This is a genomic window from Gordonia sp. (in: high G+C Gram-positive bacteria), assembly GCF_012515855.1.
In the GTDB taxonomy this organism is placed as follows: domain Bacteria; phylum Actinomycetota; class Actinomycetes; order Mycobacteriales; family Mycobacteriaceae; genus Gordonia.
Genome location: NZ_JAAYXO010000141.1, coordinates 1 through 52202, shown reverse-complemented (window position 1 = coordinate 52202; position 52202 = coordinate 1). Strand labels below are relative to the sequence as shown.

The 52202-nt window shown below is 68.8% G+C and carries 44 protein-coding genes, 4 tRNA genes and 1 riboswitch; of the genes, 25 read left to right on the top strand and 23 right to left on the bottom strand.

What is annotated here, in order from left to right:
* Positions 1 to 165 precede the first annotated feature (165 nt).
* Positions 166 to 1752 carry a hypothetical protein gene (locus GX543_RS10505; protein WP_290851820.1) on the top strand — a complete coding sequence of 529 codons (1587 nt, stop codon included), beginning with the start codon at positions 166 to 168 and terminating at the stop codon, positions 1750 to 1752.
* 142 nt (positions 1753 to 1894) lie between these two features.
* A complete protein-coding gene (locus GX543_RS10500; protein ID WP_290851825.1) occupies positions 1895 to 2845 on the top strand; it encodes an acyl-ACP desaturase in 951 nt (316 codons plus the stop codon).
* Positions 2846 to 2943: 98 nt separating this feature from the next.
* Here GX543_RS10500 and GX543_RS10495 read toward each other — a convergent pair whose 3' ends face one another.
* Complete coding sequence (locus GX543_RS10495; RefSeq protein ID WP_290851818.1) at positions 2944 to 3564, bottom strand: hypothetical protein; 621 nt, start codon at positions 3562 to 3564, stop codon at positions 2944 to 2946.
* A 265-nt stretch (positions 3565 to 3829) separates the two neighbouring features.
* Between GX543_RS10495 and GX543_RS10490 the strand changes: the two genes are divergently transcribed.
* The gene (locus GX543_RS10490) at positions 3830 to 5275 is read left to right on the top strand and encodes a wax ester/triacylglycerol synthase family O-acyltransferase (RefSeq protein ID WP_290851817.1); all 1446 of its coding nucleotides are present in this window, start codon (positions 3830 to 3832) and stop codon (positions 5273 to 5275) included.
* Positions 5276 to 5373: 98 nt separating this feature from the next.
* On the top strand, positions 5374 to 6063 hold the full coding sequence (locus GX543_RS10485; RefSeq protein WP_290851816.1) for a nitroreductase family protein: 690 nt from the start codon (positions 5374 to 5376) through the stop codon (positions 6061 to 6063).
* A 271-nt stretch (positions 6064 to 6334) separates the two neighbouring features.
* On the opposite strand, the gene GX543_RS10480 is transcribed toward GX543_RS10485, so the two are convergent.
* Positions 6335 to 8353: an NAD(+) synthase gene (locus GX543_RS10480; RefSeq protein WP_290851815.1), complete on the bottom strand. Its 2019-nt coding sequence runs from the start codon at positions 8351 to 8353 to the stop codon at positions 6335 to 6337.
* Positions 8354 to 8454: 101 nt separating this feature from the next.
* On the opposite strand from GX543_RS10480, the gene GX543_RS10475 reads away from it, so the two are divergent.
* Positions 8455 to 8994, top strand: coding sequence for a copper resistance CopC family protein (locus GX543_RS10475; RefSeq protein WP_290851814.1), 540 nt, complete (start codon positions 8455 to 8457; stop codon positions 8992 to 8994).
* Positions 8995 to 9002: 8 nt separating this feature from the next.
* A complete protein-coding gene (locus GX543_RS10470) occupies positions 9003 to 9911 on the top strand; it encodes a CopD family protein (RefSeq protein WP_290851812.1) in 909 nt (302 codons plus the stop codon).
* A 51-nt stretch (positions 9912 to 9962) separates the two neighbouring features.
* Here the strand turns inward: GX543_RS10470 and GX543_RS10465 are convergent, their stop codons facing one another.
* The gene (locus GX543_RS10465; RefSeq protein ID WP_290851810.1) at positions 9963 to 10865 is read right to left on the bottom strand and encodes an alpha/beta hydrolase; all 903 of its coding nucleotides are present in this window, start codon (positions 10863 to 10865) and stop codon (positions 9963 to 9965) included.
* A gap of 152 nt (positions 10866 to 11017) precedes the next feature.
* Between GX543_RS10465 and GX543_RS10460 the strand changes: the two genes are divergently transcribed.
* From GX543_RS10460 to GX543_RS10435, 6 genes are all read left to right on the top strand, one after another.
* The gene (locus tag GX543_RS10460) at positions 11018 to 11878 is read left to right on the top strand and encodes an alpha/beta hydrolase (RefSeq protein ID WP_290851824.1); all 861 of its coding nucleotides are present in this window, start codon (positions 11018 to 11020) and stop codon (positions 11876 to 11878) included.
* A 111-nt stretch (positions 11879 to 11989) separates the two neighbouring features.
* Positions 11990 to 12062 (top strand) — tRNA-Lys (locus GX543_RS10455).
* Between the two features lie 459 nt (positions 12063 to 12521).
* A tRNA-Glu gene (locus tag GX543_RS10450) sits at positions 12522 to 12594 on the top strand.
* Positions 12595 to 12640: 46 nt separating this feature from the next.
* Positions 12641 to 12714: transfer RNA gene (locus GX543_RS10445), tRNA-Asp, on the top strand.
* Between the two features lie 30 nt (positions 12715 to 12744).
* Positions 12745 to 12818: transfer RNA gene (locus GX543_RS10440), tRNA-Phe, on the top strand.
* A gap of 209 nt (positions 12819 to 13027) precedes the next feature.
* Complete coding sequence (locus GX543_RS10435; RefSeq protein ID WP_290851808.1) at positions 13028 to 15724, top strand: hypothetical protein; 2697 nt, start codon at positions 13028 to 13030, stop codon at positions 15722 to 15724.
* Between the two features lie 20 nt (positions 15725 to 15744).
* Here the strand turns inward: GX543_RS10435 and GX543_RS10430 are convergent, their stop codons facing one another.
* Positions 15745 to 16908 (bottom strand): zinc-binding dehydrogenase, encoded by a 1164-nt coding sequence (locus GX543_RS10430; protein ID WP_290851806.1) that lies wholly within the window; start codon positions 16906 to 16908, stop codon positions 15745 to 15747.
* 202 nt (positions 16909 to 17110) lie between these two features.
* Here GX543_RS10430 and GX543_RS10425 point away from each other — a divergent pair, with 202 nt between their 5' ends.
* The 3 genes from GX543_RS10425 (at position 17111) to GX543_RS10415 (ending at position 20339) form a co-directional block, all read left to right on the top strand.
* Entirely contained in the window at positions 17111 to 17665 is a 555-nt protein-coding gene (locus GX543_RS10425) for a YceI family protein (RefSeq protein WP_290851805.1), read from the top strand.
* Between the two features lie 74 nt (positions 17666 to 17739).
* Positions 17740 to 19467: an adenylate/guanylate cyclase domain-containing protein gene (locus GX543_RS10420; RefSeq protein WP_290851804.1), complete on the top strand. Its 1728-nt coding sequence runs from the start codon at positions 17740 to 17742 to the stop codon at positions 19465 to 19467.
* 2 nt (positions 19468 to 19469) lie between these two features.
* Positions 19470 to 20339 (top strand): oxidoreductase, encoded by an 870-nt coding sequence (locus GX543_RS10415; protein ID WP_290851803.1) that lies wholly within the window; start codon positions 19470 to 19472, stop codon positions 20337 to 20339.
* Positions 20340 to 20347: 8 nt separating this feature from the next.
* Here GX543_RS10415 and GX543_RS10410 read toward each other — a convergent pair whose 3' ends face one another.
* From GX543_RS10410 to GX543_RS10395, 4 genes are all read right to left on the bottom strand, one after another.
* Positions 20348 to 20998 (bottom strand): alpha-ketoglutarate-dependent dioxygenase AlkB, encoded by a 651-nt coding sequence (locus GX543_RS10410; protein WP_290851802.1) that lies wholly within the window; start codon positions 20996 to 20998, stop codon positions 20348 to 20350.
* Between the two features lie 47 nt (positions 20999 to 21045).
* A complete protein-coding gene (locus tag GX543_RS10405) occupies positions 21046 to 22215 on the bottom strand; it encodes a pyridoxal phosphate-dependent aminotransferase (protein ID WP_290851801.1) in 1170 nt (389 codons plus the stop codon).
* A gap of 33 nt (positions 22216 to 22248) precedes the next feature.
* Entirely contained in the window at positions 22249 to 23904 is a 1656-nt protein-coding gene (locus tag GX543_RS10400) for a DNA repair helicase XPB (protein ID WP_290851799.1), read from the bottom strand.
* A gap of 102 nt (positions 23905 to 24006) precedes the next feature.
* Positions 24007 to 26337, bottom strand: a complete 2331-nt coding sequence (locus tag GX543_RS10395; protein WP_290851797.1) for a helicase-associated domain-containing protein — start codon at positions 26335 to 26337, stop codon at positions 24007 to 24009.
* Positions 26338 to 26383: 46 nt separating this feature from the next.
* Between GX543_RS10395 and GX543_RS10390 the strand changes: the two genes are divergently transcribed.
* Positions 26384 to 26563: a hypothetical protein gene (locus GX543_RS10390; RefSeq protein WP_290851796.1), complete on the top strand. Its 180-nt coding sequence runs from the start codon at positions 26384 to 26386 to the stop codon at positions 26561 to 26563.
* A 168-nt stretch (positions 26564 to 26731) separates the two neighbouring features.
* On the opposite strand, the gene GX543_RS10385 is transcribed toward GX543_RS10390, so the two are convergent.
* The 3 genes from GX543_RS10385 to GX543_RS10375 form a co-directional block, all read right to left on the bottom strand.
* The gene (locus GX543_RS10385; protein ID WP_290851795.1) at positions 26732 to 27379 is read right to left on the bottom strand and encodes a transglycosylase family protein; all 648 of its coding nucleotides are present in this window, start codon (positions 27377 to 27379) and stop codon (positions 26732 to 26734) included.
* A gap of 6 nt (positions 27380 to 27385) precedes the next feature.
* Positions 27386 to 27576: riboswitch (cyclic di-AMP (ydaO/yuaA leader) on the bottom strand.
* Positions 27577 to 27837: 261 nt separating this feature from the next.
* Positions 27838 to 28365, bottom strand: a complete 528-nt coding sequence (locus tag GX543_RS10380) for a flavin reductase family protein (RefSeq protein ID WP_290851794.1) — start codon at positions 28363 to 28365, stop codon at positions 27838 to 27840.
* Positions 28362 to 28571: a hypothetical protein gene (locus GX543_RS10375; protein ID WP_290851793.1), complete on the bottom strand. Its 210-nt coding sequence runs from the start codon at positions 28569 to 28571 to the stop codon at positions 28362 to 28364. Before GX543_RS10375 ends, GX543_RS10380 begins: the two co-directional genes overlap by 4 nt.
* 114 nt (positions 28572 to 28685) lie before the next feature.
* Between GX543_RS10375 and GX543_RS10370 the strand changes: the two genes are divergently transcribed.
* Positions 28686 to 29117, top strand: coding sequence for a cold-shock protein (locus GX543_RS10370; protein WP_290851823.1), 432 nt, complete (start codon positions 28686 to 28688; stop codon positions 29115 to 29117).
* A gap of 78 nt (positions 29118 to 29195) precedes the next feature.
* On the opposite strand, the gene GX543_RS10365 is transcribed toward GX543_RS10370, so the two are convergent.
* Complete coding sequence (locus GX543_RS10365; RefSeq protein WP_290851822.1) at positions 29196 to 29774, bottom strand: DUF2771 family protein; 579 nt, start codon at positions 29772 to 29774, stop codon at positions 29196 to 29198.
* A gap of 59 nt (positions 29775 to 29833) precedes the next feature.
* A complete protein-coding gene (locus GX543_RS10360; protein ID WP_290851792.1) occupies positions 29834 to 31696 on the bottom strand; it encodes an MFS transporter in 1863 nt (620 codons plus the stop codon).
* 142 nt (positions 31697 to 31838) lie between these two features.
* Here GX543_RS10360 and GX543_RS10355 point away from each other — a divergent pair, with 142 nt between their 5' ends.
* The 3 genes from GX543_RS10355 (at position 31839) to GX543_RS10345 (ending at position 36117) form a co-directional block, all read left to right on the top strand.
* Positions 31839 to 32684 carry a DUF3027 domain-containing protein gene (locus tag GX543_RS10355; protein ID WP_290851791.1) on the top strand — a complete coding sequence of 282 codons (846 nt, stop codon included), beginning with the start codon at positions 31839 to 31841 and terminating at the stop codon, positions 32682 to 32684.
* The gene (locus GX543_RS10350; RefSeq protein WP_290851790.1) at positions 32665 to 35415 is read left to right on the top strand and encodes a hypothetical protein; all 2751 of its coding nucleotides are present in this window, start codon (positions 32665 to 32667) and stop codon (positions 35413 to 35415) included. Before GX543_RS10355 ends, GX543_RS10350 begins: the two co-directional genes overlap by 20 nt.
* Positions 35416 to 35478: 63 nt before the next feature.
* Positions 35479 to 36117 carry a phosphatase PAP2 family protein gene (locus GX543_RS10345; RefSeq protein ID WP_290851789.1) on the top strand — a complete coding sequence of 213 codons (639 nt, stop codon included), beginning with the start codon at positions 35479 to 35481 and terminating at the stop codon, positions 36115 to 36117.
* Here GX543_RS10345 and GX543_RS10340 read toward each other — a convergent pair.
* The gene (locus GX543_RS10340) at positions 36093 to 36347 is read right to left on the bottom strand and encodes a DUF2530 domain-containing protein (RefSeq protein WP_290851788.1); all 255 of its coding nucleotides are present in this window, start codon (positions 36345 to 36347) and stop codon (positions 36093 to 36095) included. The genes GX543_RS10345 and GX543_RS10340 overlap by 25 nt on opposite strands.
* A gap of 98 nt (positions 36348 to 36445) precedes the next feature.
* Between GX543_RS10340 and GX543_RS10335 the strand changes: the two genes are divergently transcribed.
* Entirely contained in the window at positions 36446 to 37948 is a 1503-nt protein-coding gene (locus tag GX543_RS10335; RefSeq protein ID WP_290851787.1) for an NCS2 family permease, read from the top strand.
* A gap of 126 nt (positions 37949 to 38074) precedes the next feature.
* On the opposite strand, the gene GX543_RS10330 is transcribed toward GX543_RS10335, so the two are convergent.
* Entirely contained in the window at positions 38075 to 39316 is a 1242-nt protein-coding gene (locus GX543_RS10330; RefSeq protein ID WP_290851786.1) for a GNAT family N-acetyltransferase, read from the bottom strand.
* Between the two features lie 75 nt (positions 39317 to 39391).
* Between GX543_RS10330 and GX543_RS10325 the strand changes: the two genes are divergently transcribed.
* Entirely contained in the window at positions 39392 to 40255 is an 864-nt protein-coding gene (locus GX543_RS10325) for an RNA methyltransferase (RefSeq protein ID WP_290851785.1), read from the top strand.
* 58 nt (positions 40256 to 40313) lie between these two features.
* Here the strand turns inward: GX543_RS10325 and GX543_RS10320 are convergent, their stop codons facing one another.
* The 4 genes from GX543_RS10320 to GX543_RS10305 all read right to left on the bottom strand — a co-directional run bounded on the left by GX543_RS10320 (position 40314) and on the right by GX543_RS10305 (position 44207).
* Positions 40314 to 41195 carry a hypothetical protein gene (locus tag GX543_RS10320; RefSeq protein WP_290851783.1) on the bottom strand — a complete coding sequence of 294 codons (882 nt, stop codon included), beginning with the start codon at positions 41193 to 41195 and terminating at the stop codon, positions 40314 to 40316.
* Positions 41192 to 42136 (bottom strand): septation protein SepH, encoded by a 945-nt coding sequence (gene sepH / locus GX543_RS10315; RefSeq protein ID WP_290851781.1) that lies wholly within the window; start codon positions 42134 to 42136, stop codon positions 41192 to 41194. The genes GX543_RS10320 and sepH overlap by 4 nt, the downstream gene beginning before the upstream one ends.
* 209 nt (positions 42137 to 42345) lie before the next feature.
* Positions 42346 to 43479 carry a phosphoserine transaminase gene (serC, locus tag GX543_RS10310; RefSeq protein WP_290851780.1) on the bottom strand — a complete coding sequence of 378 codons (1134 nt, stop codon included), beginning with the start codon at positions 43477 to 43479 and terminating at the stop codon, positions 42346 to 42348.
* Positions 43480 to 43571: 92 nt separating this feature from the next.
* Positions 43572 to 44207: a hypothetical protein gene (locus GX543_RS10305; RefSeq protein ID WP_290851779.1), complete on the bottom strand. Its 636-nt coding sequence runs from the start codon at positions 44205 to 44207 to the stop codon at positions 43572 to 43574.
* A gap of 60 nt (positions 44208 to 44267) precedes the next feature.
* Between GX543_RS10305 and GX543_RS10300 the strand changes: the two genes are divergently transcribed.
* The 3 genes from GX543_RS10300 to GX543_RS10290 all read left to right on the top strand — a co-directional run bounded on the left by GX543_RS10300 (position 44268) and on the right by GX543_RS10290 (position 47807).
* Complete coding sequence (locus GX543_RS10300) at positions 44268 to 45731, top strand: PLP-dependent aminotransferase family protein (protein ID WP_290851778.1); 1464 nt, start codon at positions 44268 to 44270, stop codon at positions 45729 to 45731.
* 78 nt (positions 45732 to 45809) lie between these two features.
* Positions 45810 to 46511, top strand: coding sequence for a pyridoxamine 5'-phosphate oxidase (pdxH, locus tag GX543_RS10295; protein WP_290851821.1), 702 nt, complete (start codon positions 45810 to 45812; stop codon positions 46509 to 46511).
* 12 nt (positions 46512 to 46523) lie between these two features.
* Positions 46524 to 47807 carry an MFS transporter gene (locus GX543_RS10290; RefSeq protein WP_290851777.1) on the top strand — a complete coding sequence of 428 codons (1284 nt, stop codon included), beginning with the start codon at positions 46524 to 46526 and terminating at the stop codon, positions 47805 to 47807.
* A gap of 15 nt (positions 47808 to 47822) precedes the next feature.
* Here GX543_RS10290 and GX543_RS10285 read toward each other — a convergent pair whose 3' ends face one another.
* The 4 genes from GX543_RS10285 to GX543_RS10270 all read right to left on the bottom strand — a co-directional run bounded on the left by GX543_RS10285 (position 47823) and on the right by GX543_RS10270 (position 52184).
* Complete coding sequence (locus GX543_RS10285) at positions 47823 to 48872, bottom strand: YihY/virulence factor BrkB family protein (RefSeq protein WP_290851776.1); 1050 nt, start codon at positions 48870 to 48872, stop codon at positions 47823 to 47825.
* A gap of 50 nt (positions 48873 to 48922) precedes the next feature.
* Positions 48923 to 49894 carry an alpha/beta hydrolase gene (locus GX543_RS10280; protein WP_290851775.1) on the bottom strand — a complete coding sequence of 324 codons (972 nt, stop codon included), beginning with the start codon at positions 49892 to 49894 and terminating at the stop codon, positions 48923 to 48925.
* A 72-nt stretch (positions 49895 to 49966) separates the two neighbouring features.
* Positions 49967 to 51148 (bottom strand): RtcB family protein, encoded by a 1182-nt coding sequence (locus tag GX543_RS10275; RefSeq protein ID WP_290851774.1) that lies wholly within the window; start codon positions 51146 to 51148, stop codon positions 49967 to 49969.
* Positions 51149 to 51209: 61 nt separating this feature from the next.
* Positions 51210 to 52184, bottom strand: coding sequence for an oxygenase MpaB family protein (locus tag GX543_RS10270; RefSeq protein WP_290851773.1), 975 nt, complete (start codon positions 52182 to 52184; stop codon positions 51210 to 51212).
* Positions 52185 to 52202: the final 18 nt, after the last annotated feature.

Below are 52202 nucleotides of genomic sequence, written 5' to 3'. Positions count from 1 at the left end.
CTCAGCGGAGCTTGGTTTCGGGATCAGAGGCGGCCGTTGCGTGGTCGTCTGCGATCAAACACGCCGCGTCGGTCGACCGAATGGGGCACACCCTCCCGCAGCCGTCGCCCATGAGAAGGTGAGACGTCGAGGTGGACGGCGTTCGCTGTCGGGGAGAGGTTGATCGTGCGAAACAGTGTGATTGCTGCGGCCGGGGCCGCCGTGCTCGTGGTGGTGGTCCTGGTGCTGGGCCTGACGGGAGCGGTGTTGCCGTCGACTAAGGGGGCGGCTCAGCCGAACGAGACCACCCGGGCGCTGCAGGAGATCAACACGGCTGCGACGGCCTTGGCCGAGGCCCCCGCAGCGACGTACAGCGGGCGGATCACGCAGACGATCGGGAGCACGAGCGGTGAGACCACGGTGACCGACCTGACGGTGACCGCGGCGGGCACAGTGAGCGGCAAGGTGCAGCAGCGCTCCGGTGGTACCGCCCAGTTGATTCAGATCGCAGGCAAGACGTTCGTGAAGGGCGAGGAAGCGTTCTGGCGAACCCGCGAGCGACCGAAGCAGCCGGCCGGCGTCACCGTCGAGACTCCGGCCGCCAACAAGTGGGTGGTGGTCGAGGAATCCTTCCTCGGCATCGACCTGCGAGCCGCGCTGCGCCCCTCGCGCATGGGCCTCAACCTCAGCCAGCAGGACACCGCGCTGGGTAACACCGAACTCTCGGGCACCCCGACCGGACCCATCGGGGCCACCCCGGATCGTCGCATCGGCACCGGTAACGACCCGATCGGCGTCTCAGAGGTCGACGTCGACGAGAACGACGGCGGAGTGCCCGGCGACCGGCGTTTCCTCGCCGGGAAGCTGACCATCGGCGTGGACGGCGGCGGCAACGCCGTGGCCGTGCGCGGCCCGCTCGGCGGTGGCTTCGGCGGCGGCGACGGCGCCGTCGCGGAAGCGGACCTGACCATCAAGGCTCTCGACGCCGGAGCCACCCGCTCGATCTACACCAAGATCAAGTCCGACCTGGAGGCCGGCAAGCTCGGAGCCTGGAACGTGACGATCGCCGATCCTCCTGGGAGCCTGGACTGCACGCCCGGCGCCTCCTGCGTCATCGGCTACACCCTGAACAACACGGTGCCCGATCTGACCAGCGGCACCGTGATCGTCGACCTGCACTCCTCGTTCAAGAAGAACAACGTCGAGTTCAACACCTGCACCGCGAAACAGGACATCCCGATCAACGCAGGTGCCCGGATCTCCTGCCAGGTGCCGTACGGCCCGCCCGCGGACGTCGACGCGCTGACCAGATTCCGCGTCGACGTTAACGGCGAACTGGATCCGGCCTTCCTGACCCAGGCCGTCGAGCAGGGCCAGAAGATCTCGGAGACCCCTGCCACCTGGACGCCGACGTCGTCGAAGGCCACGCCGGAGGCCCGTCGCTACCACCTGCAGGTGGCCGTCGCGCCGTCGAACTACGTGTACACGCTGAACGATTTCGCCTTCGACGGCCGGGAAACCGACGGCACGTTGCTGCTGGTCTACGGACCCGGCTACGACGCGCACGTCAACGGCCCGGTGCTGGACGCCTCGTGGGAGGGCACTGAGCAGTTGGTGGCACAGGCGCGCGACGCCAAGCGGGCGGCGGGCGACACCCCGGTACGCATGGTGTTCGCCGAACCGCGGGCCGCGGATGCGATGCGCGCGACGCTGGACGCGAATGGCGTGACGGGCGTCGAAGTGGTGACCGTGCCGGCGGTCGTGCGGTCGTAGCCGGAGCCGGAGCGGAGGGGCGGGAGTCGGGTGTTGTCATCTGTAACGGGGACACTCGCGACACGCCGGGAGTGTTGCGGCGCACTCACTCGGTAGCCTACCGTGCGGTACGTCACAGCCATCGAGCCCCGGGAGGCGCTGAATCGTGCCCGATCTAACTCAAGTCCAACTGCTCACTGAACTGGAGCCCAACGCGGAAGCCGAGTTGAACCGGCATCTGTCGCTGGCTCGCGAGTGGCATCCGCACGACTACGTGCCCTGGGATGAGGGACGCAACTTCGCCGCGATGGGCGGCGATGACTGGGACCCGGAGCAGTCGCGTCTGGACCCGGTGGCGAAGGCCGCGATGACGCTGAACCTGCTCACCGAGGACAACCTGCCGTCGTATCACCGGGAGATCACCGAGTACTTCTCGCCCGACGGTGCGTGGGGAACCTGGGTCGGTCGCTGGACGGCCGAAGAGAACCGGCACGCCATCGTGATGCGCGACTACCTGGTCGTGACCCGCGGCGTGGACCCGGTGGCGCTCGAGAACGACCGCATGACCAACATGACCAAGGGCGCGCACTCCGACGACCTCTCGGGGCTGCTCCGCGGCGTCGCGTACGTGGCCGTGCAGGAGCTCGGCACGCGGGTCAGCCACCGGAACACAGGCAAGGCGTGCAACGATCCGGTGGCGGACAAAATGCTGCAGCGCATCGCGGCCGACGAGAACCTGCACATGATCTTCTACCGCAACATCTGTGCGGCGGCGCTCGATCTGGCGCCCGACCAGGCGATGGAGGCCATCACCAGCGTCGTCACCAACTTCGACATGCCGGGCATCGGCATGCCGAACTTCCGCAAGATGAGTCTGCTGATGGCCAAGCACGGCATCTACGACATCCGCCAGCACCTGGACGACGTGGTGTGGCCGATCATGCGCAAGTGGAAGATCTTCGAGCGCGACGACTTCACCGGTCGCGGCGAACAGGCTCGTGACGAGCTCGCGACCTGGCTCGAGTCCGCCGAGGTGGACGCCAAGCGATTCGAAGAACAGCGCGACCGCTTCCTGGCGCGCGAAGCCGCCCGCAAGGAGCGCATCGCCGTCTAGGCCCGGCTGGTGAGCCGTCCAGGCTCGGCCAGCAATCAGCCAGGTCGGCCGCCCACGTGGGCGACCGACCTGGCTGAGTTGTTTGCTCTGGTGCCGGCTCAGTAGGCGGTGAGTGCTAGCGCGCCGCCGCGCTGGGGCGGGTGGTCAGCGGTTCCCGGGCCGAGGAAGTCGCGGCCGATCCACACCGTCGGCGTCAGCTGGCGGTACTCGTGCGTGCTTACCGAGACGCCGCCGAAGTCGCGGACGAAGTCGGCGGTCCAGGCGGGCTCGCCGTCGGCGAACGAACGCGGGGCGTACTCCACCGGCGCGCCCGCATCACGTCCGCTGAGGTAGTGCTTGTACACCCACGGCTGGCCCTGCGGGCCGGATGCGAACTGCAAGGCGTCGCCGAGCCTGCTCTGCGTCTCGACGAAGATCTTGGCGTCGCGGTAATCGGCCAGGCCGGTCGGCGACTGCTGCACGGGCAGCAGATGCAGGCGGTACTTGCCGGTCGGCGGGCGCTGCCCGACGTCGGCCGATTGGAACAGCGCGACGATCTGCGCGCTGCTGCACTGATCCATCAGGGCGGCGACGGTGGCGTCGGCGTCGTGCTCGTCGACCACGCAGGGGCGGTCGGGGCGGGCCGCAGCGGGTGCGGCGGCCGCCAGGACACCGGATGCGACCACCGCGGCGGCTGCCAGGACGGTCGCGGTGCGTGTTGATCGGGACGGGGTAATCATTCGAGGTCGGTCGCCTTCGGTAGGTCGGTGCGCCCGAGGTGCCTGCGGTCGCGGCGCTCAGTGTAGTACGAACGAATGACAGTCTCGGAGGGCGCTGCGGCTCCGGCTGACACGCCTGGTCCAGCCGCGAATCCGGTGGGTCGACCGGCGTCGTACGGCGAGCCGACGGCCTGCGAAACGGCGGGGTCGAGGCAGCGCTAGGGTAAGGAAGTAGAACACGTTCATTTTGGTGCGTCAGGTCTGTCGCATGAGGAAAGGTCTGAACATGCAGAGACTGAGCGGTCTGGACGCCTCGTTCCTCTATCTGGAGACGCCGTCGCAGGTGATGAACGTGGCCGCGGTGGTGGTGATCGACCCGGAGAGCATCCCCGGCGGATACTCGTTCTCGTCGTTGCGCATCGAGATGGACCGCCGGGTGCGCGGACTGCCGATGCTGCGCCGCAAGCTGGCCGATTCGCTCACCAACGTCGACCATCCGGTGTGGGTGGAGGACGACGACTTCAACATCGAACGTCACGTGCATCGCATCGCGATCCCCGCTCCCGGCGGGATGGAGGAGATGTCGCAGATCTGCGGGCACCTCGTCGCGCAGGTGCTCGATCGCAAGAAGCCGCTCTGGGACATGTGGGTGCTCGAGGAGATGGCCGACGGCAAGGTCGCGCTGGTCCTGCGGATGCACCACGCGTGCGTTGACGGCGCGACCGTCGCGGAGATCCTCGGTGAGCTCGCGACGTCGACCCCCGAGCCGCCCGCCCTGGCGCCGGATCGCGTGCAGGAGAGCGCCGGTGGGGCGTCGCGCTCGGACATGGCGGTCGGCGGCGCGGTCAACTACTTCCTGCAGCGTCCGATCGCTGCGCTGAAGCTGATCCCCAAGACGCTGCCCGTCCCGTTCGAGTGGATCAAGCGCGCCCGTTCCGGCGACGGCATGCCCGCCCCGTTCCTGGCGCCGCGCACCCGGTTCAACGCGCCCCTGACCCCGCGGCGGAGTCTGGCGTTCGCCCAGCTGCCGCTGAGCGATGTGAAGCGCGTCAAGGACCACTTCGGCGTCAAGGTGAACGACGTGGTGCTCGCCATGGCGGGCGGAGCGCTGCGCGACTACCTGGAGGCGCACGGCGAGCTGCCCGAGGAGCCGCTGGTGGGCCTGGTGCCGGTGTCGGTGCGCGGTACCGAAGAGAACGACCTCATCGTCGAAGGAACCAACAAGGTGTCGGGCATGTTCACCCGACTGCCCACCTCGGTGGCCGATCCGGTGGAACGAATCCGGGTGGCGGGCAAGTACTCCGAGCAGGCCAAGGGGCACCATCAGGGGATCGACGCGAACATCCTGCGCGCGTACGCCGAGTTCGCCCCGGGCAACACCCTGGGATCGCTGATGCGGTTGTACACCGACCGCCGGCTGTCGGGCATGCATCCGCCGGTGTTCAACGCGATCATCTCGAACGTGGCCGGACCCGATCGGCCCATGTACATGCTCGGCGGTCGGGTGGAGGCGGTGTACCCGATGGGTCCGATCTTCCACGGACTCGGACTCAACATCACGGTGATGTCCGTGGACGGAAAGCTGAACGTCGGCCTGCTGACGTGCCCCGATCTGGCCGCCGACCTGTGGGACCTGGTGCACGGATTCGGCACCCAACTCGAGGAGCTCGTCGCCGCGGTCGACGCCGATCTGGACAAGGAAGAGCAGGCCGACGAGGATTCCGGCGAGTAACTCTTCTCGGTTGCCGGGCAATCGGCGATTCGACCGTGCGGCGGGAAACCGGGCGAGTAGTTTTCGAAGCAGAGTGATTCGAGAGCACGGAGGCCGGCATGGAATTCGATGACGTGATCCGCACGACGTTCGCCGCCCGCGAGTTCACCGCGGACCCGGTCGCCGACGACGTCCTCTGGCAGATCCTCGACACCGCCCGATTCGCGCCCAGCGGAGGCAACCGGCAGGGCGCCCATGTGATCGTGGTGCGCGACGACGCGGTCAAGGAGCGAATCGCCGAACTCAGCAAACCCGCCGCCCGCAAGTACCTCGCGCAGCGGCATGCCGGGGAGAACCCGTGGAACACCGTGCACCACAGCGCGGTGACCGACGACGATCTCGCCGCCGTCCGCGGCGTCGACAGCTTCGTGTCACCGCTGGCGCAGGCGCCGGTGCTCCTGGTGGTGGCCGTCGACCTCTCCGTGGTGGCCGCCATGGACTCCGAACTCGACCGCGTCGGCATCGTCGGCGGCGCGTCGGTGTATCCGCTGGTGTGGAACATCCTGACCGCCGCGCGGGCGCACGGCTTCGGCGGCACCATCACCACGATGGCGACCGCGCAGGAACCGGGCATGCAGGAACTCCTGGGCGTCCCCGCTCCCTACGCCATCGCGGCGGTGCTACCGATCGGCAAGCCGGTCAAGCAGTTGACCAAACTGCGACGCGAGTCGGTCTCGGACTTCGTCACGATGGAACGGTTCGACGGCGATCCCCTGGGCGGGGCGCCGGGCGACGAGTCGGGGGAGTAGGCGTACGACTCGGTTCATGCCGGATCCACTACCTCTGGGGCGGTTGTGGGACGTAGAAGGCGTCCGGGTCGGCCCGCCGTTCTGGTGGCGATCGCCGCCTTCGCGTTGGCGCGGCGTTCTGTGGGGTGATGGGACCCAGCCTGCGGCGGTTTCGATGCGCGTCCTCCGCTTCGCTCCGGACGCTTACTCAACCAGCGGGGGGAGGCTTACTCAACCGGCGGGGGGAGGCTTACTCAACCGGCGCGGGAGGGGGGGAGGCGTCGAGTGCGTGCTACTCCGGGTGGAGCTCCCGCAGCCAGGCGCCCGAGGGGGCGTCGGACGGGGAACGCCAGTCGCCGCGGGGGGAGAGCGCGGCGGAGCCGATCTTCGGCCCGTTGGGCATCGCGGTCCGCTTGAACTGCTGCGACATGAACCGCTTCAGGAACACGGTGAGCCACTGGTCGATGGTGGCGTCGTCGTACTGGTTGCGGTCGTCGTCGCTCATCATCTCCGACCACGCGCCACGACTGCGGTCGCCCCACGCCTGCTGGGCCAGGTAGGCGATCTTGCTGGGTCGGTAGCCGTAGCGGGTGAGGTAGTAGAGGAAGAAGTCGTGCAGCTCGTAGGGGCCGACGCTGTCTTCGGTGCTCTGGATCTTGCCGTCGTCGCCCACCGGGACCAGCTCCGGCGAGATGACGTCGTCGAGGATCTCCTGCAGCGTCTCGATGGTCTCCGGCGCGTACCGGGCGGTGGTGATCTTCCAGCGAATCAGGTGCTGGATCAACGTCTTCGGGACACTGCCGTTCACGTTGTAGTGCGACATCTGGTCGCCGACGCCGTAGGTGCACCAGCCGAGGGCGAGCTCGGAGAGGTCGCCGGTCCCGAGCACGATGCCGCCCAGGTGGTTGGCGAGGCGGAACAGGTGTGACGTCCGTTCGCCGGCCTGCACGTTCTCGAAGGTGACGTCGTACACCGGCTCGCCCTTGGCGAACGGGTGGTCGAGGTCGGCCAGCATCTGCAGGCACGACGGTCGGATGTCGAGCTCGTTGCCGGTGACGCCCAGCGAGTCCATCAGCACGTGGCTGCGCGCGAGGGTGGCGCCGCCGGTGGCGAAGCCCGGCATCGTGTACGCGTGAATGTTGGTGCGCGGCAGGCCCATCGCGTCGAAGGCCTGGATCGCGACGAGCAGCGCCAGGGTGGAGTCGAGGCCGCCGGAGACGCCGAGCACGATCTTGTCGATGCCGGTGGATCGCAGGCGCTGCACCAGGCCCTGCGACTGGATGGCGAGGACCTCGCGGCAGCGGTCGTCGCGGTCGGCGGCGCCCGTCGGGACGAACGGGAACCGCGCGATGTCGCGACGCAGGTCGTCGGTCTGGTCGGGGGTCCCGAGGGCGAAACCGACGCGTCGCATCGCGCGGGCGCGGTCGGCGAAGTCGCCGACCTGATCGCGCAGGCTCATCATGCGGGAGCGTTCCTGGCGGAGACGGTCGAGGTCGACGTCCGCGACCAGGAGCTGCGGCTCCATGGAGAAGGCCTCGCTGCGGGCGAGGAGGGTGCCGTTCTCGGCGATCAGCGCATCGCCGTCCCACGCGAGATCGGTGGTCGACTCGCCGAACCCGGCCGAGACGTAGAGCTGCGCGGCGATGCACCGGGCCGACTGTCCGGTCACCAGCGACCGCCGGTAGTTCTGCTTCCCGACGGTCACCGGGCTGCCCGACAGATTGAGGAGCACCGTCGCGCCGGCCAGCGAGGCCCAGGTGCTCGGCGGGACGGCTACCCAGCTGTCCTCGCACACTTCGGCGTGAATACGCAGGCCGGGAAGGTCGTCGGCCTCGAAGATCAGGTCGGCGCCGAACGGGACGTGCTGTCCGGCGACGACGATGGTGTCGCGGACGGCGTCGCGCGCGGCGGCGAAGTAGCGCTGCTCGTAGAACTCGCGGTAATTGGGCAGGTACGACTTCGGAGCCACGCCCAGCACCCGACCGCCGTGGATCAGTACCGCGCAGTTGTAGAGGCCGTCGTCGACGCGCAAGGGGGCCCCGACGGCCACCACCGGTGTCAGCTCGGCCGTCGCGTCGATCACCGACTTGAGGGCGGCGTCGACCTCGTCGAGCAAGGCGTCCTGCTGGATCAGGTCGTCGACGCTGTAGCCGCAGAGGCCGAGTTCGGGGAACGCGACCACCGCGACCGCGTCGCGATGCGCGCGCTGAATCAGTTCGATGGTGCGGGACGCGTTCTGCCGCGGATCGGCGAGGGCGACCTGCGGGACCGCAGCGGCGAGACGGGCGAAGCCGTGTGAGTAGAGCGACACCCTTTCAGGCTAAACGGTGACCTCGTGCCACGATGGAGGTGAGTCGGCATGGGCCCGGCTCGATTCGCATCGTGGTGTTCTCAAAGTCAGGTGTCTTTCGCATGTCCAGGTTCCTCGTTCGTTCCTCTGTCTTCGCCGTGTTCGCGGCGGCCGCGACGATGCTGGTGGGTCTGCTCGCAGGCCCCGCCGCGGCGCACTCCGCACTCATCGGGTCGACGCCTGAGCAGGGCGCCCAGGTCGCGACCGCCCCAGAGCGCGTGACCCTCACCTTCAACGAAGAGCTGAAGCCGGCGTACGCGATCCTCAAGATCGTCGGACCCGACAACCACTTCTGGCAGCCGACCGACCCCACCGTCTCCGGCAAGGAGATGTCGGTGGACCTGAACGGTCTCGGTCCGGTCGGTGAGTACAAGATCAATTACCGCGTCACCTCCGCCGACGGCCACCCGGTCGAGGGACAGATCTCGTTTGAGCTGACGCAGCCCGGCACCGGCCAGCCCGGCGCGTTGGTCGACGATTCGCAGTCCGAGTCCGCGCCTGACCATGGGGTGCCGGCGTGGCCGTTCATCGTCGGCGGCGTGATTCTGGTGCTGTTCATCGCCGGCGTGCTGGCGCTGACGGTCGCCAAACGACGTAACTGACGCGACCGATGCCGGCCTCCGACGTCGCCCGGCCCCGCGGTGCGGTGCTGGGCGCGGCCGCCGTCCTGACGATGATCGGGGTGGGGCTCTGCCAGGTACTGGCCGAGCCTGAGGCGTCGTCATGGGCCGGCGCCGTGGTGATCGCGGCGCTGTGCCTGCTGCTTGGGCTGGGCACGCTGCCGCTGATCGGTGGGCGGGATACGGTGCCGCTGATCGCCGGTGCGGCCGGCGTCTGGGGCGCGGCGAGTGTGGTCGGCGGCTGGCTGCAGATCGCGCAGCGGGCGGGCGAATCGGTGTTCGAGGTGGGCGTCGGCGACGTGACCGCGAGCGTCGAGACCGGCCTGCCGGTGCTGGTCGGCGTGCTGGGCGCGCTCGCGGTGTTCGGCTGGTGCTTGGCCGCTACCCGCGGCGACCCACCGATCCTGCTGGTCGCGGTGATCGCGAGTCTGGGGATCCTGGCGGTCTCGGTGACCGGACACGGCACGGATTCGTCGTGGGCGCCGATCGTGATCGGCGTGCACGCCCTGTGTGCGGCGTGGTGGGCGGGCACGCTCGTCGCGCTGGTCGCCACGGTTCGCGGCAAGGGCGGCTGGGCTCGCGCGCTGCCGGAGTTCTCCCGCTGGGCGCTGCCGGTGGTCGCGGTGCTGACCGCGACCGGCATCGTCGCGGCGGTGGCGCAACTGGGTGTGGGCCCGCAGCTCTGGGAGTCGGGCTACGGCCGGGTGGTCGTGGCGAAGTCGGTGCTGCTGGTGGCGGTGCTCGGGCTGGCGTGGTGGCACCGACGGACCTGGCTGCCCCGGGCCCGCCGGCACGGTGCAGCCGAGCGCGAGTCGATCGTCCACGCGGGCAGCGAAGTGCTGGTGCTGGCGGTGGTGCTGGGACTCGCGGCGGGGTTGGCGACCACCGCGACGGTTTAGCCGCCAGTCCCCGCGTGCGCCAGTCCCCGCGTGAGTCAGTCCCCGCGTGAGTCAGTCCCAGGCGGCGAGCAGGGTGTCGAGCATCTCCACGCTGTGGCCGAGGCCGCTGATGTGACTCTGGCCCGGCATGTGGTGCATCTCGGCGTCGGGCAGCAGCTTCACCATGTGCTCGCCGTGCGCGAACGGGATGATGTTGTCGGCGTCGCCGTGCCACCAGTCCACGTGCGCCTGCACGTCGCTGATGCGGAAACCCCAGTCGCGGACGAAGAGCTTGAGGTCGGCGAAGGGCGCCTCCATGCGACGGCTGCCGCCGTGCAGCAGGTCGTCGAGGAACATCGCGCGGAACTCCGGGCGCGACAGCAGCTCGCGGTCGGCTTCGGGCGAGAGTCGGCCGTAGATGCTGATGGCGGGGTCGGCGATCGGTCGGGCGAAGCCGAGAACCGTGCTCAGCGCCGAACCGATCGGGCGGCCGGCCACGTTCAGCAGCGGGACCGCGTGCTGCGCGAGCTGCACCAGTCCGCCGCGGATCGCTTCGGGGCCGTTGATCGGGGCCACGCCGCCGACGATGCCGGTCGAGACCACGCGGTCGGGCAGGAAGTGCGACACCGCGAGCGAGTACGGGCCGCCGCCGGACAGGCCGATCACCGAGAACCGGTCGATGCCGAGGGTGTTGAGGACGGTCTGGAAGTCGATCGTGAAGTCGGCGATCGTCCCGTAGTCGTGCGCGGTCGACGAGCCGACGCCCGGTCGGTCCAGGCCGATGAGACGGAAGCCGTGCAGTTCGGCGTACTCGCGTGCCTCCGGCGGAATCTGACGGCGCGCGCCGGGGGTGCCGTGCAGCCAGATGACGGTCGGTCCCTCGGGGGAACCGAACTCGGAGAAACCGATGCGGCGTCGTCGTTTGTCGCCGACGGCGATGGAGCCTTCGAGCTTGGGTCGATCAATCGCAATCACGTCGCGGAGTATGTCAGATGGGCGAGCCTTGTGCGAGATGGATTCTCGAATTTGTCTAAGAAGTCGCTGTGCGCCCAGCTCATCCGGGGCTTTTGTACGGTTCGCGGGTGTACCGTGAACAGGTGCCAGCATTCAGTTCTCGCCTCGCGACCATGCGTCGCGGCGTCGGTCACGCCGTCCGCCCGTACCCCGTCTCGGGACTGCCGACCGGCCGTCGACTCGACCTCCCGGGTCGCGGCCAGACGTTCATCACCGAAAGCGGCAACCCTGACGGACCGGTGCTGTTCCTCCTGCACTCGGTGAGCACCACCGGTCTGCTGTGCTGGTACCCGGTGATCCCGGTGATGGAGCGTGACTACCGCGTCATCACCATGGACCACCGCCTGCACGGCCGCGGCATCGCGTCCGACACCTTCAGCCTCGACGACTGCGCCGACGACGTGATCGCCGTCGCCGATGCGCTCGGGATCGATTCGTTCATCGCCGCCGGGTTCTCGATGGGCGGCGGCATCGCGCAGCTCGCGTGGCGGCGGCACCAGAGCCGGGTCTCCGGGCTGGTGCTGTGCTCGACGGGCCCGTACTTCTCGAGCATCGAGCCGGACTATCTAGCGATGGAACAGCGGATCGGCAAAGCGCTGACGCTGGTCGACAAGGTGCTGCCGAGCCCGAGCGAGAAGGCCCTCGACACCCCGACCGAGCATCCGCTCAAGTGGGCGCTGGCTCAGGTCACCTCCACCAAGTTGGGGTTGCAGGGTGTCTTCTCCGAGGGGATGGCGAACTTCGACTCCCGGCCGTGGCTCGGAGACATCGACGTCCCGACCGCCGTCGTGCTCTCGACCCACGACAAGATCGTGCAACCGGAACGACAGCAACTCCTGGTGGACGGCATTCCGACGGCGCAGCGGTTCGACGTCGTGGGCGGCCACGCGTGCTGTGTGATCGGCGCGGAGCGGTTTGTGCCGCAGTTCGCCGCCGCCGTCCGCGACGTCAGTCGCCAGACGATCACGGCGTAGCCGTTCGCCGGGCGTCGACTGTGCGTCGGCGGACGGCCGAGATCGGTGGAGGCGGTGCGATCGGTCGGATGGGGTTCGGTAGACTCCCTGAAGTCGCGCGACGCGCGTGACGCCCCTATAGCTCAGTTGGTAGAGCTACGGACTTTTAATCCGCAGGTCGTAGGTTCGAGCCCTACTGGGGGCACTGGTGAAACGCCAGGCCGGGAATTCTCCGGTCTGGCGTTTCTTGCTTTCGTCGGTTCTTCGGGCGGTCGCCGCGATGATGCTGCGGTGTGCCGGCGGCCTCATTTCTTGGAAGAACGAACTCTGCTGCCGCGGCATTAGGCGCGGAATCGCGCTGAGCTGTCTGGCGCGGATTGCGGACGTCGCCGGTGTGACGAGTGGGTCGGCGCCAAGATCAGTCCGACAGGCGAGGCTCGAGGGCAATCTTCCCCCGGAGAAGTCTCCCGGGGCTGATCTTGGCGTCACCCGGGGGATTGGTCTCCGGTCGATGGCGGTGGCCGGACATCTGGCGCGAAGTCGTCGTGCTGCTTCGGCGTTGACGGGAAGCTTCAGATCGGCTGAAAACCGTGGATGACCTCCCGATTTGTGTTCCTGAGCAGTCGTGCCCTAAAGTTCTAATCGCTCCCAACGAGGAACACCGGCCCCCTTCGTCTAGCGGCCTAGGACGCCGCCCTTTCAAGGCGGTAGCGCGGGTTCGAATCCCGTAGGGGGTACGCAATGAGGATCTGCTAAGGTTCTCACGGCAACAAAATAGAATATGGCCCTGTGGCGCAGTTGGTTAGCGCGCCGCCCTGTCACGGCGGAGGTCGCGGGTTCGAGTCCCGTCAGGGTCGCTTTTGGTTTCGGTTTCTACCGGCACCTCCGGCCAGGTAGCTCAGTTGGTACGAGCGTCCGCCTGAAAAGCGGAAGGTCGTCGGTTCGATCCCGACTCTGGCCACACCAAAAGAAGCCCCCCGAATTATTGGGGGGCTTCTTTTGTGTTTGGCGACAGGGTATTTCGGGTCGAAATCATTTGAATGCAGTATGTATTCGGCTTCGCCGATCACGCTGATTCGCACTCTGCCGCGTAACCTTAGAGTTCAGGTAGTTGTTCCCGCCGAACCGTGGAAAGGTTTCGGTGAGGAAGTCGTATGACGAGGAGGGGCGATGGCCAACGACGGGACGCCGCAGGAGAACGATGCAGTGCTGAACGTTGTCGACAACGTCGTCGACCGCGGGTTCGTAGTCGAACGCTTGGTGGAGAACCCGGTCGAGACCGTGGTCGAGAAGCCGGTCACGCTGGAGCGGATCGTCGAGCGGCTGGTGGTCAACACTGTCGACACGGTCATCGACAAGCCGGCCACCGTGTCGCGGCTCATCGAGAAGCCGGTGGTGACGGTGGTCGATGAGGTCGCCGACAAGCCCGTCACCCTCTCCCGGATCGTCGAACGTCCGGTGGTGACGATCGAAGACGAGGTCACCGACAAACCCGTCAACATCCACCGCCGGGTGGAGAAGCCGGTCGTCACCGTCATCGACAACATCGTCGAGCGCCATGTCGACGTGCCGCGCTTCGTGGAAGAAGTCGCCGTCTCGTACGTCGACGAATTCGTCGAGAAGCCCGTCGAACTGTCGCGCATGGTTGAGAAGCCCGTGGTGACGGTGGTTGATGAGGTTGTCGAGAAGCCTGTTGAGCTGTCGCGGATGGTTGAGAAGCCGGTCGTGACGGTGGTTGATGAGGTTGTCGAGAAGCCTGTTGAGCTGTCGCGGATGGTTGAGAAGCCGGTCGTGACCGTGGTCGACGACATCGTCGAGACCCCCGTCGACGTCGCGCGCGTCATCGAGAAGCCGATTGTGACCGTGGTCGACGAGATCGTCGACAAAGAGATCGAGATCCCCCGATACGTCGAGAAGCCGGTCGTGACCGTCCTCGACGAGATCGCCGACAAGCCCGTCGAGATCCAGCGGCTGGTCGAGCGGCTGCTGGTGACCGTGGTCGACGAGATCGTCGAGCGGCCCACCGAAGTGTCTCGGATGGTCGAGAAGCTGCTGGTCGAGATCGTCGACGACGTGGTCGAGAAGCCCATCAGCGTGGAGCGGATGGTCGAGAAGCCGATCGTCACGATCGTCGACAACGTGGTGGAAGTCCCGGTGGAGATGATCGTCGAGAAGGTCGTCGAGAAGCCGGTGGAGAAGATCGTCGAGGTCATTCGCGAGGTTCCGGTCGAGAAGATCGTCGAGCGCGAGGTCGAGGTCGAGGTCGAGCGGATCGTCTACACGCCGGTGGAGAAGGTCGTCGACAAGGTCGTCGAAGCCGACGAGGAGTCGGTGGCGCTGAAGGTGGTGGAGCGGACCATCGAGCTCCCGGTCGAGAAGATCGTCTACAAGACGGTCGAGAAGGTCGTGGAGAAGGAAGTCGAGATCGTCGTCGAGAAGGCCTCCATCAAGGAGGTCGAGGTACCGCGCGAGGTGGTCGTCGAGCAGATCGTCGACAAGCCTGTCGAGAAGCCGGTCGACCACGTGATCGAGCGCGTCGTCGAGGTTCCCAATGTCGTGGAGAAGGTGATCGAGAAGCCCGTCGACCGCGAACTGGAGCGGGTCGTCGAGATCCCGAACGTCACCGAGAAGCTGATCGAGAAGTCGGTGGATCACGTCATCGAGCGGGTCGTCGAGAAGCCGAACGTGGTCGAGAAGATCGTCGAGAGCCCGGTGGAGCACGTCGTCGAGCGCGTCGTCGAGAAGCCCGAGCTGATCGAGAAGATCGTGGAGAAGCCCGTCGACCACGAGATCGAGCGGGTCGTCGAGGTCCCGAACGTCACCGACAAGGTGGTCGAGAAGTCGGTGGACCATGTGATCGAGAAGGTCGTCGAGGTGCCGAACGTCATCGAGAAGACGGTGGAGCAGCCGGTCGATCGCGTGGTGCAGCGGATCGTCGAGATTCCCAATGTGATTGAAGAGGTCGTCGAGCAGTCGGTCGACCACACCGTCACGCGGGTGGTCGAGAAGCCGAACCTGATCGAAGAGATCGTCGAGGTGCCGGTGGACCACGTGATCGAGAAGGTCATCGAGATGCCGAACATCGTCGAGGAGATCGTGGAGAAGCCCGTCGACCGCGTGGTCGACCGGATGGTGGAAGTCCCGAACATCGTCGACAACGTGATCGAGAAGCCGGTCGACCGGGTGGTCGAGCGGGTGATCGAGCGACCCAACGTGGTCGAGAAGGTCATCGAGTTGCCGGTCGAGAAGATCGTGGAGCGCATCGTCGAGCGGCCGGAGGTCGTCGAGAAGGTGGTCGACAAGCCCGTCGAGCACGTCGTCGAGAAGATCGTCGAGCGCCCCGAGATCGTCGAGAAGGTCGTGGAGCAGGAAGTGCGCCGCGAATTCGAGAAGAACGTGCAGACCCCGGTCCTGATCGAGAACGTGATCGAGAAGCGTGTGGACCACGTGGTGGAGCGCATCGTCGAACGCCCGGTGGAGCACATCATCGAGAAGATCGTCGAGAAGCCGGTTTACGTCGAGGTCGAGAAGATCGTCGAGAAGCCGATCGAGCAGATCGTCGTGGTCGAGAAGCCGGTGATCGTGCGGCGCGTGGTGGAGAAGGAAGTCGAGACGTTCGTCGACGAACTCCCCGACGAGGTCCGGACCGTGACCCACGATCCCGAGGTCGTGGAGCCGTCGCCGGAGAGCGAGCCGCAGTTCCTCGGCTCCAACGAGGACACCGGCCCCCACTTCTGGATCAACAAGGAGACCGGCGAGCATCCGTTCGACGGCTTCGCGGGGACCGAGTCGGACGACACCGTCGCCCGCCCCCGTGTGGATCCGACGTACCAGGTGCGCAAGGCGAGGCACCGCAGCCCGGACTAGCCGGCGGCGCCGCGTCGCACCTACGGTGCGACCGCGGCGCTCTGCGGGTCGATGAGGACCTTTGCGTGGTGCTGAGCCGAGGCGAGGGCGTCGAACGCCGCTGCGGTGCCGGCGAGGCCGACCGTCCCGGTCAGGAGCGGCTGGGGCTTCACCTTTCCGGCCGCGATCATGTGCAAGGTGTTGCGGAACTCCGCGGGGTCGTAGCCGAACACGAAGCGCAGGTCGATCTCCTTGTTGCTCGCCATCGCGGGCGCGAAGGTGTCGGGCTCCATGCACACGCCGACCACCACGACGCGTGACCGGAACGGTGCGGTGGCGACCAGATTGTCGATGATTCCGGGGACGCCGACGCACTCGAAGACCACCGGCCCCCGCGGGGTCAGTGCCAGCTTGTCGGCCATGCCCATCAACCGCCACCAGGGGATTCCCGGCACGGTCTGCAGCGTGTGCATCGCGTCGAAGGCGACGGCGAAGAGGTCGCCGGCCCGAGTGAAGTATTTGTCCTGCGCGGGAACCGCGTCCCAGGGGCTGTCGACCGCGGGGTCGACCACCACGTCGGCGCCGCATTCGAGCGCGAGGCTGCGGCGCATCTCCGACAGGTCGCTCGCCACCATCTTCTTGACCCCCGCGGCCTTCAGCATCAGGATCACCGCGAGACCGATCGGGCCGCAGCCGACCACCACCGCCACGTCGCGCTTGTTGACCTCGCCGCGGCGCACGGCATGGTGTGCGACGGCGAGCGGTTCGGTCAGGGCGGCGAGGTCGGCGCTGAGGCCGTCGGGCACCGGCATGGCGAGGTCCTCCTGGATCAGCAGGTACTCCGCGTAGGCACCGGGCGCGTTGGCCGACAGTCCAACCATCTCGACTTCGCCGTCGTGCCGGATCAACGGCATCGCGACCACCGGCGTCCCCGGCTTCCACCGCTTGCGGCACTTGGGTCCGTACGAGACCACCTCGCCGACGAACTCGTGCCCCATCACCACCGCGTGCGCCGGGCGCATGAAGTGGTCGTAGCCGACCTGCTCCCCGATGTCGGCCACCACGTCGCCGTGCGTGCGAGCGTGCAGGTCGGACCCGCAGATCCCGGCGCGCAGCACCTTGATCAGCACATGCCCGGGTCCGGGCTCGGGCTTCGCGACTTCGCGGACGTCGAGCGTCCCTTCCTGGCACACAACAGCTTTCATGGGAGCACTCTCCCACAGTTCCGGGGCGTGGTGCAGCGAAGAGTCGGGGTGTGCGGTCTCTAGTGGGACGCGAGCGAACTGTGATCGTGGACACATTCGGAATCAAACGGACCGCGGTCCGGTTATGCTGTTCGTGTGGCGATGAAGCGCCCATGAAAACTTCAAATCTGAACAACTTCACCCCGACTCCAAGGAGAATGCAATGACCACTGCAACCGTCACCCCCACCGACCTGACCGCCGGCGTCTGGAACATCGACACCGCTCACTCGACCGTCGGCTTCTCGGTCCGCCACCTGATGGTCTCGAAGGTCCGCGGCGTGTTCGACACCTTCTCGGGCAGCATCACCATCGCCGAGGATGGCACCCCTTCGGTGCAGGCTGAAATCGACGTGACCTCGATCAACACCCGCAACGAGCAGCGCGACGGCCACATCAAGTCGGCCGACTTCTTCCACGCTGAGAAGTTCCCGACCGCGACCTTCGTCTCGACCGGCGTCGTCGCCAAGGGCGGCGATTACGAGCTCACCGGTGACTTCACCCTCAAGGGCGTCACCAAGCCGGTCACCCTCAAGATGGAGTTCAACGGTGTGAACCCGGGCATGGGCCAGGGCGCCGTTGCCGGCTTCGAGGCCACCACCGTCATCAACCGCAAGGACTTCGGCATCGACATCGAGATGCCGCTGGAGACCGGCGGATCGGTCGTCGGCGACAAGATCACCATCACCCTGGAGATTGAGGCGCTGCAGGCTGCCTGACGCACAAGTCCCGTCACCTCCCGGTCGTTGGGTAATCTCAGTGAGATTCCACCGCGGCCGGGAGGTGATTTCTTTTGCGTGACAACACGCGCGCGGAACTGCACCGTTTCGCCGACTGGATAGACCGGCGGCTCAAGGTCGCCTACTTCGGCGGCCACCTGGTCGACGGCGGCAGCGATCGGGTCGCCAAGGAGTGGCGCGAGATGGACGTGCCGACCAGGCGCGGCGTGGTGGTGCGAGCGCTCATTCTCGGTGGCGCGATCATGGGCGGCGCCAAGATCCTCATCAGCATCGAGACCTTCATCGCGGTGTTCTTGGCGTTCACCGGCGGTGACCTCACCTTGCATGCGGGAGTCGACGACCCCGGGATGCTGGCGGTGCTGCTCTCCACGATCGTCGGTCTGCTCGTGAGCATCGGGATCTCGCTGCTGTTCCTACGACCGCAGGTGGAGTGGTTCATCGCCGGGACGGCGGCCGACGACGAGCGACGCCGCCAGGTCCAAGTGATCCCGATGAGGGTGGTCTACGCCGACCTCTCCGGGTGGCTGGCGGCCTACGTGGTCTACGTGATCGTCTCGGGCGCCCGCCCATTCTTTCTGCTGGCGATTCTGGTGGCGTTCGTGTTCGCAGCCACCACCTCGGCCTGCCTCAACTACATGTTCATCGAAAGCGCGGTCCGACCACTCGTGGTGCTAGCGCTCGGCGGCCGCGCGATGCAGTACGCGATGCACGGCGTCCGCGAACGCATGCTGGTGATCTGGCTGGTGTCGTCGGCCGTGCCGATGGTCGGCATGCTCTCGATCATCATCGGTCGGGTTCTGGATCTGGTTCCGGAGGTCGACGGCAAGTTCGACTGGCCCGTGGCCTTTCTCGCGTTCATCGCCTTGGCCTCCGGCGGCCGTGTGGTGGGACTCGTGGGACGCGCGTTCCGCGATCCGCTCAACGAGATGACCGATGTGGTCCAGGCGGCGAGTGAAGGCGATCTGTCGCGCCGCGTCGCGGTCTACGACTCCTCGGAGATCGGCGTGCTGCAGAACGGCGTCAACGCCATGCTCGACGGCCTGGAGGAGCGCGATCGGATGCGCGAGATCTTCTCCCGGCACGTGGGCGTCGGCGTCGCCGACCTGGCCCTGGAGCACGGCGGCGAACTGGTCGGCGCGAACGCCGACGTCGCCGTGATCTTCGTCGACATCACCGGGTCGACTTCGTTTGCCGCGCGCCGTGATCCGCGGGAGACGGCGGTGGTGCTCAACGCGTTCTTCTCGATCGTCGCCGAGGTGGTCGAAGAGCACGGCGGCTTCATCAACAAGTTCGAGGGCGACGCCGCCCTGATGGTGTTCGGTGCGCCCGAGAAGCTCGACAACGCCGTCGAGTCGGCGCTCGCCGCCGGGCGGGCCCTGGGCGAGGCGCTCGGCGAGAAGCTGCCGCTGGAATGGGGCATGGGCATCTCGTGCGGCCAGGTGTTCGCGGGCAACATCGGTGCCCGAACGCGCTACGAGTACACGGTGATCGGCGATCCGGTGAACGAGAGCGCCCGCCTGTCCGACCGAGCGAAGGAAGGCTACTCGCCGATCTACGCCAGCGGGCGGGCGATCGAAGCCGCGGGCGAGGAGGAGGCCGCGCGATGGCGTCGCGTCGACCGCGTGACGCTGCGCGGGCGCCCCGAGGCCACCGAAGTCTTTGCGCCGCGGGAACTCCTGATCCGTGCCGAGCCGCCGTCGCTCGGTAGTGTGCTTTCTGACCTGGTGAAGTTCGCCATGTCGCGCGATCGGCCCGACAGGGCCCCAGGAAAGGAACAGTGACGATGGGTGGATGGTCAGTCGACCGTATTCCTGACCAGACCGGCCGCCGGTATGTGATCACCGGTGCCAACAGCGGCATCGGCGCGGAGATGGCCAAAGTGCTGGCCGCCGCGGGCGCGCACGTGACGATGGCCTGCCGCAACCTCGACAAGGCCGCCGTTGTGGCGAACCAGATCGGATCCGCGGCCTCGATCGCGCATTTGGATCTGGCCGACCTCTCGTCGGTGCGGGAGTTCGCGGACACGGTGGACTCCGTCGACGTCCTGATCAACAACGCCGGCGTCATGGCGCTGCCGATGAGTCGGACCGTCGACGGCTTCGAGATGCAGATGGGGACCAACCATCTCGGGCACTTCGCCCTCAACGGATTGCTGCTGCCCAAGGTGACCGATCGTGTCGTCACGCTGTCGTCGCTTGCGCATCTGATCGGCAGCATCCACCCCGACGACCTCAACTGGGAACGACGCCGCTACAACCGCTGGACCGCCTACGGCGACTCGAAGCTGGCGAATCTGGTCTTCGCACAAGAACTTGCGCGCCGGCTCACGGCCGCGGGGTCGCCCCTGCGATCGGTGGTGGCGCATCCCGGCTACGCGACGACCGACCTGATGATGCACTCCGAGACCGCCGTCGACTACCTGATGAAGGCCGGCGCCCTGCTGCGCGTCGGGCAGACCGCCGATCGCGGGGCGCTGCCGGCGGTGTACGCGGCGACCGAAGACGTGCCGACCGGCAGCTACTGGGGTCCGAGCATGGTCCTGCGCGGCGGGCCGTCGTCGGCGCGCTATCGCGGGGTGGCCGACAATCAGGCGGTCCGCGACCGGCTGTGGGAGGCGTCGGAGAAGCTGACCGGAGTGACCATCGAGGTCTGAGCCGCGGGCTACCGCACGCCGTGCGGTCGGAACTGGACGCTGATCCGCGGCCCGGCGCCCGCCGCCTTCGGGACGGCGTGATCCCAGGTGCGCTGGCAGCTGCCGCCCATCACCAGGAGGTCGCCGGACCCGAGCACGAACTTGCGTGACGATCCGCCGCCGCGCGGTCGCATCAGCAGGGTGCGGGGCGAACCGAGCGACACGATCGCGATCAGCGTGTCGGTGTCGCGGCTGCGGCCGATGCGATCGCCGTGCCAGGCGACGCTGTCCGCGCCGTCCCGGTACAGCGCGAGGCCGGAGGTCGCGAACCCCTCCGGCAGGCACGCCCGGTAGTGGCGGCTGAGTTCGTCGCGGGCGCGCGCCAGCAGGGGGTGCGGCAGGGGAGCGCCGCGGTCGTAGAACGACAGCAGGCGCGGCACGGGAAGCATGCGCTCGTACATCTGGCGCTGCTCGGCACGCCACGGGACGTCGGTGCGCAGGGCGTCGAACACCGCGAGCGACCCGCTGACCCATCCGGGTCGGACGTCGACCCAGGCACCCCGGGTCAGTCGGTGGTGGACGACACCCGCGTCGAGGCGCCCCAGGCTCGATGACGCCGCGCCGGTGGGCGCGGTGTGGTCGATCGCATCGAACAGCGATGCCTGTACGCCGGTGGTCATGCAGACAGCGTAACGCTTGTTCGAACGTATGTGCTAGAGGTGGGCGGTTAAGATCCGGCGGTTCCGAGGTTTCGCAGACGTCGGGCGGCCTCCGCGATCACCTCGTCGCGCTTGCAGAAGGCGAAGCGCACCAGGTGCTGCCACGACGCGGTGTCGTCGACGAAGGCGCTGACCGGGACGGCGGCCACGCCGACCTCGGTGGGCAGCGTGCGGCAGAACTCCGCGCCGTCGGAGTAGCCGAGCGGACGCGGGTCGGCGCAGACGAAGTAGCCTGCCTCGCTGCGATGAACGTCGAAGCCTGCGGTCCGGAGCGCCTCCGACAGCACGCTCCGCTTGCGTTGGAGCTCGGCCGCGTTGCGGCGGGCCCAGTCCATCTCATGGCGCAGCGCGTGCGCGACCGCAGGCTGAAACGGGCCGCTGCCGACGTAACTGAGGAACTGTTTGGCCGCGCGCGCCGCGGCGACGAGATCGGCGGGACCGGTGAGCCAGCCGACCTTCCATCCGGTACAGCTGAAGGTCTTGGCCGCACTCGAGATGCGCAGTGTGCGCTCGGCCATCCCGGGCAGGGACGAGATCGGGCGCTGCACGCGCCCGTCGAACAGCAGGTGCTCGTACACCTCGTCGGAGATCACGACGACGTCGTGTTCGATCGCGAGACGGGCGATCTCCGCGAGGTCGTCGTCGCCGAGGACCGTTCCGGTCGGATTGTGCGGTGAATTGACCAGCACCGCGGCGGTATTGGGGCTGAAGGCGGCGGCGAGGGCGTCGCGGTCGAGGACGAAGCCGTCGCCGTCGGGTACCAGCGGGACCGTCTTCCGCAGCCCGCCGGCCAGCGCGACGCAGGCCGCGTAGGAGTCGTAGTAGGGCTCGATCATCACCACTTCCCGGCCGGGTTCCACTAGGCCCAGCAGCGCACCGGAGATGGCTTCGGTGGCGCCGACCGTCACCAGGACCTGGGAGTCCGGGTCGAGATCGAAGCCGTACTCCGCGCGCTCGTGCTCGACGATCGCGTGGCGCAGCGCGGGGACGCCGATGCCGGGCGGGTACTGGTTGTCGCCGCCGTTGATGGCGTCGACGGCCGCGGCCAGCATCGACGCCGGACCGTCGGTGTCGGGGAAGCCCTGCCCGAGGTTGATCGCGTCGTGCTGAACCGCGAGGGCTGACATCTCGGCGAAGATGGTCGAGGTGAACGGGCGCATGCGATCGACGAGGGGCATGGGTTCAGGTTGGCATACGCCGACCGGATCGGGTCAATCCCCGGTGCCGCCGTGGACGATGTCGTCGGCGTCGACGATCCGGTACGCGTAGCCCTGCTCGGCCAGGAACCGCTGGCGGTGCGCGGCGTAGTCGGCGTCGAGACTGTCGCGAGAGACCACCGAGTAGAAGTGCGCCTGGCCGCCGTCGGCCTTGGGCCGCAGCAGTCGGCCGAGACGCTGCGCCTCCTCCTGCCGGGAACCGAAGGTGCCCGACACCTGCACGGCGACGGAGGCCTCGGGGAGATCGATGGAGAAGTTGGCGACCTTCGAGACCACCAGGGTCTCGATCTCGCCGCGACGGAAGGCGTCGAACAGCTTCTCTCGCTCGGCATTGCGCGTCGACCCCTGAATCACCGGGGCGTCGAGTTCACGTCCGAGCTCCTCGAGCTGATCGATGTAGGCGCCGATGACCAGCGTTTGTTGACCGCGATGGCGCGCGAGGATCGACCGGACCACGCGGATCTTGGAATGCGCGGTGGAGCAGAGCTTGTACTTCACCTCGGCTTCGGCGACCGCGTACTGCAGGCGTTCCTCGTCGGTCATCGTCACCCGGACCTCGATGCATTCGGCCGGGGCGATCCAGCCCTGCGCCTCGATGTCCTTCCACGGGGCGTCGTACCGTTTGGGACCGATGAGACTGAAGACGTCGCCCTCGCGCCCGTCCTCGCGGACCAGGGTGGCGGTGAGCCCGAGGCGACGGCGCGACTGCAGGTCGGCGGTCATTCGGAACACCGGGGCCGGAAGCAGGTGGACCTCGTCGTAGATGATGAGGCCCCAGTCGCGGGAGTCGAAGAGGTCGAGGTTCTTGTACTCGCCCTTCGATTTGCGGGTCATCACCTGATACGTGGCGATGGTGACCGGCCGGATCTCCTTGCGCTCGCCGGAGTACTCGCCGATCTCGTCCTCGGTCAGCGAGGTGCGCGCGATCAGCTCGCGCTTCCACTGCCGCCCGGCGACGGTGTTGGTGACCAGGATGAGGGTGGTGGCCCCGGCCTTGGCCATCGCCGCGGCGCCGACCATCGTCTTGCCTGCGCCGCACGGCAGGACCACCACGCCCGAGCCGCCCGCCCAGAACGAGTCGGCGGCGAGCTCCTGGTAGTCGCGCAGGTGCCAGTCGTTCTGTTCCAGCGTGATGTCGTGGGCCTCGCCGTCGACGTAGCCCGCGAGGTCCTCGGCAGGCCAGCCGACCTTCAGCAAGATCTGCTTGAGCCGCCCGCGCTCGGAGGGATGGACCACCACGGTGTCGTCGTCGATGCGCGCACCGAGCATGGGCGAGACCTTCTTGTGGCGGAGGATCTCCTCGAGCACCGCGCGGTCGAGGCTCACCAGGGTGAGTCCGTGGGCGGGGCTCTTGACCAGCTGCAGGCGGCCGAACCGGCCCATGGTGTCGACGATGTCGACCAGCAGCGGCTGCGGCACCGGGAAGCGGGAGTGGGTGACGAGGGCGTCGACCACCTGCTCGGCGTCGTGGCCCGCCGCGCGCGCATTCCAGAGGGCGAGCGGGGTGACGCGGTAGGTGTGGACGTGCTCGGGTGCGCGTTCGAGCTCGGCGAACGGGGCGATGGCCGCGCGCGCGGCGGCGGCGCCCGGGTGGTCGACCTCCAGCAGGAGAGTCTTATCCGATTGCACGATGAGCGGTCCGTCAGTCACCCGATCCATTGTCCAGGTTCGACGCCGCCCAAGCCAGTCTGCGCAGGTCCGGCTGCCCAGGTCTCTCTGCACAGGACCCTCTGCCCGGGTCCCTCTACGTTGCTACAGGACCTCGGCCCGAGTGATGCGGTGCAGCGGGAAGCGTAGGTCGGTGTCGCCGCCCTCTTCGTCGGCCACCAACTGTCCCGCTGATAGCGACCGCGCGTGCAGCACGTGCCGGCTCGCGGCGCCGTGGGCGTCCACGTACCCGATCCGCAGGCGACGCCCGGTCTGCAACGCCAATTGGACGAGCGCCGACACGGTCTCGCCAGCCCCGCCGGACGCGGTGGTCGTGACCGGATTCGCGGCACGATCGGCGGTGCGCATCCGGGAGACGACCGCACTCGCCTGACCCGGGCCGATCCCGCCCCGGCGCGGGGTCGTGGTCGACGACCGCGCGGCCACCCGAACCCCGCGGCTGCGCAGATCGATGAGGGCGCCTGCGGAATCCTCGCCCGCGGGCGCGAAGCCTGCCTCGCGCAGCCGCTCCACCACGTCCCGGAACGGGGCGGCCGAGACCGCGACGGTCGGTGCCAGGGCGCGCAGCGCCAGGTCGGCGGCGGCCTCGCTGCGCAGGACCTCGGCCAACGTCGCGGTGTCGTCGCAGCGCACGAACGACGACGCCACGCCCACGCGCAGACTGCCGTGGCGGCGGGCGACGTCGTCGATCAGGTAGGTCAGCGACTGCGGCACCGGGGTGCGCGAGTGCTGTTCGAGGAAGGCGCCGATCTCGGCGGTGCTGCGGCCGGTGTCGAGCGCGCGCCGCACGCTGTCGTCGGTGACGCGGTACATCGAGGCGGCGCCGCCCGATTCCAGATCGGCCAGCAGTCGGAGTTGGTCCGCGGTGTCGGGCTGCAGCGGTCCGGGCACCATCACGGTGAGGTCGGCCTGCACCAGGAAGTAGTCGATCAGCTCCGGCAGCGACGACGACATGGCCGTCAGAACGGCCTCGGGCGCGACGTCGTCGGCCGGCGCGGTGAGTGCGGCACGACCGGCGGTGGTCAGCGAGCCGTGTGCCACGAGGCCGAGCTCGGTGGCCTCGCGCAGGGTCTCGGACACCACATGTCGGGTCATGCGACGCAGCTGTCGCGGGTGCCGCCAGCCGAGGGCGGCCACCAGCGTGTCGATCGCGACCGGATGTGCGGGCTCGGCGTCCAACAGCGGTGCCAGGACGGCCCGGCGTCCGGTGCCGGCGTTGGCGTCGAAGAGCTCCGACGACAGCGCGGCGAGGGTGTTTCCGTCGCGATCGGTGTCGCCGATCTGCCACGGGCGCCGCGGCAGATCGAGCCACGCGTGGGCCATACCGAACCAGCGGCGGTCGGTGGCCAGGTGGGCCCACGCGTCGACCGCGGTGGTGGGAGCGAAGACGTCGTCGGCGCGGACGTCGAGGTCGGCGAGATCGGGGACCCCGCCGTCCACCAGTCGCTGTCGGGCCAGGAGCTCCACCAGCAGTCCCACGCGGGTCACCGTGAGCGCGGTGGTCTTGGCGAGGCGACGCAGTTCGCGGATGCCGACACCCCCGGAGCGCAGGATGGCGGCCGGGGCGGTGCCGAGGGCGTCGATCAGGTCGTCGGCGTGGCGCAGCAGTTCCAGGGCCTCGCCGGCACCGGCCGCATCGACCGTCGCGGCGTCGAACCGCCCGGGCGTCGTGGACGCGGTGAGCGACGGCGCGCCCAGCGACGCGGTCAGCAGCGGCGGCTGGTCGCGCAACACCTGACCCACCTGGGGCGGGAGCTCCACGGTCTGCTCGTCGACGCGGGCCAGCAGTCCGAGCGCGATGAGCGATGGCACCGGGGCCGACGGATCGGCGTCCGGTGCGGCGTCGCGGCTGCGGCCCAGCGGCGCCCCCTGGGCCAGGGTGGCGAGGAGTTCGCGTGGCCGCGCCGCCGTGGCGTCGATCAGCGCGGTGATCTGGTCCGGACCCAGTTGGGCCACCGGACCGAGCAGGTGGTGCGCGCGCCAGGGGAGCGCGGCGGGCAGGTGCGCCCCACCGATCCAATGGGTGTGCTTGCCGCGCTTGAGCGGGCCGGTGCCCCAGAGCAGGGCGCTCGCCACGAGCGCTTCCAGTCGGGCGTCGACCTCACTGCGAAGCGCACGTTTGCCGAGCCGTCCGACGATCTCGTCGCGCCCGACGGGGCCGAGCAGCTCCTTGCGTTCGCCGATCTCGGCCGCGGCGGCGAGGAAGGCCTCGAGGACCGCGACCGACAGCAGGTCGAGGTTCTCGCCCGCCAACGAGATGGATGCTGCCGAGAGGGCGCGCCCGGCGAGGACAGCGGTGCCGCGGGGTGGTGGAGACGCGAGGTCGGGCCGGGCGATCAGGAGTTCGGCGAGCGCGTCGTCGGAGCGCCCCGTCAGGTCGTCGGCCAACCCGCGCAGCGGCAGGTCCGGGCTCATTCGGACAACTTTACCGTCGGCTCGGAGAACATGGCACAATGAGGCCGTGGCTAAGAAGAATGGTTATGTGGACAACGGTTGGCCGGAAGAACACGGCGACGATCACGCGGTGACCGAACTGGTCGCGCACCTGGCGGGAGCGCTGTCGCCGTTCGGCGACACCCAGCTGCCCAAGCCGGCAGAAGACCTGCCCTTCATTCAGTCGAACACCGTCGTCAACCGCTGATCTGACTCAGCACCCGTCGCCGGCCGAACCGTGAGGTTTGGCCGGTTTTCTTTTTGGTGCGGGACCCCAGTCGAGGTACTGAACAGTCGAGGTACTGAAACAGCCGAGGTACGGCAAACGCGAAGACCCCCGCCGAGGCGGGGGTCTTCGTCGTTCAGATCAGGAAGCTCAGCCGAGGTTGTTCAGCAGGCCCTTGTTCTGGTTGTACAGGTTCAGCTGATCCGGGGTGAGCTCGTAGCCGGAGGCCTTGGCGGCCTTCCATGCGCCACGGACCTCGGGGCTGACGTTGGAGTCCGCGAGAGCCTTGTCGACCTGCTCCTTGGCCTCAGCGGTGTTGGTGGCCTTCGGGGTGCCGAGCGAGCCGTTGGACGACGGCGCGTCGCTCTTCGGCGCCAGCGGGTTGGCCGGTGCGGCCGGTGCTGCCGGAGCGGTGCGCTGGGTGGGGCCCGAGAGCACGGTGCCGCAGGTGGGCCATGCGCCCTTGCCCTGGCTGGCCAGCACGCGCTCGGCGACAGCGATCTGCTCGGCCTTGGTGGCCTGGTCCGCGGTGGCGGCGTACTGGCCGCCGCCGTGCGAGGTCCAGGTGCTGGGGCTGAACTGCAGGCCGCCGTGGTAGCCGTTGCCGGTGTTGATGGCCCAGTTGCCGCCCGACTCACACTGTGCGACCTGGTCCCACTCTGCGTCGGTGGCTGCCGAGGCGCTGCCTGCGGTGGAGCCCATGAGGGCAGCGCCGCCGCCGATGATCGCCGAGGTGATGGCGATCTTTGCGAAAGTCTTGGTGTTGGAGGTCTGCTGCTGTGCGTGACGTCCGGACATAGTTTTGTTTCCTCTCTCCACGCGCCTACGAGGTGAGCTGTCGGGTTCGAGCGAGAGGTGCTCGGCCCCTGGCTGCATCACTGGGTGTGACGCGCACTTGGGACTTAACCCCAAGGCTGGTCGCGGAGGCGATCAGCCGGTTCCCGTGAGGGATGTTGGGTCCCCCGTCCTCGCTCCTGAAACTGCATTTAAACGGTTGCTCATCCGGCGGAAGCGAGGCTGGGCGCGACCGGTTGAACAGTTGGTTGTCGGTCACCGGGCTGGCGACCGACATGAACACTACGTCGTTCGATCGGATTGATCATCCGTTCTCAGGGGGGCCTGATTACTCGCCGGTAACCGAATTTTCGGCCGTTTTGGCGTCATCCCAGTTCAGGCCGCTGGCACCCGTCCCGTGTCCGCATTGTTATCAACCTGTTATGTGACAAGTGTCACAATCAACTTGAGACGTCGGCCACTCAGGATTGCGCCCGACGCGCCTCGAGAGCGCGGAAGCTGCTCGCGTGGAACACCAGTGGGTCCACGGCCGGGTCGCAGCGAAGGGCTTCGATCTGCAGCAGGACGACCAGGTGGTCGCCCGCCGGGATCTCCGAGAACACGGTGCAGGCGAGATGTGCCGTCGCGCCGGGGACGAACACGGCGCCGGACTCGTCGAAGATCGGGTGGATGCCGTCGAAGCGGGTCTCGACCGGACCGGCCAGCCGTCGGCACAGCTCACCCTGGTGCGCGGCGAAGACGCTGACGCCGACGGCGCCGGACCCCTTGAGCGTCGGCCAGGTGCTCGAGCCGTTGCGGACGCACACCGAGACCAGCGGAGGGTCCAGCGAGACGGTGGTGAACGCGCTGGCCGACATGCCGTTGGGGCCGTCGTCGGCGCTACGGCAGACGGCGACCACGCCGGACGGGAAGCAGCTGAAAGCTCGCTTGAGGGCCGACTCGTCGGCGGCGGGGCGAAGCGGACGGTCGGCGGCCGGAGAAGTGGTCATCGACTTCGGCGTCCCGACAGCAACGCGAAGACGACGCCGAGGAACAGGCCGACGGGGGCGCCCATCGCCAGGATGTAGATGATCGTGACCGGCACCGTTCCGGTGTCGCGGACCGCGGGAAACAGGAGCGCGAGACTCGCGACCATGCCGATGCCGAACATCACGACGGCAACCCCGAGCAGGCGGGAGGACTTCTGGGTCTGCATGGCAACCACGGTAGTCGTGGCGATAGAATCGAGTGCAGTGCGCCTCTGCTCGGACTGCCATCGGGCTCAGGCGCTTTTGTCTGTGGCAGAGAAGATCAGTTGAAGGTGAGCGCAGTGCCGAGCGGTCAGGTGAAGTGGTACGACTCCGAGAAGGGCTTCGGGTTTCTGTCGCAGCCTGGCGGAGAAGACGTCTACGTCCGCGCCAACGCGCTGCCGGAAGGCGTCGCCGAGCTGAAGGTCGGCCAGAAGGTCGAGTTCGACATGGCGGCCGGTCGGCGCGGACCCCAGGCCCTGCGAGTCAGCGTGCTGGAGCCGGCGCCGAGCGTCGCGCGCAACACCCGCGAGGCGGCCCGCGAGGCAGGCCGTCGCGAGCGCGACGCCAAGCGGCCGTCGCCCGATCAGCTGCACGGCATGGTCGCCGACCTGATCACGCTGCTCGAGACCAAGGTGCAGCCGGGACTGCGTAACGGCCGCTACCCCGACCGCAAGACGGCCCAGCTGATCTCCGAGGTGGTCCGCGGCGTCACTCGCGAACTCGATCGCTGACGCACGTCGTCGTCGAACGCGAAAGCGCCCTCCCGGCCGGGAGGGCGCTTTCGCGTTTGTGGTCGGTATCGATCGATGTCACTTGCCGCGCTGGTCGGGCAGCGGGGCGTCGTTGCGAATCCGGAAGTCGACCGGCAGGGTGCGGATGGCGTAGACCCCGCGGTACAGGATGTCGCCGCCGACCTGCTGGCCCGGGATCTTCTCCTGGTACGCGGCCAGCGGTCCGATCTCGACGCCCAGCAGGACCCGGTCCGGAGTGCTTTCGAGAACCTGCGTGTACTTGGTGTCGGGCATGTGCAGCCAGCTGACGCGCTGGATGCCGTTGGGCGTCGCGTACTCGGCGACCAGCGACCACGGTCCGGACTGGATGTCGTGCGGGACGCTCAGTACGGCGCGACCGCCGACCGGCACCGGGTGGTCGACGATCCGGAGGTTGAACTCCCCGTTGGGGCCGACCCCCTCGCACTCGTCCATCTTGACCGAGCACCAGAACGACGGCTCCACGTGCGAGAGGTGATCGCCGGCCTGGAACGCGACGGTCGGCAGGGGCTTCTCCGAACCGCGGACCAGCAGGGTGGTTGCGACGGCGATGATCACCAGGGCCGCGACGACCACCGATCCGATGATCGCGAGGGCCTTCTTGTCTCCCGGTTGCATCACGTTGAACTCGTCTTTCAGTAGGGGGCTTGAGGGTCAAGGACGTCGACGGCGAGCCGTCAGCGTCGGAGGTGATCGGGGACCGCGATCGGCATGGTCGGCGCCGCGTGATCGGGGCGCCGGCCGCCGAAGCCGGGGACCAGGGTGGATCCTCGGCTGGTGAGGATGGTCTGGACCATGCCCATGCCGACGAACACGGTGACGACCGTGAAGCCGATCCACAGCTCGGTCGGCAGCAGCACGCCCAGTGAGGCGCCGAAGACCCACGACAACTGCAACACGGTCTCGGAGCGGCCGAACGCCGAGGCTCGCGAGGCCTCGGGGAGGTCGTCCTGGATGCTCGAGTCCATGCAGACCTTCGCGATGGCGCTGGTGCCCGAACCGATGAAGGCGGCGACCACGACGAAGATCAGCGAGTTGAAGATGGCCGCCAGCAGGCAGCCGACGAAGGTCGCGACGGTGGCCAGCACCACGATGCGGGTGGGGTTCTTGAGCTCGACGCGGGTGCCGACGCCGTTGCCGAGCGCATTGCCGACACCGGCGGCGGCACCGACCGCGCCGAGCATCATCAACTGCGCCAGGCCGGAGTCCACGTGGTCCTGGGCCTTGGCGTAGAACGCGGTGTAGAGGGTCAGGAAGCCGGTGAGGATGCGAATGGATCCGTTGCCCCACAGACCGGTGACCACGGACCGGCCGAGCGGCTGGCGCATCTTCTCCGTGAGGCGTTTCGAGAGGCTGGGTTTGTCGCCTGCGGTCGTCACCCCTGTTGTCGTTGCCCCTGCGGTCGTCGCCCCGGCGGTGGGCGCCTCCGCGTGCGGGTTTCCGCGATAGGTGATGGTCGTGGGGACCTCGCCCTCGGTGACCTCGACCCACGACGGAATCTTCATGCAGTAGTAGGCGCCCATCGCGGCGACGACCACCAAGACGAGCATCGCGCCGGGGACGTGGAACGGGAGGGCCTTGCCGAGCAGGAGCTCGAAGGCGCCGGCGATGCCACCGCCGACGATCGTGCCCGCGATCAGGCCGAACGTGGTGAGGCGGGAGTTGACGCGCGGCAGGTCGATCGACGGCGGCAGCACGCGGGGCGCGACCGCCGATTTCAGGACGCCGAACGACTTGGACAGGACCATCAGGCCCAGTGCGCAGGGGTACAGCACCCACGGCTTGTACAGCAGCTGGCCGGAATCCGGATCCCACGACGAGTTCACGATGATCAGCAGACCGAGCACCGCGCGCAACCCGAACGTCGAGGCCATCGCGATGCGTCGGCCGTTCTGCAGGCGGTCGAGCAGCGGTCCGATCAGCGGGGCGATCAGGGCGAACGGGGCGATGGTCAACGCCAGGTACAGGCCGACGTTGGTCTTCGACTCGGCGGTTGCGGCGGCGAAGAACAGGGTATTGGCCAGCGCCACAGCCATCGCCGCGTCGACGGCCGAGTTCGCGATCACCGGCAGGGTCAGCGCCGTGAGACCGGAGCGGTCGGCGCCGTCGGCGGTCGCCGCGCGGTGCACCATCTTGACGCCGCGCTGGGTGAAATACTTCGACCGCTTCGCCATCACACGGGCGACGGTGACCTTCTCCGGCGGCTCGAACGGGACGTCGTAGCGGCGGTCGTCACCGCGCTTGTCGTTGCTGGGCCGACCGTTACCGGGCTGACCGTTAGTGGGCCGCCCGTCGATCTTCGTGGTCGGCTCGTCGTGCGCGTCGAGCGGAGGCAGGTGGGGATTGCGGGTGCGGGGCGGCAGGTAGCCGTCGCTGGCCGGACGGTTCCGCGGCTCGAACGGACGTGTCGGGACGCGCGGGCGGGGATCGGCCGGATAATTCGCCTGACCGGGATGCGGCGCGGGCCGCCGCGGGGGCCGCGGCGGCTGCTGCCGACCTCCGCTGTGCGGTCGGTCGTCACCGGGTTGACGAGGATTCACATCGTCAATTGTTCCCTATCGCGCCGACAAGGCTGGGATGAGGAGTGCGCCAACAATTCGGACAGGCGAAAATCGGCCTCGAAAACCGCCGACAACGGTCCCTGACGTGCATTCCGGGCGCTGGCTATTGCACACTGGAAGGGTGAGTCTTGCAATCGACAACGGCACCGCGGTGAATAGCGCACTCGTGGACGCCGTCGCCTTCGCGCGCGACGCGCTCATCGCCGATGGTGAGCAACCCGGTGAACACCTGGGAGCCACCGCGGAGGGCGAGTTCGCCGCCACCCACTATTTCGCAGCTCAGGTCCCCGGATACCGGGGATGGCAGTGGTGCGTCGTGGTGGCCGGTGCACCGGACTCGACGGAACTGACGGTCAGCGAGGCCGTGCTGCTGCCCGGCGACGGAGCCCTGTTGGCGCCCGAGTGGGTGCCGTGGGTCGACCGCATCGCGGCAGGCGACCTGGGCCCCGGCGACACGCTGGCCGCGCCCGACGACGACCCGCGGCTGGTGCCCGGCCAGATCGACACCCTCGACGTCGACCCGATCGATCGCGATCAGGTCGGTCAGGTGGCAGCCGAGATCGGTCTGGGGCGTAAGCGACTGTTGTCGTTCGACGGTCGTGCCGAGGCCGCGCAGCGCTGGCACGACGGCGAGTACGGCCCGGCGTCGGAGATGGCGCGCAGCGCACGTCACTCATGCGGCACCTGCGGTTTCTACCTGCCGATCGCCGGTGCGCTGCACGGCGCCTTCGGCGTGTGCGCCAACGAGATGGCGGCCGATGGTCGTGCGGTCTCGGTGGACTACGGCTGCGGCGCGCACTCCGATGTTCGCGCGGCGACCGGAGCGGGCAGCCCCGCGTACGACGCGTACGACGACGGCGCCGTCGAGATCGTGACGCTGCCGAAGCCTGCGGCGGCACCGGAGGTTGCTTCGTCGGAGGCAGAGACGTCCGAGTCGTCGGACCCGAATGCCCCGTCCGAGAGCTGATCTGACACCGGGAGCTCTGCCCGATCCGTTCGGGACGGCGGAACTGCGCGAGGCGACCCTCAGCGGATGGCAGTCGTCGCCCACCCGCCTCGAAGAAGACGCGGCCGCCGAGGCCGAACTCCTGGAGATCGGCTATCGCGGACGGCTCTTCACTGAACTCGCGGCCAACGCCGCCGATGCGGCGGCCGCCGCCGGAGTGCTCGGCTGCATGGCGGTCTGGGCCGAAGGCCCCACCGTCCGCATCGCCAACACCGGCGCGCCGCTGACCGTCGAGGGCGTCCGCTCGCTGGTCGCTCTCCGGGTCTCGCCCAAGCGCGCCGATCCCGGCGCGACCACCGTCGGCCGGTTCGGCATGGGTTTCCGGGCCACCTCCCTGGCCCCGCGCGTGACGATCACCTCCACCAGCGGAGCCATCGAGTTCGACACGGCGCGCACCCGGACTGCCGTCGCCGAGCGGATGCCGTCCGCCGATCCGACCGTCGTCCCCGGTCAGCGACTCGCGTGGCCGTCGGCCGCGACCCCGACCGACGGCTTCGACACCGAGATCGTGCTGGAGGTCGGCCAGGAGTCGATCGCCGCCGCACTGGTGGCCGACGCCGCCGCCCAGGCCGCCGACCTGCTGTTGGAACTGGAGTCGATCGACCGGATCGACGTCGCCGGGCAGCGCTATGTTCGCGTCGACGACGCCGACCAGGTGATCGTGCTGCGCGACGACACCGAGCTGCGGCGATGGATCCAGGCGCGGTCGGACTCGACCCGCTGGTTGGTGCCGGTGGTCGACGGCCGGGTGCTGCCACTCGACCGCGATGTGCTGCGCAGTCCCACCGCGACCGACATCGAACTCACCCTCCCCGCGCGGTTGATCGCGCACCTACCGCTGACCTCCGACCGCCGCGACCTGCACCCGAGCGCCGACGTCGCCGCGGCTGCCGCGGGCTACCCCGAGCTCGTCGCTCTGGTGCCCGACGACCAGAAGCAGGCTGTCGTGCCGCCGCCCGCACTGGCCGTCGGCCGGGTGGACGCCGAACTCCGCGAGGCGGTGCGGGCCCAACTCGCGATCGCGCAGTGGGTGCCGTCGGCCACCGGCGCCGCGCTCGCCCCGACCCGCGCCTGGGTGCTCCCGGGGATCACCGTCGACCTGGCCGAGGTGCTCGTGGAGGTCCTGGAGCCGCTGGCGCACCCGGATGTCAGCGATCGGGTCACCGCGTCACTGCTGGTGGGTCTCGGCGCGCGGCAGCTGGGTTTGGCCGACATCGCCGAGCTGCTGTCGGGCGTGCAGAACCGACCCGAGTGGTGGTCGCGGCTGTACGCGGCACTGGCCGCGCTGGTGCCGGACGGGCGGGCGGCCGAAGAACTCGGGGCCCTGCCCGTTCCCCGTGCGGACGGTCGGATGCACGTCGGTTGCCGCGGCCTGTACCTGATCGACGGCCTCGACGCCCTCGACCACCCGCCGGTCCCGACCTGGATCCCGGCGCTCGAGCCCGCGGCCTACGACCCGCTGCTTGACCGGCTCGGCCTCACCCGCATCTCGCCGGCCGAGGCGATCGATCATCCCGATCTGGCCGCCGAGCTCGACAGCGTCGACGACCACCACGCGCTCGCCGACGTGGTGCTGCGACTGCTGGCTCTGCCCGACGCCGGGCCGGCGCCGGCCGCACTCGGTGCGCTCGAGATCGCCGATGCCGACGGGGACACCCGGCCCGCCGACGAACTCCTGCTGCCCGGCAGCCCGCTGCAGTCGGTGCTGGTCGACGACTCGCCGTTCGGGGAGGTGGCCGCCGCGACCGTGGAGACCTACGGCGCCGTGGCGCTGCGACGCCTCGGCGTCGGCTGGGGGTTCTCGGTGATCCGCGATCCGTCGCCGGTGGCACCCGACCACGACCTCCCCGACGAAGATCTCTGGTGGGACTCCCACGAGGTGCCGCCCGACGAGCTCTCGGCGGTGCGTGATCTCGACCTGGTGGACCCCGACCGCTGGCCCGAGGCCGTGCGCCTGTTGACCGACGACCCGGACACCGCGCCGCTCCTGGCCGGGGGTTACACCCGCTGGTGGCTGCGTCGCTACGCCGAGATCGGGGGAGTGCCGCTGCGGCGCCTCCGACCGATCGACGACACCGGGTTCCGCGGTCTCTTCGACGCCGTCGAACTCCCCGACTCCGCGGCCGGACTGCTTGCCGGCGACGTCCCGGACGACTCGGCGGACGTCGAGGGCTGGCTGGCCGCCCTGGCCGACCCCGACCGCGAGATCGCTCCCGGCGTGGCGGTGCGCGCGCACGCGGCGCTTGTCGCAGCCCTGCGCTCCGGCGTCGTGCGGGTGTCCGACGTCGAACCCCCTGCGGGTGTCCGCACCGTGGCCGGGACGGTCTCCGACGACCCGATCGTCGTCGACGCCCCGTGGTGGACTCCCGTGGTCGCGGCCGACCGCGCCGTCCTTCCCGGCCTGCCCACGGTCCGGGACGACGCCGAACTGCTGGCCGACCTGCTCGATGCGACCACGGCCTCCGAGCGCTTCCATGCGCTGCCCGACCTCGACGGCGAGGCGGTGGACCCGGATTCGTCGGAGGCCGTCGCCCTGCTGGCCGCCGTTGGAATGGCCGCGCCGCGCCAGGTGCGACTGCACGACGACCTGCACGTGAGCCTCACCGACGACGACGCCACGACGCGCCATCGAGTGCCGCTGTGGGTGGCCGACGACGGTACGATCCACCTGAGCCGAGCCCGAATCCGCTGACCGGTACGGTGGGTTGGGTGGCAATCACGCCGCGCGGCAGGGCATCCGGGAGGTAAGGCAGCAGTGCGGCAGTTCCCGATCGACGACAACATCACCAATTGGGTGGTCGGCGCCCGGCACGAACCGCTGACATCCGTGGCACACCTGGTGACCTCGCTCGGCAACACGCTGACTCTGGTCCTGGTGGTCATCGGCGTGTTCGTGATGGCATGGCTCGCGAATCGGATCGACCTCGCGGCGTTGATCGTGCTCGGCGGCCTCAGCGGCTATTTTCTGATGGTCATCTTGAAACTGATCTTTGCGCGCGACCGTCCACCGATCGGTGGTCGTCTCCTCGATGTCGGGGGCAACGCCTTCCCGTCCGGCCACGCGATGATGAGCATGCTGGTCTACCTGCTGACGGCAGTGATTCTCTATCGGATCTACCCGAAGCTGCGGGTGCGTGCGGCGGTCCTGCTGTGGTTCCCGGTGCTCTCGATCCTGATCGGCCTCAGCCGGATCTATCTCGGGGTGCATTGGGCGTCCGACGTCGTCTTCGGCTGGCTCTTCGGAATCGTGTGGTTCGGCGTCTGCCTGTTCGGGCACGCGCAACTGGTCCGTCGACCGGCCATCCTGCGGCTGGCCGGAGATCCGATGGTCTCGCGGACCGTCCCCACCACCGTCGCCGGTTCCGCGGGTCAGGACGCGTCGAGGCCTTCCTGAGCGCCGCGGGAGCCGCGTCGAACCCCTGCCTTCTGGATCAGGACCACGGCGGTCCCGAGAACGCCGACGCCCAGCCCTACCAGGCACACCGTGAGCGCACGGTCGGGGCCGATGCCGGTGAGCCACACCACGACGGTGGCGACCGCCCAGAGGAGCATTCCGGCGATGATCACGGGTTCGGGCGCCCGAAGACTCGCGGGAAGCTGAGGGATCTGGGTCTCATCCGGCATGGATACAGGGTAGCTTTCGCTGGGGTGGAGCAAAGTCGGCAGCGGGGGCACGCGACAATTGTTCTCGCACTCGACCTGAGACAGTGAAGGACGTGCCGATGACCGACCCGGTCGACAACGAATCGTCAGAGGCCAACAGCCCGGCGACGCCGAAGAGCACCAACGCGGTGCTCGACCGCTACTTCAAGATCCGCGAACGCGGAACCACCGTCGCACGTGAAGTCCGGGGCGGATTCGTCACGTTCTTCACGATGGCCTACATCGTGGTCCTGACCCCGATCATCATCGGCGGCGTGCCCGGCGAGCCGATGAACGCCGACGCGCTCGGCAACGTGCTGCCGATGCTGCAGGTGTCGGCGGTCGTCGCCCTGGTGGCCGGCGTGATGTCGATCCTGTTCGGCCTGGTCGCGAACTATCCGTTCGGCATCGCCGCGGGCCTGGGCATCAGCAGTCTGCTGGCCGTCACCATCGCGCCGCAGATGAGCTGGCCGGCCGCGATGGGTCTGGTGGTGGTCAACGGCATCATCATCGTCATCCTCGGTTTCACCGGTGTGCGAACCGCCGTGTTCAATGCCGTTCCGCCGGAGCTCAAGTCGGCGATCGCCGCGGGCATCGGCGCGTTCATCGCGTTCATCGGCCTCATCAACGCGGGCTTCGTGACCCGCCCCGAGGCCGCGGGCGCGCCGCCCGTGCAACTCGGCAACGACGGATCCATCGCCACCGTGCCGACCCTGATCTTCGTGATCGGTGTGTTGCTGATGGGCGTGCTGGTGGTCCGCAAGATTCCGGGCGGCCTGCTGCTCGGCATCATCGTGATGACCATCGTCTCGATCATCGTCGAGAGCATTCTGCACCTGGGGCGGGCGGCCGACGGCGACGGCGGCTGGGCCATGAACGTGCCGAAGATGCCCGACGGCGTCGGCGGCCTGCCCGACCTCAGCCTGGTCGGCAAGGTCGACGTCTTCGGCGCCTTCACCGGTGAGTTCCCGAACGTCAGCGTGCTGATCGCGTGCGTGTTCGTCTTCACCCTCCTGCTGTCGAACTTCTTCGACGCCATGGGCACCATGACCGGTCTCGGCAAGGAGGGCGGCCTCACCGACAAGGACGGCAACCTGCCCGACATCGGCAAGGCGCTGGTCGTGGAAGGCACCGGCGCGATTGTCGGCGGTGCGGCGTCGGCGTCGTCGAACACGGTGCTGGTGGAGTCGTCGTCGGGCATCGCCGAGGGCGCGCGCACCGGCCTGGCGAATGTGGTGACGGGCGTGCTGTTCCTGGCCGCGATGTTCTTCACCCCGCTGTACAGCGTGATTCCGATGGAGGCCGTTGCGCCCGCGCTGGTGGTCGTCGGTGCGCTGATGATGGGCCAGGTCCGCGACATCGACTTCTCCAGGTTCGAGTTCGCGCTTCCCGCGTTCCTGACGATCGTCGCGATGCCCTTCACGTACTCGATCGCCAACGGCATCGGCGTCGGCTTCATCAGCTGGGCCGTCATGGCCGTCGCGCGCGGCGATCGTAAGAGCATGCACCCGCTGCTCTTCGTCGTGGCAGCCCTGTTCATCGTCTACTTCGCTCGCGGCCCGATCTCGAACCTGATCGGGTAGTGCCTTGGGTGGCGGGCCGGGAAAGTGATTGATCTGGGCCCTGTGGGGGCGCTGATCAATCAAAATTCTTGGGCCGCACGCTGAGTGCCGCTGCCGCGCTGCGGAACCCGTTCGGCCGGTCGACCCCTAGAAGAAGGTGCCGGCGAACGGGGCTTCTTCGACGGCGAACATGGCGGCGAGCTGGGCGCAGGCCTCCGTCTGGCCGTCGATACGACCGGCGCATGTCATCTGGCGCACCGAGATCCCGCCGAGGTAGACGCTCGAGAGGGTCGCGATGTCGATACCGATCTGGGCGGGATCGTCGGTGCGGGCCGCCTGAGCGGTGCCGTCGTCGGCGACGGTGAGGCGGTAGCGGCCGGCTCGGTCGCCGAAGCCGTCGGTCACGTCCAGGACGAGGTCGCCGGGGGCGGCATAGGTGCGCAGCTGCAGGGCTTCGACGACATCCAGGATCGACAGCCACAGCTGGTCGGAACGACCCTGGACCTGGACGGCCCGCGCGTTATGCAGCTTGAGGGGCAGGGGATCGTCCACCGGGATCGATGCCTTGATCGCGGACACCAGGTCGAGCCCGGTCAGGACCCGCCACAGGTCGGTGTGCGCCTGCTCGGTGGTCGCGACGAAGTCTTCGACGATCGCGGTCTTGTCGCGCGCGTCGATCCGATAGGCGGCGTACCCGTCGACGTGCAGCAGATGGTGCAGGCCGCTGGTCTGCGAATTGCGACGGAAGCTGCGGTCGGCCATGATCGACGGCCACCAGGTCTCCGGCCGGGTGATCGCGCCGGTCCGACCCGCAGCCCATCGCGCATGAACGGCAGGGACATGCTTGGCGATCTGTTCCTGGTTGCCGTACCGGACCCGCGAGTCGGCGGGGACGGGCGTGCGGAACTCCGCGGCGCGCGGTTCGACGCTGACCTGGTGGGCGAACACCGCCGGGCCGAAGCCGAAGCGCTCGTAGATGCCGCCCTCGGACGCGGTGAGGGTCGCGAGCGGAAGCCCGCGCTCGCGCCAGGTGCGGTACTCCTCGGTGATCATCCGACGCAGCAGACCGCGTCGCCGATGCGTCGCCGACACCGACACCCACGACAGCCCCGCCGTGGTCGCGACCGTCCCGCCCGGCACCGTCACCGGGACCGGGAAGTACAGGGCGACGGCGACGATCGGACGACCGTCGGATGCGGTGTCCCGAATGACGACGGTGTCGCCCTCGCCCGCGCGGTTCCGGAACTCGATCATCTCGTCGCTGGGCAGCGGCTTCGGCAGCGCGAACGCGCGGGCGTCGATCGCGAGAATCTCCGGCCAGTCGGTGCCGCGCGGCCTTTCCAATGCCAGCGGGTCGGTGTGGTCGGCGTCAGAGATCGGATTGCTCACCCGTCCAGTGTGCCAAAACGCAGTACGCCCGGTGCCGTGCGCGGGTGATCGACGCCGATGTGAAACCGTTGACGGGTGAGCTTCCCAGACGTAGTCCGGTTGGACGACCTCGCGGTGGACGTGGTCGACATCGACGATCCCGCCGACCCCCGCGTCGACGATTTCCGCGATCTCAGTTCCGTCGACCGCAGGCCGGATGTGGTCGCGCTCCCGGGCGGAGTGGTCGGCAAGGGGCTGGTGATCGCCGAAGGCACCCTGGTGACGCAGCGGATGGCGGCGTCGAGGTTCACCCCGCACGCCTTCTTCGGGGTCGACCGCCGACTGCGCGAGTTGGCCACCGACCTCCGCGATCCGTCGCTGCGCGGGGTCCCGTTCTACCGAGCCACCGCACAGGTGATGGCCGACACCGTCGGGTTCCACCTCAATCGCGGCGTGCTGGCCGCGGCGCATCGTCCCGCGGAACTCTCCGTGGCCGAGGTGATCGCCGACGCCCGGACAGTCGCGGTGCTCGAAGGGGTCAACGACCACGAGAACATCGGCAGCGTGTTCCGCAACGCCGCCGGCTTGAGCGTCGACGCGGTGATCTTCGGGGCCGGGTGCGCCGATCCGCTGTACCGACGCTGTGTCCGCGTGTCGATGGGGCATGCGCTGCTGATGCCGTTCGCGCGGTCCGACGACTGGCCGGGCGATCTGGACCTGCTGCGCGATCGCGGATTCACCACCGTCGCCCTGACGCCGGGCACGGGCAGCGTGCCGCTGGCGGACGCGGTGTCCGGCGACAAGGTGGCGTTCCTGCTCGGCGCGGAGGGGCCGGGTCTCACGGAGGAGACCATGGCGCGCTGCGACGTCCGCGGCCGGATCCCGATGAGCCGCGGCACCGACTCGCTCAACGTCGCGACAGCCGCGGCGGTCGCGTTCTACGAGCGCAGTCGGATCTAGCGCAGTCGGATCTGACGCGGTTCCGGACGACCCGCCCGGCCAGTTCCGACACGCGACACTACAGCCGGCCGCGGAAACCGAAGAAGCGGGAGAGCGGTCCGGGCGTCCGTTCCTCGGCCGCTGCCGGAGCCGCGGCCGGAACCGTCTCGATCGGTTCGGTCTGGTACTCGCCGAAGCCCTCCGTCGGTGCCGGTGGGGTTTCCGCCGCCGCAGGCACCGCGGTTGCGGCCGCGAGTTCGGGTTCGCGTGCGGTGGTCGGAACGTGCAGCGGCACCGACGATTCGACGAAACCGTCGCGACCGTCGTCGGGTCCGATGCGGTAGACGGTCACCGGAAGCAACGCCGGGTCGACCACCGGGTCGGTCTCGTGGAACCCGAAGCCGAACCAGGCGTGGTTGGCGGCGTCGGCCAACGCCCCGGGATGGAACGGCAGGGCGAGCGGTTGATTGGGGCTGCGCTGCGGGTGTCCGCCCGCCCAGAACGGACCCTCGAAGGGGTAGGGGAGGCCGACGTCGACGCTGATGGTGGACGACGTGCCGAAGAACGCGCGCTGCACCTCGCCGCCCTCCCAGCGGGCGAAGCCGCCGATGTCGGCGCCCGGATCCACGGAGATCAGCGCCCACGTGTGGCCCACGCCGAGATCGGTGAGGTACGAGGTCATCTCGTGGGGATCGGCGGTGCGCAGACTGGTTCCGGCCAGGACCGCGAGACGTCCGTAGTGTGCGACGAAGACGCGGTTGTCGGCGCCGTCGACCGCAGCGGCGAGGTCGGACGTCCCGATCGGAGTGAGCTCCGCGTCGGTGAACGCCCGCTCCATGAAATCGGTGGTCGCCGCCGGGTCGATGTACGCTCCGGCGCGCAACTCGGCTGCCGGGTCCGGGCAGTCGATGAACCACAGCGCAGAAATGTTCGGCAGCACCGAACCTCCAAATTCAGTCATTCGTTCGGGTGGCTGCGGACGCCGAGCAGCACGTCCTCCCACGCCGGAACCGTCGGGGTGGCCCGTTTGCCGCGGTGGCGCGGGCCCGTGGACTCGTGCTCCTCGTGCGGCGCCGGCGCTTCGATTGCGGAGTCGTCGTCGTAGCGCAGATCCAGGACTTCGCCGAACTGGTCGCGGCGGCGCTGCTGCCGCCCGGTCAGGTCGTCGGCGTCGACCGTCACGTACTCGTGGCCGTCCGCTGCGACCTCGCGGGTGGGCGCTGCCGCGGGTTCGGGCGTCGGTACCACCGTGGGGCGGCGTTGCGCGCGGGCCAGATCCGGTTCGGTCAGTTCGACGGCGAGATCGTCCATCGGATCGGTCGTTCCACCGTGCGATCCGGGCGTGAAACGCCAATGCGCGGAGACCTCGGAGTCGGGGGTCGGCAGCACCTGGACCACCCACTGTCCCGCTCCGGTCCGCCACGCGTCCCACACCGCGTTCTGCGGTGCGCCGCCGCGAAGCACGAGGCACTCGGCGACGATCTCGCCGAGGGTCCCCGGCGTGGGGCCGTCGACGCCCATCGGATGCGAGGCGCGGGCGAGTTCCGCGGCGCGGCTGCGCTCCAGGAGCACCGGATGCGCGAAACGATGAATCTTGTCGGCGGTGACGCCGGTGGCCTCCGCGATCTCCTCGACAGTGGCGCCCGCGCGTACCCGAGCCTGGATCTCGCGGGGAGTCAGGCTTCTGGCGGCGGTGCGATCGTCGGCGACGGTGTCAGCGGTGTCGTTATCAGCGGTGTCGTCGGCGGGAGTGTCAGCGTCGGCGGCGGTCGGCTCGGGGGGATGGACGAGTTCGCGGAGCATGGTGTCGACGGGGATCCGGAACTCCTCGCCGGACTCGAGATCCATGACGATGATGTGCGTGCCGTCTGCATCGGAGCGATCGGCGTGCAGCTCGCGCATCCACTCCTCCTCCGGTCACCAGTACGCGGATATCGTTCCCAACACTAGTGAACGTACCTGCATAACGGCGAGTGGACACGCGGTGAATGGGGTAAGAGCAGTCGATATGCCGCAGTCGCGAGGGTTGGGCCCACCTTCGTCCGGTCCGCAGCGACACCGCAGCCCACCGGGCGGTCCCGGTGGGCTGCGGTGTGCGGATCAGAGTGCTGTCAGAGGCGCTCGACGATGTAGTCGATGCACTGGGTCAGCTTGGTGATGTCCTCCGGGTCGATGGCCGGGAACATGCCGATGCGCAGCTGGTTGCGGCCCAGCTTGCGGTACGGCTCGGTGTCGACGACGCCGTTGGCGCGCAGGATCTTGGCGACCGCCGCAGCGTCGACCGAGTCGTCGAAGTCGATGGTGCCGACCACCTGGCTGCGGTGCGCCTCATCGGCGAACGGGGTGGCGTACTTGCTGGCCTCGGCCCAGCCGTACAGGCGCGAGGCGGAGTCGGCGGTGCGTGCGGTGCAGAAGTCCAGGCCGCCGTTGGCGTTCATCCACTCGATCTGGTTGGCGAACAGCAGCAGCGAGGCGAGGGCCGGGGTGTTGTAGGTCTGGTTCTTGGAGCTGTTGTCGACGGCGGTCGGCAGCGACAGGAACTCGGGGCACCAGCGGCCCGACTCCTTGATCTCCTCGACGCGCGCGAGTGCGGCCGGGCTCATGATCGCGACCCAGATGCCGCCGTCGGAGGCGAAGCTCTTCTGCGGTGCGAAGTAGTAGATGTCGGTCTGCGAGATGTCGACGGGCAGGCCGCCGGCACCCGAGGTGGCGTCGATCGCGATCAGCGCGTCGCCCGCGGCCGCCGGGCGGACCACGGGCACGGCCACGCCGGTCGAGGTCTCGTTCTGCGCCCAACCGATGAGGTCGACGCCCTCGACGTCGGCGGCGGTCAGCGCGGCCGGGTCGGGAGCGGTGCCCGGGTCGGTCGAGATGACCTTCGGGTCCTGCAGGAACGGCGCCTTCTTCGAGACGGTGGCGAACTTCGACGAGAACTCGCCGTAGGTCAGGTTCAGCGCGCGCTCACGGATGAGGCCGAACGCTGCGGCGTCCCAGAACGCGGTGGTACCGCCGTTGGAGATGACGACCTCGTAGCCCTCGGGCAGCGAGAACAGCTGGGCCAGGCCCGAGCGGATGTCGCCGACGACGTTCTTGACCGGGGCCTGACGGTGGCTGGTGCCGAACACCGAAGCGCCGGTGTCGACCAGCGACTGCAGCTGCTCGGGGCGGACCTTGGACGGGCCGCAGCCGAAACGGCCGTCGGAGGGAAGGAGTTCGGCGGGCAGCGTGATCGCAGTTTCGGTCATGCCGACAATTCTAAAACAGCGTCGGCGTGCGTCGCGCGCCGCCGGGCGACGACGTGCGCCGCCTCACGCCCGCCGTCTCGCGTCGGGCGGCGTCAACACGGCGCACGATCGCCGTCGGCCGGGGCGGTGCTCGCGGAATTGTCGCCCGCCACCGCGCGATCGACGCCCAGCACGCGGGCGAACCACTGGATCAGCGGACCGACGCCGAACGCGTACAGCGCGGTGCCGAGGCCGAGGGTGCCGCCGAGGGCGAAGCCGACCGCGACCACCGACACCTCGAGGACGGTGCGAACCAGCCGGACCGACCAACCGGTGCGCGCGACGATGCCGGTCATCAGACCGTCGCGCGGGCCGGGACCCAGACGCGCGCCGATGTAGAGGGCGGTCGCGAAGGCGTTGAGGACGATGCCGCCCAGCATCATCGGGACCGCGACCACCAACTGCGGATGGTGGGGGAGAAACGGACTGGCCGCGTCGAAGGCCAGTCCGATGACGACGACGTTCGCGACGGTGCCGACCCCGGGCATCTGACGCAGCGGTATCCACGTCAGCAGGACCACGGCGCCGACGATGATGGTGACCGTTCCGATCGAGAGTCCGACGAGGTTCGCCAAGCCCTCGTGCAGCACGTCCCACGGGATGTTCCCGAGGCCCGCGTGCAGGATCATCGACATGGAGACGCCGTACAGCACGAGGCCGACGGCCAGGGCCAGGAGTCGTTTCAGCATGGGTCCACTCTGACCGCAACTGGCAGGTGAATCGATAGCCAGTTGTGGAAGACTGGCCTCATGGTGACTCCGACCGGCGCAATCTCCGCGACCGCCCTGGCTCGACATCTCGGGGCCTGGCGCCCGGCCGGGCCGCAGCCGACGTATCGGGCGCTCGCCGACGCGATCCGGGTGCTGATGCTCGACGGCCGCGTGCCGGTCGGCACCGCGGTACCCAGCGAACGAACCCTGGCTGAGGCGCTCGACGTCTCGCGGACCACCGTCGCGTATGCCTATGCGGCGTTGCGCGACAACGGGCATCTGCTGTCCCGGCAGGGGGCACGCAGCGTGCTGCGACTACCGGTGCAGGTACCCGCCGAACCGGTGGACCTCGGCGCCGAAGGCGATGTCATCAAGCTGAACATCGCGGCGCCGTCGGCCCCCGAGCAGATCGTGCACGACGGCTACCGCCACGCGCTGGAGTGCGCGCCGGGTTACCTGGCGGGCACCGGCATCTATCCGAACGGTCTGCGCGCGCTCACCGAGACGGTGGCCGAGCGATTCACGCACCGCGGACTGCCGACCGCGGCCGATCAGATCCTGATCACCTCCGGTGCCCAGCACGCCCTGCGCCTGGTCCTGGACACGCACGTCTCGCCCGGGGATCGGGTGCTGCTGGAACAGCCGACGCACCACGGCACCATCCTGGCGCTCGCTCGGCACCGGGCCCGGGCGGTGACGATCGGGCTGCATCCGGAGCACGGCTGGGATCTGGACCAGTTGGAATCGGTGGTCCGACTGCAACGACCCGCGCTGATCTTCGTGATCCCCGACTTTCACAACCCCACCGGTCTGCTGCTCGACGAGGCCGGGCGCATCCGGCTCGGTGAGATCTCCGCGCGCTATCGGGTGCCGGTGGTGGTCGACGAGACCACCGCCGAACTCGCGCTCGACGTCGCGGCGCCGCCGCCGCTGGCGAGCTTCGCCCCGCGCGGCGCCGAGATCATCACCCTCGGCTCGGCGAGCAAGACGGTGTGGGCCGGTCTGCGCGTCGGGTGGATCCGGGTGGACGGCCGCCCCGACACCTACGCCCTCGCCCGTTACGAGTCGGACATCGGCGGCGCGGTCTTCGAGCAGTTCGCCGCGCAGTACGCGCTGAGCCACCTCGACGACTTCATGCCCGCGCGGCTCGCCGCGCTCCGCGCACAGCGGACGACGGCGCTGGCGGCCATCGCCGAGCACCTGCCCGGGGCGGTCCCGGTCCGCGGCGTCGGCGGACTCTGCCTGTGGGTGGCGCTGCCGCAGCCCGCCGCGACGGCCACGGCGGCCGCCGCTGCCGAACTCGGGGTGCGACTGATCCCCGGCGGGTCGTTCGGTCCGCACGGCGGCTTCGACAGTCACATCCGGATCCCGTACACCCTCGACTCCGACACGCTGGCCCGAGGCATCGGGCTGGTCGGGCAGGCGTATCGGCAGGCCGTCGGCGATGCGGTGGCGGCGCCGCCGTCGAGCGATCGCGGCCTGCCCGATCGCATGGTGGTGTGAGGTGCCGGTGTGAGTGCTTCCGACCTGTCGCGTCGAAGTAGGATTGACGACGTGAAGAAGCTGGTAGACCTGCCGAGTATGCGAGTGGGCTACAGGGCAGGACCGGGAGAGACAGGGTCGGACGGGGCAGGCGACGACGCGGCGGGCGCCGACGGGGTGTCGGCGAACCTCGACCCGTCGTGGCTCACCGGTGACCCGCCCTGGCTGGGCTTGTTCGAAGCCTGGCTGGCCGAGGCGGTTCTCGCCCGCATTCCGGAGCCCAACGCGATGGTCGTCGGAACCGTCGACGCCGACGGTCGCCCGGCCACCCGCACGGTGCTCTGCAAGGGCGTCAGTGAAGCGGGCGTGGTCTTCTTCACCGGCTACCACTCGCAGAAGGGACAGGCTCTGGCTGCCGTCCCGTACGCGTCGGCCACCTTCCCGTGGATCGCCTTGGAGCGCCAGGTCCACTTCCGCGGACCGGTGGTGAAGGTGAGCCCGGAGGAGACGCTGGCGTACTGGAATTCGCGTCCGCGCGGCTCGCAGCTGTCGGCGTACGCGTCGGCGCAGTCGCGGCCGATCGCCTCCCGCACCGCACTGGAAGCCGCGGCCGCGGCCACCGCCGAACAGTTCGGCGGAGCGGACGCCGGTGAGCCGGTGCCGGTGCCCGAGAACTGGGGCGGCTACCGCATCGAGCCGGAGGTCGTCGAGTTCTGGCAGGGCCGCGCCAACCGCCTGCACAACCGGGCGCGCGCCGTCCGGACGACGGACGGTTGGCGGCTGGAGCGGCTGCAGCCCTAGCCGCCGCCCGCGATGTCACGGAGAATCCTGGCCGACACCCGGCCCCTGCAGAATGTGTACTTTCGGCGGCTCTGGACCGCCAACATCATCACCGTCATCGGTGCCCAACTGACGATCGTCGCGGTCCCCGCGCAGCTCTACGCGATCACCGGGAGCTCGGCGTATGTCGGGCTCAGCGGCGTCTTCGGGCTGGTGCCCCTGGTGGTGTTCGGCCTGTGGGGTGGCGCCCTCGCGGACACCTTCGACCGTCGTCGCATCTTGATCGTGACCACCCTCGGCCTGATCCTCACGTCGGTGGCGTTCTGGTTGCAGGCCGCGGCCGGAGCGAACAACGTCTGGTTGCTGCTGTCGATCTTCGCGGTGCAACAGGCGTTCTTCGCGGTCAATCAGCCGACCCGGACCGCCGTGCTGCCCCGCATCCTGCCGTTGGAACGCCTGCCGGCCGCCAACTCGCTCAACATGACCGTGATGCAGGCGGGTGCGATCGCCGGCCCGCTGGTGGGCGGTGCGCTGATCCCGTTCCTGGGCTTCTCGACGTTGTACCTCGTCGACTCGATCTTTCTGTTCGCGACCCTGTGGGCCGTCGTCACCCTGCCGCCGCTGCCTCCGGAACACAACGCCGCCGACGGTGCGAAGCCGACGGCGGGCTTCCGCTCGGTGATCGACGGGCTGGTGTACCTCAAGGGGCACCCGGTGCTGCTGATGTCGTTCGTGGTGGACCTCATCGCGATGATCTTCGGCATGCCGCGCGCCCTGTTCCCGCAGATGGCGCATGAGAGCTTCGGCGGGCCGACCGACGGCGGCCTGGCGTTCGCGATCCTGTTCATCGCGATCCCGCTGGGAGCGGTGGTCGGCGGCGTGCTGTCCGGGTGGGTGTCACGGGTGGAACGGCAGGGTCGCGCCGTGATCATCTGCATCGTGATCTGGGGCGCGTCGATCGCCGTCTCCGGCGGCGTCCTGGTGTTCGCGAACGGCTCGATGCTCCCGATCCTGCCGATCGTGGTGGTGGCGTTGATGGTCGGCGGCGCCGCTGACATGGCCTCGGCTGCGTTCCGTCAGACCATGCTGCAGTCGGCGGCGAGCGACGACGTCCGCGGTCGGCTGCAGGGAGTGTTCATCGTGGTGGTGGCGGGCGGTCCGCGGATCGCCGACGTGACCCACGGGGCCACCGCGGCGGTGGCGGGCACTGCGGTCACCGTAGCGGGCGGCGGCATCCTCGTGGTGATCCTGACGGTGATCGCCGCGTTCGCCGTACCGGTGTTCTGGCGCTATCGAGTGGCGGCGAGCGACCGGTAGACCGACTGCCGGCCCTCACGACTGGGGCGGGGCCTGCTGACGCGGTGCCGGTGGCTGCGCAGCCGCGCGCGGCGCGAGTTCGCGGAAGTCCTCGGTGGCGGCGTCGGGGTCGTCGAGCGGATTCGGGAACGTCGTCTCGATCACCTGGAAACCCTTGTTGCGCTGCGCCTTGGCATAGCGGGTGTAAGCGGCGACGTCACCGGGCAACAGCTGCACGTTGTCGGTGAACTCGGTCAGCAGGGCACGCGGATACAGCTTGTCCTTGCGGACCGCGTTGATCTCGAGGCAGACCACCAACAGCACCGCGGCCAGGTAGAGGAAGGCGATGAGGCCGAGGACCACCGCGAACACGCCGGTCACGTCGCGGCTGCGGGCGATCACCCGGGTGATGTAGAAGGTGCCGAACTGCTGCAGTCCCTGCCAGCCCAGCGCGGCGATGACGGCGCCGGGCAGCACGTCGAGGACGGTCACCGATCGTGCGGTGCCGTGGCGGAACAATACGGTGAACACCACGCCACCGAGCACCACGGCGACGTAGGGGGCAAACGTCTGCCACGGTGAGCCGAGCCGGCCCGCGACGATGTTGACGCCGACGAGCGCCACCAGGGCGAAACCGATCGACCCCAGCAGGGCGGCGCCACGCACCCGCACGGTGATCGGGTTCGGTCGGGAATTTCGCGGGACCGCCCAGATCACGTTCATCGCGTTCTGCGTGGCCACCGAGACGCCGAGACCGCCGTAGATGGCGCCGACGAGGCCGATCACCACGGCCGTGGTGCTGCCGGACAGGCCCTCGGGATCCTGCAGCTGGGTACCGATCACCGGGATCTGCTCGAAGGCGGTGTTGAGGATCTGCTCTTTGAGCTCCTGATTGTTCTGCAGGACCACGCCGAGGATCGTGGTGAACAGGAGCATCAGCGGGAACAGCGAGACGAAGCCGTAGTAGGTGATCAGTGCCGCCAGGTAGCCGCCCTGGTCGTCGACGTACTTGTAGATCACCGCCAGGGGAAAGCCCGCCTTGGGGTGGCGACGTTGGAAGTCGTCGATGGACGAGACGAACCCCACTGCCGACCCCTTTCGCGCCGCACCCCGTGCCGACGGCTCTGCCGATGACTCTAGGGGGTCGGCGAATCGAGTGCTCGCAGGAAGTCGATCATCGCGTCGTTCACCCGATCGGGGGCTTCCATCTGAACGAAATGACCGGCCCCGGGCACCAGCGTCGTCGACTGCAGTCCCGGAACCAGTTCCGCCATCGCGTCCAACGCGGTGCGGCCCATCATGGTGAGCACCGGGTCCGCCGCGCCGGCGATGAACGCGGTCGGCACGGCGATCGGCAGGTCGCGGGTGTGCTCGGTCTGCTCCCACACCAGGTCCTCGGCGCGGTACCAGTTGAGGCCGCCGGTGAACCCGGTGCGCGTGAACTCGTCGACGTAGTGGTCGAACTCGTCGGTGCTCAGCCACGACCACGGCAGGTCGGGAGCCTCGGGCAGGACGTCCAGATAGCCGTTGCCCTGCGACGGGTGCTGCCAGCACGCGAGGTAGTTCCCGTCGCCGCCGAGGGCGTGGAAGATCTTCGCCAGGAACTCCGCCGGACGGGCGTCGAGCTCGCCGTCGGCGACGCCCGGCTCCTGGAAGTAGTGGAAGTGGATGAAGTGCTTCTCAGCCATCCGCGCGAAGCCCGCGGACGGCCGGAACGGTGAGCGCGGCAGCCGTGGCACGCTGAGCTGGATGAGCGCTCGGACGCGGTCGGGCGCGAGGCTCGGCAGGTCCCAGGTGAGATGGGCGCCGAAGTCGTGGCCGCCGAACACGGCCTGCTCGATGTCGAGGGCGTCGAGCAGGCCGACGAGGTCGGCGACGGTGTGCGTGCGGTCGTAGGCGGCGGCATCGGGAGGCGCGTCGGTGCCGCCGTAGCCGCGCATGTCGGGTGCGATGACGCGGTAGCCGGCCTCGGCCAGGGCCGACATCTGGTGGCGCCAGCTGTAGCCGAGGCCGGGGAAGCCGTGGCACAGGACCACCGGGTCGCCGTCGCCGTGCTCGGTGATGCGCATCGCGATGTCGCCCACCGACACGGTACGAGAGGTGCTCATGAGGCAACTGTGGCACAGACGCGCGGTGCCCCTCGCCGACTCGTGTCGATCGAGGGGCGGGCGCCCGCGACCTCAGGTGCCCTTGACGTTCAGGAGCTGGCGCAGTTCGTGCTCCACCTCGACGAGGTCGACGGCGTCGGCCATCACCTGGTCGATGTCCTTGTACGCGTCGGGGATCTCGTCGATCCACTCCGCGCCGTGCCGGTACTCGATGCCGGTCATTCGGGCCGCGAGGTCGTCGGCCGTGAAGCGCTTGCGGGCCTCGGTCCGCGAGAACTGGCGACCCGCGCCGTGCGGCGCCGAGCACAGGCCCGCGGCGTCACCTTTGCCGCGGACCACGTACGAGCGCGTGCCCATGGACCCGGGGATCATCCCGCGCACGCCTTCGGCGGCGTTGATGGCGCCCTTCCGGGTGAGCCACACCTGCTTGCCGAAGTGCTTCTCGGTCACGGTGTAATTGTGGTGGCAGTTCACCCGGTCCGTCTCGAGCTCACCGCGGGTGACGTCGGCCCAGTGCTCCACGGCACGGACGAACCGGTCCATCATCTCGGCGCGGTTCTCGAACGCGAAGGCCTGCGCCCACTTCAGGTCGGTCAGGTAGGCGCTGAACTCCGGCGTTCCCTGCGGCAGGTAGGCCAGCTCCGGCGACGGCAGGTCGATCCACCAGCGCTTGCAGAGCTGCTGGGCGATCTTGATGTGCCGCTGAGCGATCTTGTTGCCGACCCCGCGCGACCCCGAGTGCAGGAACAGCCAGACGCGGTCGCGCTCGTCGAGGCACAGCTCGATGAAGTGGTTGCCGCCGCCCAGCGATCCCAGCTGGCGCTGCCAGGTCGGGGAATGGCTGAGGTCGACCCCGCGCTCCTGCGCCAGCGCACTGAGCTCGTCCAGGCGCGCCCGGGTGAAGTCGTAGCGGTCGACCGACCGGTTGTAGACACCCGGCGAGAGCGGGATGGCCGACTCCACCGACATGCGCAGTGACTTCAGGTCGAGGTCGGCGATGTCGGCGGCGGTCAGCACGGTCTCGGCGGCGATCATGCCGCAGCCGATGTCGACGCCGACGGCGGCGGGGATCACCGCGTTGAGCGTCGGGATCACGGTGCCGACGGCAGAGCCCATGCCGACGTGAGCGTCGGGCATCAACGCGACATGGCTGTGCACGAAGGGCATCGACGCGGTCTGGGCAGCCTGGTCGCGAGTCTTCTCGTCGAGGCTGGTCGCGAAGCTGAGTACCTTGGGTGCGATCATTTCGGGCATAGCGGGAAGTTCTACCCGCGTCGGCCCTCAATGGCTACCGGATTAGACCGTGGCTACCGAATTAGACCGTGGTGTTGCTCTGCCAGGGCAGGTTGGCTCGCCGCTGAGCACTCACCGGGCAGTAGTGGATCGGATTGTCGCGCTCGGCCGCGGACGGCAGATTGCGGGTCGGGGTCTCGAGCAGCGGAGCGTCGGCGGGCACCCGACCGGACACGCGGTCGTAGGCGTCGCGCGGGCGCGGGTGCAGCCGGTAGCGCTTCGGGAGGAGGTTCATCGCGGTGTTGACGGCCTTGCCGAAGAGACGGAAGCGGCGCTGGTCGGCGTCGGTCCACGACAGCTCCATCATCTCGCGGACCGGCTCGTCGTACAGGCCGGTGGTGATCCACAGGAACAGCCGCTGGACCACGGTGACCTGCTTGCGCCACAGCCACTTCGGCATCCACGCGCGCATCCACGGCGGGGGCGGGAGCTGGGTGATGTCGAGGACGGTGCGGACGGCGGCGTGATCGCGGAGCACGTGCCTGCACATGTGGTCCCAGTACTCGAGGAACTCCTCGTAGGTGTCGGGGCACGGCCGCATGCTGACGCCGTACTGCGCGTACCAGCCGCGCGACTCCTCGAACAGCGCGCGCTTGTCGGCCTCGGTGATCGGCGGTCCGAAGGCTTCGGCGCAGCGCACGTTGCCGTACCAGAAGGTGGCGTGCGCCCAGTAGAAGACGTCGGGGTCGAGCGCGTGATAGCGCTCGCCGTTGTCCATCGTGCCCTTGATGGTGAGGTGGTAGTCGCGCACTTCGCGCCCGGTTTCGGGCGTGCGGTCGAAGACCACGCCGCTGATCGGATACAGCGACCGCATCAGCCGTTCCCAGCGCTCGCCGAAGAAGTCGGAGTGGTCCCACACGCCGGCCGCGAGCTTCGGGTGCATGTTCTGCATCGAGCCCGACCAGAGGCCCATCAGCATGCCGCGCCATCCGCCGAAGAACTGCCACGTGACCGAATCGGGGCCCGGGGGTGCGATGGTCTCCTCAACCTGCGTCATGAGACGAACCTATGTAAT

Bases quoted from the DNA above. Each gene is read 5' to 3' on its own strand.
- GX543_RS10425 (WP_290851805.1), top strand. From the start codon at position 17,111: ATGACCACTGCAACCGTCACCCCCACCGACCTGACCGCCGGCGTCTGG.
- GX543_RS10300 (WP_290851778.1), top strand. From the start codon at position 44,268: ATGGTGACTCCGACCGGCGCAATCTCCGCGACCGCCCTGGCTCGACAT.
- GX543_RS10485 (WP_290851816.1), top strand. From the start codon at position 5,374: ATGGAATTCGATGACGTGATCCGCACGACGTTCGCCGCCCGCGAGTTC.
- serC (WP_290851780.1), bottom strand. From the start codon at position 43,479: ATGACCGAAACTGCGATCACGCTGCCCGCCGAACTCCTTCCCTCCGAC.
- pdxH (WP_290851821.1), top strand. From the start codon at position 45,810: ATGCGAGTGGGCTACAGGGCAGGACCGGGAGAGACAGGGTCGGACGGG.
- GX543_RS10435 (WP_290851808.1), top strand. From the start codon at position 13,028: ATGGCCAACGACGGGACGCCGCAGGAGAACGATGCAGTGCTGAACGTT.
- GX543_RS10375 (WP_290851793.1), bottom strand. From the start codon at position 28,571: ATGCAGACCCAGAAGTCCTCCCGCCTGCTCGGGGTTGCCGTCGTGATG.
- GX543_RS10290 (WP_290851777.1), top strand. From the start codon at position 46,524: ATGTCACGGAGAATCCTGGCCGACACCCGGCCCCTGCAGAATGTGTAC.
- GX543_RS10365 (WP_290851822.1), bottom strand. From the start codon at position 29,774: ATGCAACCGGGAGACAAGAAGGCCCTCGCGATCATCGGATCGGTGGTC.
- GX543_RS10430 (WP_290851806.1), bottom strand. From the start codon at position 16,908: ATGAAAGCTGTTGTGTGCCAGGAAGGGACGCTCGACGTCCGCGAAGTC.
- GX543_RS10460 (WP_290851824.1), top strand. From the start codon at position 11,018: ATGCGTCGCGGCGTCGGTCACGCCGTCCGCCCGTACCCCGTCTCGGGA.
- GX543_RS10350 (WP_290851790.1), top strand. From the start codon at position 32,665: ATGCCCCGTCCGAGAGCTGATCTGACACCGGGAGCTCTGCCCGATCCG.
- GX543_RS10395 (WP_290851797.1), bottom strand. From the start codon at position 26,337: ATGAGCCCGGACCTGCCGCTGCGCGGGTTGGCCGACGACCTGACGGGG.
- GX543_RS10270 (WP_290851773.1), bottom strand. From the start codon at position 52,184: ATGACGCAGGTTGAGGAGACCATCGCACCCCCGGGCCCCGATTCGGTC.
- sepH (WP_290851781.1), bottom strand. From the start codon at position 42,136: ATGCGCGAGCTGCACGCCGATCGCTCCGATGCAGACGGCACGCACATC.
- GX543_RS10415 (WP_290851803.1), top strand. From the start codon at position 19,470: ATGGGTGGATGGTCAGTCGACCGTATTCCTGACCAGACCGGCCGCCGG.
- GX543_RS10280 (WP_290851775.1), bottom strand. From the start codon at position 49,894: ATGAGCACCTCTCGTACCGTGTCGGTGGGCGACATCGCGATGCGCATC.
- GX543_RS10470 (WP_290851812.1), top strand. From the start codon at position 9,003: ATGCCGGCCTCCGACGTCGCCCGGCCCCGCGGTGCGGTGCTGGGCGCG.
- GX543_RS10495 (WP_290851818.1), bottom strand. From the start codon at position 3,564: ATGATTACCCCGTCCCGATCAACACGCACCGCGACCGTCCTGGCAGCC.
- GX543_RS10305 (WP_290851779.1), bottom strand. From the start codon at position 44,207: ATGCTGAAACGACTCCTGGCCCTGGCCGTCGGCCTCGTGCTGTACGGC.
- GX543_RS10380 (WP_290851794.1), bottom strand. From the start codon at position 28,365: ATGACCACTTCTCCGGCCGCCGACCGTCCGCTTCGCCCCGCCGCCGAC.
- GX543_RS10320 (WP_290851783.1), bottom strand. From the start codon at position 41,195: ATGACTGAATTTGGAGGTTCGGTGCTGCCGAACATTTCTGCGCTGTGG.
- GX543_RS10385 (WP_290851795.1), bottom strand. From the start codon at position 27,379: ATGTCCGGACGTCACGCACAGCAGCAGACCTCCAACACCAAGACTTTC.
- GX543_RS10340 (WP_290851788.1), bottom strand. From the start codon at position 36,347: ATGCCGGATGAGACCCAGATCCCTCAGCTTCCCGCGAGTCTTCGGGCG.
- GX543_RS10275 (WP_290851774.1), bottom strand. From the start codon at position 51,148: ATGCCCGAAATGATCGCACCCAAGGTACTCAGCTTCGCGACCAGCCTC.
- GX543_RS10475 (WP_290851814.1), top strand. From the start codon at position 8,455: ATGTCCAGGTTCCTCGTTCGTTCCTCTGTCTTCGCCGTGTTCGCGGCG.
- GX543_RS10335 (WP_290851787.1), top strand. From the start codon at position 36,446: ATGACCGACCCGGTCGACAACGAATCGTCAGAGGCCAACAGCCCGGCG.
- GX543_RS10405 (WP_290851801.1), bottom strand. From the start codon at position 22,215: ATGCCCCTCGTCGATCGCATGCGCCCGTTCACCTCGACCATCTTCGCC.
- GX543_RS10490 (WP_290851817.1), top strand. From the start codon at position 3,830: ATGCAGAGACTGAGCGGTCTGGACGCCTCGTTCCTCTATCTGGAGACG.
- GX543_RS10410 (WP_290851802.1), bottom strand. From the start codon at position 20,998: ATGACCACCGGCGTACAGGCATCGCTGTTCGATGCGATCGACCACACC.